Consider the following 57,671-nt stretch of genomic DNA (forward strand, 5'->3'; position numbering starts at 1 on the left):
GCCGCATTGCTTCGTTTACCAAGGCACTGCTGCAACATGATGTAGACCATAAGCACTGCACAATCAGAACTGTGCCTTATGACCTTGTGATTCCGAACGCACCGCTTCATGGATACACGCTTGGCATCGAACTACTGTCGCGCCCACACTATCCCACGGCGCTAATCGTCGGCGCCGATGTTCTTGCCGCCGGCATTCTTCAGGCAGCGCAGGAGTTGAACATTGCAGTGCCGCAACGGCTGTCGCTCATTGGCTTCGACGACAGCATTGCGAGATTCCTCGCCCCTCCGCTTGCGACCATTGTGCAACCGTACACTGACATCGCTCGCCACGTCCTCGATATAACGTCCGGTCTCGGCACGCCCACTCCAGGCTCTCTCCAGCAGCGAATCGCCAAAACTCACTTTCTGCCGAGACGGTCTACTGGAACCGTAGCCCTATAACCTGCAGAAGACATCGGAATGCCCGAGAGGCATTGACTGGCGGTTTCGAAGTCGTTTCCCAGAAGCATTGTCATTAAAAATGCCCTGCAATCTTGCCGATGTAGAGCGGAAAAATAAAACCATGAGCGGCCGTACCGGCCCGCTCATGGTTCATGTGGCAGAGTCATAGACCGCTGCCATCAGCGACTCAACATCACCCTCCAAGCGCTGGATCCGATACGCTGTCACGCCCGGTTTCTACGTGACCGGCAATGCGCCACAGGGCATTCGGATCCGCGTTGACCGTCACTGTCAGGTCGTACCAGCCGAATGAATTTCGCAGATCAATCATCAGAACGCTGACATCACCGCCACGCACGCTGAGATCGCCGCTCATCGGCGAGTTGTAGGCACTCTCGACATTGAAAACGGACCTCTCTTTACCAGGGTTTGTCAGACGCAGTTGCAGATTGCCGTTTGCGACATCGTAGCCGTCGGCAATCTGAAACGCTGTTTGTTGCTCCCCTGTAGCGTTTGCTTTGCCCACAAAGCGGCGCAGATAGCCGTTGGGTCCAAACACGGAAAAGTCGTAGCTCCCTCCCGGAGCGAGCATCAACTCGTCCGAAAGATCCTTACCTGCTTCAACCGTATAGCTGCGCGGCAGATCCGTCGCATTACCCGAATAGACCTGGAAGTTGACACCCGCGCGCCCCGTGTTCGTCATGTGCAAACGGAACGCGTTGCCTTGCCCGCTCACGCCGCCGCGAACGAAAAACTCGTACGGCAGTGCGCGTGCCGGTCGTACACCAGATTCCTGTTTCGGCAGCGACTGACTGCTCGGCACGACAGGTACCACATCCGGATGACGGTTCTTGTCCGCTGGAAACGAGGTGGGTGGCAGTTGCGGGAAGCCGTCGTTAGGGTTCCTGAAGTTGAAAATCGATGTCAGGTCTCCGCAGACCGTGCGGCGCCATGCCGTGATGTTCGGCTCCTCCAGGCTGTTACCGTGCCCAAAACGCTTCTGGATAAACCGGATGATCGATGTGTGATCGAAGACTTCCGAGCACACGTAACCACCCTTTGACCATGGCGAGATGGCAATCATCGGTACGCGTGGCCCAAGACCGTAGGGACCAGGTTGATTGCCGCTCGAACCCGCGAAAAACTCGTTCGCTGTGGAGACGGTAGAAAGGCCTGTTGCAGGCGTGGAAGACGCATACGGCGGCGGCATGTGATCGAACAGGCCGTCGTTCTCGTCGTAGGTCAAAAGCAGTACCGTCTTGCTCCATACTTCCGGATTGGACGTAAGTGCCTGAAGGACCTGGTCGACATACCACGCGCCGTAGTTCGGCGGCCAGTTGCCGTGTTCCGAAAACGCTTCCGGGGCCACGATGTACGAAACCTGCGGCAACGTATTGTTTTGCACGTCCTTTCTGAGTATGTCGAAGTAGGTCCCGCTCACTTCGACTTGTGTACCCGTGCGTGCCTTTTCGAACAACGGACTGCCGGGTTGCGCGTTCTGATATTGCTTGAAGAACAGAAGCGAGGTATCTCCGAAGTTGCCGATGAAGGGGTTCTCGTCGTCGCCCCAGCCGGTCGACGGATTCAGACCGGAACCCATGTCCTGGTAGACCTTCCACGATATGCCGGCAGCCTCAAGCTTTTCCGGGAACGTGCTCCATGAGTAACCAGCCTCGGCGTTATCGATCACGGGGCCGCCGCCGGTTCCGTCGTTGCCTACCCAGCCCGTCCACATGTAGTAGCGGTTCGGGTCGGTCGGCGTCATGGCCGCGCAATGATAGGCGTCGCAAATCGTAAATGAGTCAGCCAGCTGATAGTGAAACGGGATGTCCTCGCGCGTCAGATGGAACATCGTCGTCGTGCCCTTGACCGGCACCCACTGGTCGTAGCGGCCGCTGTTCCATGCCGCATGCGTGCCAGGCCAGCTGTGGTCCAGATCCTGCACGAACTGCAGACCGAGGTTCGGAAGATTGGGGCGGAAAGGCAAGACATAACCATCCGCGTTGTTGGCGGGCTGGAAGAATACAGACTTGCCGGTAGTCAGTGGAATCGGACGTGTGTCGCCGAAGCCGCGCACGCCGCGCAGTGACCCGAAGTAGTTATCGAAAGAACGATTTTCTTGCATGAAGACAACAATGTGCTGTACGTCTTCGATCGTGCCGGTCGCATTGTGCGCAGGTATCGCCAGTGCACTGCGGATACCCATAGGTACTGCACCCAGTGCGGTGGCCGCACCGGCCGCTTGCGCAGCGGCCCGCAGGAAATCACGTCGACTGTTTGATGTCATGTTCGCTGTTTATCTGCCGTTTATTGAGGGAGACGACGTCCAGTGAAACCAGAAGATAAGGACTCCTGGATTCACGGCACGCGCTACAGGGAGACAACTGTTAACTCACAACCGGGGAAGGCACCCGCAAGAATGAGCTTCGAACATGACCGAGATGTGGCAATTGCTTTGAGAATGAGGCGATATGTGGCAACGTGACGGCAGCCGTGATCGTCAACGATCATGGCTGCCGTGTTCAAACTCTTAAGAGTAGCCGGCGACCCTGTACAAGGCGCGCTTCAAGAACCTATGAAGTAGGTCCGCACATTGTGCTCTTCGACCCAGATCTGGAGGTCGAACATAGTGCGAAAATCAATGGGCACTCCGCGGTAAATGCAACAGAAGCCATGCGCCGTCCGGTACGCAATCACCCACTCGCATTCCATTTCCGGCATGGACTGCGCTCCGGCTCCGGATGAACGTTTCAGTGCATTCAGGTGAAAGAGCTTGCTCATGCGCTTGCGGACAACATCCACCCCACGTGCCAGTTTCAATTGACGCTCCTTCCCCTCTCCTGCCAATGCACTGCATCGAAAACGTGCGGCACAGCTGGTCGCACCAACCTCTATTTTCCGTGGCCGCCACCCGCGCCACTTCCGGCGCCTCCGCCGTGCCCCATGCCTGCGCTGTGAGCTCCGTCGCCGTTAAAAGTGGCGGCTCCGCCAGTACTGTGGACGCTCGGGGTACCGTGAATGCCATTGTTCCCGTGGGAATCGTTGTCGCCGTGAGGCAACCGGTCGGGTCGGTGGTCTACGTGACCGCCGCCGCCCATCGGAGGACATTGGTTAAGAGAACCGTCTGCGAGAGTGGGGGTGCAATTCTGGGCAAACACGACACCCGGGGAAACGAGAGGCGCAGCCAGACCGGCCCAAAGCGTCAACATCACGATTGATTTGGACATCATGTCTCCATTCCTTATCGGCACAACGATCTCTGTATAACGAACGGCGACCCTCGAATATTCCATGAAAATTTCGCACCTCGGGTGCTTCCTGTCATTGACCTGTTCGCTTTCGAGGTGGAGCGTTTGTAAGGTATGACTTTATTTTTCACGCGCTGGAATATTCGCGATCCTGGTTCCGTTTCTCCACCCATGACGCCGCCCCGGTTCGCGTCACTCATTGGATCAATGCTCTTGCCGTCCTTTTGATGAGGGCAAGCGACTGGTGACGTTCTTCGTCGAGCACATTGCGATCGTCATGCTCGTGCCGTGTTCGGCTCTTGTGATGTTTCGTGGACGATAGACATGGACATTCGTGAACGGACAGGAGGTGCTTGCACAAGTCAAAGATCTCGTCCAGGGCAACGACGTCTCGGACTTCAGATTGAAATAGAACAACGGGTCGCTCTTCCCTCCGCACCTCGCGAGTCGTCCATTGGACTTCACGTGGCAGCGGTTTTCGTGTCTGCGTGGATTTCTTTTCGCTCACTCTGTATGAAAGTAAAAATCTTGTTGTCCCGCTGCGTGAGGGCATTGACCCTCGTTGGTTTAAGCGCGTCAACAATGTCGGCGAATGCCGCTGACTCATTCGTGGTTCGCGACATCCGGCTCGAAGGCTTGCAACGCGTCGAGCCAAACACAGTCTTCTCCTATCTGCCCATCAAACGGGGCGACATCTTCACTGGCGACAAGGCGTCCGCTGCGATCCGCGCGCTGTACGCAACGGGCTTCTTCAACGATGTCAGGATTTCGGCCGAAGGCGATGTCATCGTCGTGCAGGTCGAGGAACGCCCTGCCATCGGCACGATCGATTTCTCGGGCCTCCACGAATTCGACAAGGACAACTTGAACAAGGCGCTGAACTCGGTCGGCTTGTCGCTGGGCCGCTATTACGACAAGTCGCTGGTCGACCGCGCCGAGCAGGAGCTCAAACGCCAGTACCTGACGCACGGCTACTACGCAGCCGAAGTCACGACCACGGTCACGCCGATCGACCGCGATCGCGTCGGCCTGCTGTTCTCGGTGATCGAAGGTCCGAGCGCGAAGATCCGCCAGGTCAACTTCATCGGCAACAAGGTGTTCAGCGACGGCACGCTGCACGACGAAATGCAGCAGTCCACGCCAAACTGGTTCTCGTGGTACTCCAAGAACGACCTGTACTCGAAAGACAAGCTGACCACCGACCTCGAGAACCTGCGCTCGTATTACCTCGACCGCGGCTACCTCGAGTTCAATATCGATTCGACCCAGGTCTCGCTGTCGCCAGACAGGAAAGACATGTACCTGACGCTCACCCTGCATGAGGGCGAGCCATACACGATTTCGGGCATCCATCTGGCCGGCAATCTGCTGGACCGCGAGGCAGAGCTTTCGAAGCTGGTCAAGATCAAGGCGGGCGACCGATTTTCCGCTGCAAAGCTGAAGGCTGCCACGAAGGCTGTGGTCGACAAGCTCGGTGAATACGGTTATGCGTTCGCAACCGTGAACGCGGAGCCGCAGATCGACCAGCAACACCATACGGTCAACCTGACACTGCAAGTGGATCCGAGCCGCCGCGTATACGTGCGGAACATCAACATCGTGGGCAACACCCGCACACGCGACGAAGTGATCCGCCGCGAAATGCGTCAGCTCGAAAGCTCGTGGTTCGATTCGAGTCGCCTTGCACTGTCGAAAGACCGGATCAACCGTCTCGGCTACTTCACGGATGTCGACGTCACCACCGTGCCAGTCGAAGGCACCGCCGACGAAGTCGATATTGCCGTCAAGGTGACGGAAAAGCCAACCGGCTCGGTGACGCTGGGGCTTGGCTACGGCTCTGGCGAAGGCCCGATCATCTCAGCGGGCGTGTCGCAGGACAACGTGTTCGGTTCGGGCACGAGCCTCGCGGTGAACGTGAATACCGCAACGACGTTCCGTACGCTGACGGTCACACAGGTCGACCCGTACTTCACGGTGGACGGCATCAAGCGTATTACCGACGTCTACTACCGCACCAGCGAACCACTCGTTTTCTCCAGCGTTAACGACACAAGCTTTCGCATCATTACGGTCGGCGCGGACCTGAAGTTCGGCATCCCGTTCTCCGAAGCCGACATGGTGTACTTCGGTCTCGGCATCGAGCAGAACCGTCTCGACGTCGACTCGACCACACCGCAAAGCTACATTGACTATGTCAACTCCTTCGGCCGCGTGTCGAACAACGTGCCGCTGACGATCGGCTGGTCGCGCGACAATCGCGACAGCGCGCTGGTGCCGAGCCGCGGTTACTTCACGCAGGCGAACGCAGAATACGGCTCGCCTCTGGGCAGTACACCTTACTATAAGGCCGACCTTCAGGCGCAGTACTACTACTCGTTTTCGAAAGGCTTCGTACTGGGTCTGAACTTCCAGGGTGGTTACGGTAACGGTCTCGACGGCAAGCCGTTCCCGATCTTCAAGAACTACTACGCCGGCGGTATCGGTTCGGTGCGCGGCTACGAGCCGAGCTCGCTGGGTCCGCGCGATGCGACCACGGGCGATCCGATCGGCGGCTCGAAGCTGCTGGTCGGCAACATCGAACTGACCTTCCCGCTGCCAGGTACCGGCTACGATCGCACGCTGCGCGTATTCTCATTCTTCGATGGCGGCAACGTCTGGGGCAACGAAGGCAACAGCACCGGCGCGAACGGTCTGCGTTATGCGTACGGTGCGGGTCTCGCGTGGATCTCGCCGATCGGGCCACTCAAGCTCAGCCTTGGCTTCCCGCTCGTCAAGCACGCCGGCGACCAGTACCAGAAATTCCAGTTCCAGATTGGGACGGCATTCTAGGCTGGCTGCGGTCGTTACACATAGACCGCTTTAAGATCGGGGGCGCACGGGACGACGATGAAAGATATCGGAATGCCCGGAAGCCTTGATCGGCGGAAGGCAGCCGATTTCAACGGTTGCCCGCGAAGCGCCGCAAGGTTTGACTCCCGCTCTGCGTTGCCTTAGCACGGTCTACCTATCGTCCTACCCAAACGGGTTTGGCTCTGCTCATGGCAGGAGTGCCCGCTTCGGATGCATAGGTCGCAATGCGGCAGTGTGAAGGATCACGGCACGATACACGCCATGTCTTGCCATTCGCGGTTCGTCCGGCGCCGCCTTCACGCCCTTTCATTCAACGCACTTGAACGAAGCAGCGAGATTGACGTCGCCGCTCTGGTACCGCGGCCATTTGGGGAAATCACACAGCGGTCGCGTGCGCCCGGAAACGCCCGCAGTATCGGTCGTTACCTGGTCCACCGGCGCCCTGCCTTTTTCCACCCATTGCTCAAGTGCCGACAACGAATCCCACGTTGCATTGAAAGTACTGCTTACCGCGTGGCCCAGGCCGGGAATCTCATAGAAACGCACGAACGAATCGACCTGATCGATGCCGAACTGCGCCTGAAGCCGCCGATAGTATTCCTCAGTGGCGCGCGTACTGACCAGGACGTCAGCTATGCCATGCACGAGCAGAAGTTTCCCGCCACGTGCCCGGAAAGCGGAAATATCGGTGCTCGCATCGAGCTCTTCACTCAGCTGATTGATACGGTTGGCCCACACACCCGGCTGCTCCGGATCGAGTGCCAGCGAGTCGAAGCTGGGGTCGCGCGTAACGGAGTATTTGAACCACTGGTCGGTCAGGACGCTGACGTACGGTGCTGTCAGGGGCATCGGATTCGCCGGCTGGGAGGTTCCGAATGCGAGGAACGTGACCTCGGGCTCTATGGGTGAAGTACGGGTCGTTATGCCAAGATCGGCGCCCCAGACGTTGTAGCCGGGGTACTCTGTCTCACCATCGGCGAGCTGGAAACGCAAGTAGGTTGGCGTATTGATTGTCTTCAAGGCCTCGATCTGCGCGTCCGACAGGCAATTGTCACCGGTGTCCGCCCCTTTCGGGCAGCGCAACGGAGCACCGTGAAGGGTAGCGGTTGATGGATCGAAGCGCGCGTTGCATTCCTGCTGATTGCTGATCAGGCCATCGACAACGCCATCAAGCGCATCGCAGGCCTCCATCGCAGCATCGTACACGGCCTCCCTTTTCCCCGTGGAAAGGTAGGCATCAGGTTTCGCCAGCGCGCGATTCATACGCTGACCTGCTAGCAGTGCTGCTGCGTCGTTCCATGCCGGGTACCATGCGATCGCGCCGTCCCAGTCCGACGGCCAGCGCTGGATTGCCGTCACGGCTTCCCTTCCGCCAGTCGAATCGCCTGCGAAATAGGCCTTGCGAGGAGCATGCGCGTAGCGAGCCTTGATAATCGCAAACGCCGCATCGCGCGTCTTCTTGATCGCGTCGCCGCCGAAATTCCTCACTGCCTCGTCGCTCAAGCCGAAACTCCCGTCCTGGGAAGCCAGCGCATTCGCCTGATGGCCGGAGTCGCTCGCGAACGTCGCGTAGCCACGACCGAGCGGCACGAGTTTGTCGACAGGGCCGTTGGGCACATTGCCTGTGACATCAGGGATGGTCCCGTCAAAGCCTCCACCGCCGAACATGACGACCTTGTCGTTCCATTGCGCAGGCAATGCAACCTCGAAGTCGATATCGGGCGCCGATCTGTCGACAGGCGAGATCTTGCCCGTCACCTCACAGTAGTCGGGCAACGCCGCTGAACCGCTGCCACTGGCGGCGACCTCTTTGACCGCAGTTACGCTCGCGCCAGACGTTGGCAAGCCGATCTCGGAGGCAGGCACAACAAAACCCTGGAGGCGTTCGCACGCACCTGAGCGGGCTGCAGGCAAGGTCGCGCCAATGCCGCAGGTCGAGGCCGCCGAGGCGACGACGAGCGTGATCATGCGCGCGACGCTCGAGCTACGAGAATGAATGTGCACGGTGATGTCTCCGTCAGATTTGATGTTCTATGTCGCGCGAGCAGATCCACGATCACCAGTCGCAGATGATGTCCTCGATCTACCGATTTGATGTTAGTCACAGGACGGGAGTGAAGCGAGGTCAGTTTCGGACAAAAAAGTGTTCCCTGAGGACATCGGTACCGTCGACTGGCAATAGCACGTTGGCGTTTCGTCAGGCGTCCATGGCTTACGGCAGACCGCACTGTCCTGTTCTGTCCGTTGGCCCGACGAAAGGTGGCCCGCCCGTCTCGCCAAGATAACGATCGTCATCGCAATAGCAGACCATGCCGGTTGTTCAAAGTGACCTTTGACCCGTCGAAACGCTACAATCAGGCAATGATTCCTCACGATCTAACATTCGTTCTCGGCGGTGCCCGCTCGGGCAAGAGCGTGCACGCCGAGCAACTCGCAATCAACAGCTTGCGGCCCGTCACGTACATCGCAACCGCGCAACGCGCAGGCGACGAGGAATTCGCCGCCCGCATCGCCCATCATCGCGCGCGGCGGCCGGCGCACTGGCAGTTGCTCGAGGCCTCGGTGGACCTCGCCGGCGCCGTCGCGCAAACCGATGCGCCCGGCCACTGCATCCTGATCGACTGCCTGACCCTGTGGCTCGTCAATCTGCTGTGCCCGCCGGATGGCACCGAGCCCCGCGACGATTACCTCGCACGTGTCGCCGCGTTCGAGGCCGTGCTCGGCTCGGCCAAAGGCACGATCATCGTCGTCAGCAACGAGATCGGCCTGGGGGTCGTGCCGCTGGGCGCGGCGACGCGTCTCTATGTCGATGAACTCGGACGTCTCAACCAGCGCGTCGCTGCCTTGAGCACCCAGGTCACGATGATGGTCGCGGGCCTGCCGCTCGCACTCAAGACCGCGGCCCGCTAACGATGCTGTCGCTCCCCCTGATCGCCACGCTGGCCACCGCCGGCGTCTGCGTAGATCGCTGGCTCGGCGAACCCGGCACCGCACATCCGCTGGTAGGCTTTGGCAAGTTCGCCATGGGTATCGAAGCGCGCCTGAACACCGGGCGGCACGGGCGGCTCTTCGGCATTCTCGCCTGGGCGCTTGCAGTGCTGCCTCCGGTGCTGATCGCCGTATGGCTGGTCACCGTGCTGCCGTTCATGCTGACTTGCGCGGTGCACGTCCTGCTGCTGTGGTTCGCGCTCGGCGCCCGGAGCCTCAACGATCACATTGCGCCAATCGCCCGCGCGCTCGCTCAGCACGACCTCGCCGAAGCGCGACGACTGACCGCGCGCATCGTCTCACGCGAAACCGCGCATGCGGACGAGTCGGCACTTGCGCGTGCCGCCGTCGAATCGGCCCTCGAAAACGGCAACGACGCAATCTTCGGCGCACTGTTCTGGTTCGCCGTCGGCGGCGGTCCGGGGGCGCTCGCATTTCGCCTGGCCAATACGCTCGACGCCATGTGGGGTTACCGCACGCCGCGTTATCTGCGTTTCGGCTGGGCCGCCGCGCGCATCGACGACGTGCTGAACTGGATTCCTGCGCGCCTGACTGCCGCAAGCTATGCGCTGCTCGGCGACACGCGCACCGCGTGGCGCTGCTGGCGCGAGCAGGCGCCGCGCTGGGACAGTCCCAATGCGGGACCGGTCATGGCGTCGGGGGCAGGCAGCCTCAACGTGCTGCTCGGCGGAGCCGCCGTGTATCACGGCACCATCGAAGCACGCCCGACGCTCGGCGCGGGGCAAGCTGCCGGCACTGCGCATATAGGCGCTGCGCTGCGACTGGTCGAACGCACGGTGATACTGTGGCTCGCGCTGCTGATCGTACTCGCCTTGATGAGCGTGCCGTTTCATGGCTAATTCACGCTCCGCCTCGTTTGCCTGCGCAGTTCTTGTCGCCTGCGCTTTCGCATCACGCGCGCACGCAACCGTCAGCGCAACCGACGACACCGGCGCCACCGTCTCGCTTGCCGCTCCGGCCCAACGCGTGATCAGCCTCGCACCGCACGTGACCGAACTGATCTACGCAGCGGGCGGCGGCGCGAAACTGGTGGGCACGGTGTCGTACAGCGACTACCCGCCCTCAGCGCAAAAGGTGCCGCGTGTCGGCGACAACAAGGCGCTCGACCTCGAACGCATCGTCGCGCTGAAACCCGATCTGATCGTCGTCTGGCGGCACGGCAACGCGCAGGCCCAGCTCGAGCGCCTGCGCGAACTACATATACCGCTTTTCTTCAGCGAACCGCATCAACTCAATGACGTCGCAGTGACCCTCACCCGGCTCGGCAGCTTGCTGGGCACGTCGGGCACTGCAGATGCAGCAGCAAGCGCGTACCGCGCGGACATCGAACGCCTACGCGCCCGCTATGCGAACCGTCCACCCGTCAGCGTGTTCTATGAGGTCTGGGATCAACCGCTAATGACGCTCAACGGTACGCATATGATCAGCGACGTGATTACGCTATGCGGTGGCCGCAATGTGTTTGCGCAACTCGCGCCGCTGGTGCCGACGGTGTCGACCGAGGCGGTAATCGCGGCCAACCCGGAAGCGATTGTGACTGCCTCGGCAGGCGCAACGAAGCCTGACGCCCCGTTGGCAAAACTGGACTCATGGCACACCTGGCCGAGCCTCACAGCGGTGGCGCGCAACAACCTGTTCGCGATCGACGGCGATCTGATCGATCGTCCTGCGCCTCGCATTGCACAAGGCGCCGAGCAGCTTTGCGAGGATCTGGAGGTAGCGCGCTCACGCAGGCCAGCAGCGGGCGAACAGTGAGACGGGTGCGGCGCAATGGCCTCAGGAGCGGCCCGACCAGGCGACAACGCTAACCACTCAAGCATTCCACCGCACCAGCGACCAAAGCAGCCGCTCGTCGTCACGCCGCAGCCAGACTACCCCGGACGTAGCGAGTGACCATTGAGTGGAACGCTCCACCGGCACACCGAGCACCAGCGAGGCGATCGCCCGTATCACGCCGGCATGCGTGACGACATAGGCCGGCGAACATTCGCGGGTCTGTCCGAACGCATCGAGCCACGCCTGCACCCGCGCGACAAACTGCGCGACGCTCTCGCCCCCGTGCGCACGGGCGTGCTCGAAGTTAGCCGCCCAGTCATCGAGCGCTGCCCTGTCGATTGCATCCCAGCGTTGTTGCTCCCACGCGCCGAAATTCATTTCCTTCAGGCGTTCGTCGACACTGTGCGCGCAACCGAAATCCCCCGCCAACGCCGCGGCAACCGACGCGCACCGTAGCAGCGGACTGGACAGCAGTACCCGCGGCGGGGGCACCTGCAAGGTGGCAAGATGCACCGCCAGCGCAGCGGCAGATGCCGTCGGATCGTCGGCAAGCGCGACGTCGCTATGGCCGTAACACACGCCTGCATCGACGGCGACGGCCGGGTGACGAATCAGGACGATATCCATGCCGATGTCCAGGCGATTGCCGCCAGATAGATGGCCAGTTCGAAAATCTGCTGCGCAAAGCCGAGGCAATCCCCGGTATAGCCGCCAATGCGTCTGACGAAATAACGACCCATGGCCACACGCAGCACCGCCAGCATCACAAGCGCCATACAACCGAAGCGCCAATCCGGCCAGAACAGCGCCGGCAATCCAAACAGCGCCGCTACGGCGAGCGCTACGCCGCTCAAGCGCTGCGCAACCGGCTTCGCCTTGCCTTCCGCGCGCACGTAATCGAGTGTCGCCAGATAGCTGATCGCACAGGTACGGCTCGCGGCGTGCGCTGCAACCATCAGACCTGCGACACGCAGCGGCGGCACCGCCGCGAGCGTTTGCCACTTCAAGGCGAGTGCAATCATCAGCGCAATCGCGCCGAACGCGCCTATCCTCGAATCATGCATGATGCGCAGCACATCCTCTCGAGTATAGCCGCCGCCGAACGCATCGCAGCAGTCCGCCAAACCGTCCTCGTGGAAAGCGCCTGTGACGAGCAAGGTCGATGCCATCGACAGCAGCACGGCCACACCGGGCGGAAACACATGCAACGCCACTAGATAGACAAGCGCACCGAGCCCGCCCACCAGCACGCCGACAAGCGGGAAATAACGCGCAGCCGCATTGAGATAGTGCGGCTCATAGCCGACCCAGCGCGGCACCGGCACGCGCGTGAAGTAGCCTAGCGCCGTAAAGAAGTAGCGCAACTCCATGAGCGGCTTCATCAGCGTGCGGAGCCGGCTAACCGCTCAGGCATCGCGGTCCGCGACACCGGCCGACTCGAAACTCGCCATTTCATTGAGAAACGCCACTGCGGCGCGCAGCAAGGGCACGGCGAGTGCCGCGCCGGTGCCTTCGCCGAGCCGCATGTCCAGCGCAAGCAACGGGATGCCGCCAAAGTGGTCGAGCATGCGCCGATGCCCGGCTTCGTTCGAGGCATGCGCAAACACGCAGTAGTCGCGTACGTTGGGCTCCAACGCGTCGGCCACCAGCAGCGCGGAGGTCGCGATGAAGCCGTCGACGAGAATCGTCATACGCGCTTCGGCCGCGGCGAGACAGGCGCCGGCCATCATCGCGATTTCGAAGCCGCCGAAGGTTGCAAGCACAACCAGCGGATCTTCACTCGGCGCATGATGCGCCAGCGCCGAGGTCAGCACATTGCGCTTTTTCGCGAGGCCCGCGTTGTCGAGCCCGGTACCGCGACCGACGCACTCGTCGATCGGCACGCCGCACAGGCGGCTCATCAGACACGCTGCCGCCGAGGTATTGGCAATCCCCATCTCGCCGAAACCGATCACGTTGGTGCCGAGCGACGCGTGGTGACGGACGCGTTCTGCTCCGGCACGCATCGCTGCGAGCGCCTGATCGCGCGTCATCGCAGGTTCATGGGCGAAGTTGCGCGTGCCAGCGCCAACCGGAATATCGACAAGACCCTCCGTAGTCGGCAACGGCGTCGCGACGCCTGCATTGACCACTTCGAGCGCAATGCCGGCCACGCGGCTGAGCGCGTTAATCGCAGCGCCGCCTGCCAGGAAGTTCGCCACCATCTGCGCGGTCACGGCTTGCGGATAAGGGCTCACCCCTTCCTGTGCGATGCCATGGTCGCCGGCAAACACGATCATGGCCGGGCGCTGTACCGTGGGATGCGTCGTTTTCTGGATCAGGCCCATCTGCCGAGCCAGCGTTTCGAGCCGCCCCAGGCTGCCGGGCGGCTTGGTCTTCGTGTCGATCAGGTGTTGCAGCGTGCCGAGCAGCGTCTGGTCGAGCGGTTCGACCACAGGTAAGGCGAGTGACGACATCATAGACGTTCGTAATAGATAAGGTTCTGTTCGTTATTTCTTTTTCTTTCTTCTAGCGGACGCACTGAGACAGAAATTCATCGCTTCAGTGACTGTGGACGTTCTGCTGCCCCCGGGGCCGACGAGACAGTTGATTCCCGCGGAAAGGTTACCACGCCAGGTGTTTGATACCCCGGAAGTTTGTGGCTTCGACGATGCCTGGAGGGTCACCATGGCCAACCGGGCGCTAAAATGGCGTATTGCTCCAGGCGCCCAGGTTATGCATCAGTCCCCTCCTCCACCCCCCTCGGAAAACGTGCAGCGTGATGGCCACGCATTCAGCGACGCCGAGCGTGCCGCCGTCTATCGGGCAATCTACGAGCGACGTGACATGCGCCACTTCGTGTCCACGCCTGTCGACCCGGAGGTGCTGCAACGCCTGATCGAAGCGGCCCACCACGCGCCGAGCGTCGGCTATATGCAGCCTTGGCGCATCATCCGCATTAGCGATACCGGGCTACGATCCGAACTGCACGCAATTGTCGAACATGAGCGCCTGCGCACCGCCGACGCGCTCGACCAGCGCCGCGACGAATTCATGCAACTCAAGGTGGAGGGCATGCGCGAATGCGGCGAACTGCTGGTCGTCGCCCTGATGGATGGCCGGGAAAAGCATGTGTTCGGGCGTCGCACGCTGCCCGAAATGGACCTCGCCTCGGTGGCCTGTGCGATTCAGAACATGTGGCTGGCCGCACGCGCCGAAGGATTGGGCATGGGATGGGTCTCGCTGTTCGACACGGACGAAGTGCGCCGCGTACTCGGCATTCCGGCGGGCGCGAAGCCGGTCGCGATACTTTGCCTGGGCCACGTGCGGCAGTTCTATGCCGAACCCATGCTGGAAACTGAACGCTGGGCCCAACGGAAACCTCTCGCCGAGTGCGTCTACGAAAACGGTTGGCCGGAGGCCGCGCCATACAGCGTCGAGTCCAGAAAATCCTGCGATTCGAGCACCTGACCCACGAGAATCAGGGCAGTGCGCGACGCATCGGTAGGTTGCACCTTGCCCACTATGTCGCCCAACGTTCCGCGAATGATTTCCTGATCTGGCCAGCTCGCCCTGTACACCACGGCGATCGCACCGGCCGGACCGTAGAACGGCAGCAGTTCCTCAACGATACGCGCCAGATGCCGAACCCCAAGATGAATCGCGAGCGTCGCGCGGTGCCGTGCCAGATCGGCAAGCTGTTCGCCATCGGGCATTGCGGTCTTGCTGGCGTAGCGCGTCAGGATCAGCGTCTGCGAAACGCCGGGCAGCGTCAGCTCACAACCCAGCGCTGCGCTGCAGGCTGCCGTCGCCGTGACACCGGGGACGATTTCATAGGGAATATCGAGTGCGCGGAGCCGGCGGATCTGCTCGCCAATCGCACCGTACAAGGACGGATCGCCGGAATGCACACGCGCAACGTCGAGCCCGCGGCGATGTGCCTGCTCGAGCAAAGCTACGATGGCATCGAGGTCGAGCTCGGCGGTATTCACGACCTGCCCGGCGCGATGGCCCGCGATAACCGCCTCGGGCACCAGTGATCCCGCATAGAGAATCACCGGGCAAGTGCGCACCAGACGCTGCCCCTTGACCGTGATGAGTTCAGGGTCGCCGGGACCGGCACCGATAAAAAACACCGTCATAAACCGCTCCAAAAATTTTCTTGTCCGCTCGCACCGTCGGTCAGGGCGCCAGTGCGTCAGGCCAATCTTCCAAAGCACCGAGCAATGCGGCGCCGCTATCGAATACGCGTGCCGCCGCCGGCAGGTCCGGGCGCCTTAGCATCAGAACCGGCAAGCCACGCTCGCGAGCCACGTCGAGTTTGGCCTCCGTCGCGCGTCCGCCGCTATTCTTGCTGATCACCACGTCAATCGCCGCCTCTGCAAACAGCGCGCGTTCGCCTTCATGCGTGAAGGGGCCTCGTGCATCGATCACGCGCGCACGCGCGTTGCCCGCATGCGCATCGAGACAGCGCACCGTCCAGAATTGTTGCGGCGGAATCTCGTCGAGATGCGCGAGCGGCTCACGCCCGAGCGTGAACAGAGGACGGTGGAAGGCAGCGAGTAACTTGACCAACCCCGCCCAGTCGTCGGCCTCGCGCCAATCGTCGCCAGGCTGCGCAATCCAGCCTGGGCGACGTAGCGCCCAGCACGGTACCCCGGCCTCCCGGCTTGCCGCCGCGGCGTTCGCGCTGATTCGCGCAGCGTATGGATGGGTGGCGTCGATCAAAAGCGAAACATGCTGGTCAACCAGATAGCGCGCCAGACCTTCACTGCCTCCGAAACCTCCGACGCGGACCCGGCAGTGCAAATCCTCCGGCACCCGGCCGAGGCCTGCCAGACTGTAGATATGCTCGCCCGCGAGCCGGCGCGCCAGTTGCAGCGCGTCGCCTGTACCGCCGAGGACAAGGATGCGCATCATAAGGCAGACCCGACCAGATTCCCGACCCGATCGATCGCGAACATTTCGAGCGCCACGCCGGCCGGCGCAATCCCAACGGCCACATCGAGCGCACGCCGGCATACCGCATCGCCGAGCGGCACCGCCCGAGCGTGCGCCAGCGCTAGCGCCTCCTGACTCGTATTGGCGGCCCGCATCGACGCCTGCAGACTCGAATCGGCGCCCCACTCGCCGGCCCATTCGGCCAGCTGCGCGAGATCGATACTGGATACGCGGCTGTGCAGATCCAGATGGCCGGCAGCGAGCTTGCTGATCTTGCCGAAACCGCCGCACACGCTCAGGCGCTCGACCGGAGCGCGCCGCAGATGCTTGAGCACTGCTCCGACAAAGTCCCCCATCTCGATCAACGCGATCTCGGGCAGGCCGTAACGATGCCGCATCGCCTCCTCGCTTGCGTTACCCGTGCAGGCCGCCAGATGCCGATACCCGTTCGCACGAGCTACGTCGATACCTTGATGAATCGAGGCGATATAAGCCGAGCAGGAAAACGGCCGCACGATTCCCGTGGTGCCGAGAATCGACAGGCCGCCCACGATGCCGAGCCGCGGATTCATCGTCTTGAGCGCGAGCGCCTCGCCCCCCTCCACGCCGATCGTCACTTCGAAGCCACCGCTATAGCCGCAGGCAACAGCAAGTTCCGTCAGATGTTCGGTCATCATGCGGCGCGGCACCGGGTTGATTGCCGGCTCACCGACCGGCAGCGTCAACCCCGCTCGCGTGACCGTGCCCACACCTGGGCCGGCATGAAAACCCACCCCAGGTTCGGCCCTCAGACGCACGCGGGCGAACACCAGCGCGCCGTGCGTCACGTCGGGATCGTCGCCCGCGTCCTTGATCGTGCCAGCTTCAGCTTGCGTACCCGGCTCGACCCCAGCGAGCCGGCAAAAGGTCAGCCGCAAGGAGACGCGCTGCCCTTTGGGCAGCACGATTTCCGCCGCGTCACTCGTTTCCCCTGTCAACAGCAGCCGCGCCGCCGCCAGCGAAGTCGCGGTCGCGCAGCTGCCAGTGGTATATCCAGAGCGCAGGGGCGCAGACTGCTCGGGGGTTTCGTCACGCATACCGGTCTTCCCGCTTGCATACCTCGAGCAGCGTGACCGGCAGAGCCGGACGCCAGGTATCGAAGCGCCCAAGAGGCTCAGTTTCCGACAGGGCAATGCGCGTTAGCGTGCCCCCATGTTGCGCGTGCCAGGCCGACAGCGCCGCCTCGCCTTGCACCGTGACCGCATTCGCGACCAGACGTCCGCCCTCGCGCAAACGCGCCCAGCAGGTATCCAGCACACCCGGCCCGGTCACGCCGCCGCCAATAAAAACCGCGTCGGGAGTATCCAGACCCTCGAGTGCTGCGGGTGCCCGCCCGGCAACCAGTTGCAGCGTCGGCACACCGAGCGCTTCACGGTTGTACTCGATAAAAGCCTGCCGCTCAGGGTGGCTTTCGATCGCGATCGCGCGGCAATCCGGATGCGTACGCATCCATTCGATACCGATCGAACCGCTGCCCGCGCCGACATCCCAGAGTAGTTCGCCGGGCGCCGGCGCCAGACGTGCGAGCGTGATCGCGCGCATGTCGCGCTTCGTCAACTGGCCATCGTTTCGATATGCCTCGTCGGGCAAGCCGGGGGTCAGCGGCAAACGCAGGACCTGCCCATCCGCACGGCATTCGACGGCGATCAGGTTAAGTGCAGCGACCGTGCCGGCCGACCAGGCATCGGCACGCCCGTCGATACGCCGCTCGTGCACGCCGCCCAGATGTTCGAAGACGGTCATCCTGCTCGCGCCGTAACCGCGTGCCATCAACAGAGTGGTCAAGGCTGCCGGGGTGTCGCCATCTGCGCTCAGCACAAGCAGACATGCGCCGTCATGCATCACCGTATTGAGCGCGGCCAGCGGACGGCCGACCAGCGAAACCGTCTTGACCTGTTGCAAGGCCCAGCCCATACGCGCTGCGGCCAGAGACACAGATGAAGGCGCCGGCAGGACATGCAATTCCTCCGCTGGTAACTGGCGCGCCAGCACCGCGCCGACACCAAACAGCATCGGGTCCCCGCTCGCCAGCACGCAAACCGGTGTGCCACGCCGCGCGAGCACCGCCGAAAGATCGAACGGTTGAGGCCACGCTTCGCGCTGCGCCCGCAGACGTGGCGGCAGCATCGCCAGATGACGCGCACCGCCGTAGACAATGTGTGCGTCGAGCAGCGCACGGCGTGCCGGCCGGCCGAGTCCGGCGAAACCGTCTTCGCCAATCCCGACCACGGTCAACCAGGCTGGCCTTGGCCCAAATTCTTTTGCATGCATCGAGAGGTTCTGCGAACGCCTGAGCCGCACGGCCGCAGCGTCGTTTCAGATATCGAAAACAGGCATAATACAGCGCTTAGGCAGCCTTCCTTGCGGCCTTCTTTGCCCTGACACTGAGCGAACGCTGAGGCCCGCCCGCACAACACGCGAGCAGCGCCGCTCGCGCACGCGTGAAGTGATCCATGCATTTCCGGCCCTACGTGAACCGCCCTCCACTCCCCGCCAGCAGCAACGTTGCTCCGTACTCATCGGCCTGTCCCGGGTTGCTGCATATCGTCGCTGCGCGAGATGGCGGGCTATGCCGTATCCGGCTGCCTGGCGGCGCGATCGGGGCCGCTCAACTGCACGCCCTGGCTAGCGCAGCAGAACGCCACGCGGGCGGCCCTGTCGAACTGACGAACCGCGCGAATCTGCAATTGCGGGGCATTCGTGCCGGTCACGAAACGGCGCTGAGCCAGGCGCTGCTTGAGGCAGGGTTCGGCCCCGGTGGGCACCGCGAAACTAGCCGTGCCGATGCACAAGCGGCGGACGCCCGTCGCAACCTGATGCTCAGCCCCGTAGCCGGTCGCGATCCTGACGCGCTAATCGATACGCGAGCGCTTGCGGCAAGCCTGCTCGACACTTTGCAGAACGAACCGGGCTTCGCCTCGCTCTCGCCCAAATTCTCCGTGCAGCTTGATGGCGGCGAGCGGCTCGCCATGCGCGAACATCCGCACGATATCTGGTTTGCGGCACAACCGGACGGGACCGGTGTGGGTTTCGCATTCGGCCTTGCAGGCTGCCCATCGTCCGGCGTCTACAAGGCCGGCGGCAACATGCTGAACCCAGCGCCGGAGGCGAGCGCCGATATACCGGCGCTCGGCATCGTCGGTCCGGAACAGGTCCCAGCGTTGCTCAATGCCCTGCTGCAGGCGTTCCTCGATCTCGCCACGCCGCAGCAGCCGCGCATGCGCGATCTGTTACGGACACACGCGGCCAGTTCAATCCTGCAGCGTGCGCAAACGTATCTCGACTTCCAGCCTCGGACAGCACGCGCATGGACTCGCCATATCGCCGATCCGGCCCTGCGCTTTGGACCCCACCCGCAAGCTACAGCCGGTTTGTGGTGGGTCGGCGGCCAGCCGCCGCTAGGCCGGCTCGACACGCGCACCCTGCATGCACTGGCCGAACTCGCGCACGCGGCAAACACACAGGCCACGGTGATAGTAACGCCCTGGCAAAGCATCCTGATCCCGGATATCGCCAAAACGGCAGTGGCACCAACCGTCGCCGCCATGGAGCGACTCGGTTTTATCTGCGATCCCCAGGCAGCGTCTGCTGGCCTGATCGCCTGCGCGGGTTCAAGCGGCTGTGCGAAAGCGCGAGCCGATACCAAGGCCGACGCGCAATACCTTGCAGAACATCTGCCCCAACTTCGCCCCGCAGCGCTCGAGTTGCACCTGAGCGGCTGCGAGCGCTCATGCGCGGCGGCTCATTGCGCGGCTCACACGCTGCTCGCCGTGGCCCCCGGACACTACGACCTTTACGAACGCGATGGCGGCCCCGGCTTCGGCCGCCTCGTTGCGCACGATCTGAACCTTGAACAGATCAAGACTGTACTTACAACAACCGCCCGGAGCCCTATCGATGTCTGAGTACATCCGTGACGGACAGGAAATCTATCGCCAGTCCTTCGCCACGATTCGCGCCGAAGCGGATCTGTCACGCATCCCAGCCGATCTGGAAAAACTCGCCGTTCGCGTGATTCACGCCTGCGGCATGGTCGAAATCGTCGAAGCGCTGGAATTCTCCGCAGACGCGGGGCGCTCTGGCCGCGAAGCACTGATGGGCGGTGCGCCGATTCTCTGCGATGCGCGCATGGTTGCCGAAGGCATTACGCGCGCGCGCCTGCCCGCGGCAAACCAGGTCATCTGCACGCTCGGCGAGCCTCGTGTACCCGCACTGGCCGAATCGCTTGGCAACACCCGCTCGGCTGCCGCCGTGGAATTGTGGCGGCCGAATCTGGCCGGCAGCGTGGTGGTCATCGGCAACGCACCCACCGCACTGTTCCATTTGCTGGACATGATCGCGGCCGGCGCGCCCAGACCCGCGCTCATCCTCGGTTTTCCGGTGGGGTTTATCGGTGCGGCCGAATCGAAAGCCCTGCTGGCCGCCAATACGCTCGGCCTGCCCTATGTCTGCGTCGCGGGCCGCCGCGGCGGCAGCGCGATGGCCGCAGCAGCGGTCAATGCGCTCGCCTCGGAGATCGAATAAGTGAAACCAGCTGGACGTTTATACGGTCTTGGCGTCGGCCCCGGCGACCCCGAACTGCTGACGCTGAAAGCACTGCGCCGCCTCACAAGCGCCGACGTGGTGGCCTATTTCGTGGCCAAAGGCAAGAAAGGCAACGCCTACAGCATCATCGAGGCACATCTGCGACCAGCCCAGACGCAGTTGCCACTCGTCTATCCGGTCACGACCGAAGCACTTGAACCGCCGCTGTGTTACGAAACGATCATCGCCGGGTTCTACGACGAAGTGGCCGAAACGGTCGCAGAGCATCTCAATGCCGGACGCGACGTCGCCGTCATCTGCGAAGGCGATCCGTTCTTCTACGGCTCGTACATGTATCTGCACGACCGGCTCGCCGCGCGCTTCGAGACCGAGGTCGTGCCTGGTGTCTGTTCGATGCTCGGCGGTGCGGCGGTGCTCGGCTCGCCGCTCGTGTACCGGAATCAGAGCCTGTCGGTACTGTCCGGCGTGTTGCCCGAAACAGAGCTGCGCGAGCGGCTCGCCACGGCGGACGCAGCCGTCATCATGAAACTCGGCCGCAACTTCGAAAAGGTCAGGCGCGTGCTGACCGAGCTTGGGCTGGCGCAGCGCGCGCTCTATGTCGAACGCGCGACCATGGCCAATCAACGCATCGTGGCGCTCGACGAGGTCGATCCGATGGCCTCGCCATATTTTTCACTACTGATCGTGCCGGGTAAAAATTGGCAAGCCTGATCCCACCCGCCATCGTGATTCTGGGGCCGTCCGCGCTGGCAACGGCGCGCAGGATCCAGGCCTGTTACGCCGGCTCACGGGTGCACGGTCTGCAGGCGCGAGTCGCCGCCGACCAAGCTTATGCCTCGCTCGGCGAACATTTACGCGCACTCTATGCGCAAGGCACACCGCTGATTGTGCTGTGCGCCGCGGGCATCGTGATCCGCTGCCTCGCCCCGGCACTCGCCAGCAAGGGGGCCGAGCCGCCCGTGCTCGCGGTCGCCGAGGACGGCAGCGCGGTCGTGCCGCTGCTTGGCGGCCTGGCTGGTGTCAACGACATGGCACGCGAGATCGCCGCAGCACTCGAAGTATCCGCCGCAATTACCACCAGTGGCGAATTGCGTTTCGGCACCTGCCTGCTCGATCCGCCTGACGGTTATGTGCTCGCCAGCCTGGAGCACGGCAAACACTTTGTCTCAGACCTGCTCGCCGGCGAGAGCACGCGCATCGAAGGCCGTGCCCCCTGGCTCGAACAGGCGAACCTGCCGCAGGCACCCGGAGCGAGGCTGACGATACGCATCAGCGAACAACTGGGCACCGGAGCGGCGGATGAACTTCTGATCCATCCGCGCTGTGTGGTAGCGGCAGTGCTAGAAGGCGACGAACAGACAGCCGCACGGGTCCAACAGGCCCTGCAGGACGCGCGCATCGCGCCGCCCTCGCTCGCGGCCCTGCTCGCACCGCATCGAACGATGAACGATGCGCCACTCAGACAGGCAGCGGACACGCTCGGCGTCCCGTTGCGATTTGTCGAAACAGGCGTCGAGGCGAGCGACTCGCATGCTCTCCTGAACGCGGCGCTTCGGTTACCGTGGCGGAGACTCGACGGCAGCGAACCCGGGCTCGCTTTGGCATCCTGCGCGGCGCCCGTCGATCCTGCGCAGATCGGCCATGGCCGTGGCTCGCTTAGCGTGGTCGGCCTCGGCCCCGGCAGCGCGGACCTGATGGTTCCAGCCGCGCGCCGCGCACTCGACGCGGCCACCGATATCCTCGGTTACGCCACCTATGTGAACATGGCCGGCCCGTTCCGCGTCGGCCAGCAACTGCATACCAGCGATAACCGCGAGGAGTTGCAGCGCGCGCGTCATGCGTTCGAGCTCGCAAGCCTGGGGCGCTCGGTCGCCATCGTCTCCTCTGGCGACCCGGGCGTGTTCGCGATGGCCGCGGCCGTACTGGAAGCGCTCGATAATTCCGACGATGCCGCCTGGGCCAGCGTCGAACTGAATATCGTACCCGGCGTCTCGGCCGCGTTTGCTACCGCAGCTCAGGCGGGTGCGCCGCTCGGCCACGATTTCTGCCTGCTCTCGCTGTCCGATAACCTGAAGCCGTGGAGTGTGATCGAAACGCGGCTGCGACATGCGGCCGAGGCTGATCTCGTGATGGCCTTTTATAACCCCATCTCGCGTGCACGGCCCTGGCAGCTCGACCGCGCCCTGGAAATTCTGCGCGCCTTGCGCACACCCGATACCGTGGTGGTGCTGGGCCGCGATATCGGCCGGCCAGGCGCGACCCTCAATTCAACCACGCTCGGTATGCTGCGCTCGGAACAGGTCGATATGCGCACGATGGTGATCGTCGGCTCGTCGACGACGCGCCGTATTCCGGGTGGCCCGCATGGTGAGTGGATCTATACGCCGCGCTGGTATCCGGATGCGAAGGACGCAGTGTCCCAGACCGGGATTGAAGCTGTTAAAGACGCCTGAAACTGTTTCCCGTCGTGCATTAAACTCAGCTCAATCCTGGCCTAGCAGATCCTCGGGGCTGAGATACAGGGCGCCCCAACTCTCCGCCAGCGCTTTGCAACGTGCAAGCCTGAGCGGGCCGGCTTCGAAGTCGACCAGCACGATCCGGTCGGCCTCGGCCGGAAAAGGCGGCTGATCCAAGCTACGGCCGTCCGTCAGAATCCATAGGTAACGCTGTCGCGTTGCCTGACCGGTTGCAGCGCTCGCCAGCAACTGGCGCGCGCTGCGCACTCCGCTACTCAAGGGCGTGCCGCCGCCCCCGCCAAGCGGGCGCAGCCAGCGCTCGTTCCACCAGCGCGGCACCGCCGGCCCAAAGCGACGCTCAGCGCGTGAACCGGAAAAACAGATCAGCGCCGCCTCATCGCGTGCCTGTCCGATACGATCGAACAGGCTGGCGAGCACGCCCTTCGCAAGCGCGAGACGCCGTCCGCCCAGCATTGAACCCGAGCAGTCGAGCAGGAAGCAATGCAACGCCTTCTGACCGCTCCTCTCCGGCCGGAAACGCAGATGTTGCGTTTGCAGGCGCCCCGCCCCCTTGCTGGCGAATGTCGCCGGCCAGGCGATGCGCCGCACGCCCCGCATCCCGCTGCGGCTTGCAGTGCCCGCGCCTTCCAGCCATCGAAACCCGGCGGGCAAACCCGCGGGGGCGCGCTCCCGATGGCTCAGTGTTTTTTTGGGTCTAGTGGCCGGACCGCCTTGACCGGTTCGATTCCTGCGGCCACCGGCGGCAGGTAACCCCAGTCTGTATCGGTGGTCCGACCTGCGGGTGTTGCGGTGGCCGAGGCAGGAGGCGATGCAGCGTTTGATGTATCGGTCTGCCGCGTATCGGATTCGGCTGGCGGCGGTGCAGCTTGTGCCGGGTCTGCGCCATCCGGTTGCGTCCCAGCTTCTGCGTGCCGCCGATGACGTAGCGTCGCTTCGGCCACACGATCGACGTGCTCGACCGCAATCGCTTCAGCCTGCTCGAGCGCCGCAAGTGCGCGAGCCGCGCGCAACATCACCAGATCGGCGCGCATCCCGTCGACGGCCGCGGCGATACAGAGCTCGCTCACACGCGCATGCACCGTTTCGCCGAATTCGAGCGACGGCAGACGCATGCGCGCAGCGCGAATCCGCCGTGCGTAGTCGTCCTGCTGCACGTCGAAACCACGCCGGAAACCCTGTGGATCGAGTTCGAATGCGAGGCGAGCCTTTACGATCCGTTCGCGCAGCGCCGGCTCAAAGCAGTTTTCTAGCTCAACCATCAAACCAAACCGGTCGAGCAATTGCGGCCGCAACTCCCCTTCTTCGGGATTCATCGTGCCCAGCAGGACGAAACGCGCCTCATGGCTGTGCGAAATACCATCGCGCTCGACCGTATTGACGCTGCTCGCTGCCACGTCGAGCAGCAGATCGACCAGCGAATCGGGCAGCAGGTTGATCTCATCCACATACAGTACGCCGCCATGCGCCTTTGCCAGCAGTCCGGGAGAAAAGCGCACGGCGTTGTCGCGCAACACCGTCTCGAGATCGAGCGTGCCGACGAGGTGCTCTTCGCTTGCGCCGAGCGGCAACGTCACCAGTTGACCATCTGGCAGCAGGTCGGCAAGCGCACGCGCAGCCGTCGATTTGGCTGTGCCGCGCGGACCACTGATGAGTACACCGCCAATGCCCGGATCGATCGCAGCGAGCAGCAGCGCCTGTTGCAAGGGCGCCTGCCCAAGCAGCGCCGCAAACGGGAAAACCGTACGCGTAGCGACGGGTGTACCGGAGACGAGCGTCCTGGGCGAGTCGATTTTCGTCATGAACGTCCTTCGAGATGCTGTTCCACCGCCAGCAGTTGCTGTTCGACCTGGCTTCGGTACGTGCCGGGATGCTGCCACAAGCCGCGCTGCATGGCCTCTAGCAGCCGCTCGCAGATGCCGTGCAACGCATGCGGGTTATAGCGCTGCAAAAACGCCCGCGTATCCGCGTCGTTCAGGTAAGCATCCGTGACCAGCGCGTATTGATGATCGGCAACCACGCGTGCGGTGGCGTCGTAGCCATAGAGATAATCGACCGTCGCAGCGATTTCGGCAGCGCCTTTATAGCCGTGCCGCTTGATGCCTTCGAGCCATTTCGGATTCACCACGCGCGAGCGGATTACCCGTGCGATCTCCTCGCGTAACGGCCGGATGCGCGGCGTCTCCGGGTTGCTGTGGTCGGCATGGTAAAGCTGCGGTTGCGCGCCGCTCAGGTGCCGCACGGCTGCGGCCATGCCGCCCTGGAACTGGTAGTAGTCATTCGAATCGAGCAGATCGTGTTCGCGGCTGTCCTGGTTCTGCAGCACCACGTCGATCGCAGCGAGGCGCATGCCGAAAGCATCGTGGGCGGCCTCGCCCGAACGTTGTTGGGTATAGGCGTAACCGCCCCACTGCTGATACGCGTGCGCAAGATCGGCGTCGCTTTGCCACTGGCTGGTGTCGATCAACTCCTGCAAGCCTGTGCCATAGGAACCAGGGCGTGCGCCGAAGATACGCCAGCCCGCGCGGCGGCGAGCCTCGCCAGCCTCCAGACCGCCGGCGATCAGTTGATCGCGCTCGCGCAGCACGCGCGCGCGGATCGGATTCAGCTCAACAGGCTCGTCGTCGAGCTCAGCCACCGCCTGCACCGCCGCGTCGAACAGGTGCATGAGGTTCGGGAACGCATCGCGGAAAAATCCCGATACGCGCAGCGTGACGTCGATGCGCGGCCGGTCGAACGTTGCGATCGGCAGAATCTCGAAATCGGTCACGCGATGACTGCCGGCTGCCCATTTCGGCCGTACGCCGAGCAGCGCAAGTGCCTGCGCGATATCATCGCCGCCCGTGCGCATGGTCGCCGTGCCCCACACCGACAGTCCGACCGCGCGCGGGTAATCGCCCTGCTCCTGCAAATGCCGCTCGATCAGTTGCTGTGCCGATTTGAGTCCGAGCGCCCAGGCGGCCTGGGTGGGCAGTGCGCGCGTGTCGACCGAATAGAAGTTGCGCCCCGTCGGCAGCACATCGGGGCGCCCCCGCGAGGGCGAACCGCTTGGCCCCGGCGGCACGAAACAGCCGGCAAGGCCTCGCCGCAACTGCCGCAATTCTTCGCCACCGCATGCGTTGAGGCGCGGCAGCACGTCATTGCGCAAACGCTCGAGCACCTGCTCGACATGCGGCAGACTGCCCGGCGCCGGCAGGCCGTGTGCGGACCCAGATTCAGCATTGGCACTGGACAAACCGCACAGGTCAGCAAGCAATTCCGCTGCGAGCAGTTCGAGCCGCTCGCGCGTATCGCCCTTATGCCGCCAGGGCGCATCGCTCACCTGCTGCAATAGTGCCGGGCGAGGACCGTCCCATGGCGCCGACCAGTCGGGCGCCAGCGGATCGAACAGGCGGGCAATGTCGAGATCCCGTGCAAGCGCATCGATCAGCCCCGCGTTCGCCTCCCGCCCGTTGCCTACCGGAAAACGCGCCAGCGCCTGCAAGGTGTCGCGCCGCTGCACGCCCTGCGGCGAGTGCCCGAAGATATGCAGACCATCGCGAATCTGCGCCTCTTTCAACTCACATAGCCACGCATCGACCTGGGTCAGCAGCGCATCCTCGGCATCGGGACTGCTGGGTGCGGCCAGACTCAGTTCCTCATGCAGCCGATGCTCGACGATCGTCTTCAGGATCGTGCCGCGCAGCAGCCTGGCACGCCGCGGATCGACCATCAAGGCGTCGTAGTATTCGTCGACCTGGCGTTCGAGATCCTGCAGCGGACCGTAATTCTCAGCACGCGTGAGCGGCGGCATCAGATGATCGATGATCACGGCCTGCGCGCGCCGCTTGGCCTGGCTGCCCTCGCCCGGGTCGTTCACAATGAACGGATAAAGATGCGGCAGCGGCCCAAGAATCAGATCGGGCCAGCACTGGCCGCTCAATGCGACGCTCTTGCCCGGCAGCCATTCGAGATTGCCATGTTTGCCGACGTGCACCACGGCATCGATTTCGAAGCGGTGCCGCAGCCAGAAATAGAACGCCAGATAGGCATGCGGCGGCACCAGTTCGGCGTCGTGATAACTCGCGTAGTCGCTGGCGTCACGGGAACGCGCGGGCTGAATCCCGACGAACACCTGGCCGCAGCGCCAGCCGGCGATCATGAAGCGCCCCTGGCGGACCGTCGGATCGAGTTCCGGCGCACCCCAACGCGCATTGAGCGCGGCTTGCACCTCGGCAGGCAGACGCTCGAAATAGCGGCGATAGTCGGCCAACGCCAGGCTTTGCAAGGCAGGACGCAAGTCGCGCACAACCGGGTCGTTGGTGACACCCTGAGTCAGCGTGCGCAGCAGGGCCTCGCCATCGGCCGGCAACGGATCGAGCCGGTAACCCTCGTCACGCAACATGGCGAGGATCGTAAGGACGGAGGCCGGCGTATCGAGTCCGACACCGTTGCCGATCCGCCCTTCGCTGACGGGGTAATTCGCGAGGATCAGCGCGAGCCGCTTGTCGGCATTCTCAAGCGTGCGCAACCGGCACCAGCGCCGGCTCAGCTCGGCCACGAACGCGATGCGCTCGAGATCGGGCTGATAGCGCACCACGTCGACCTCGGTATGCGGGCAGCGGTAGTCGAGTCCCTTGAAACTGATCGCTCGCGTAATCACGCGGCCGTCGACCTCGGGCAGCACCACATGCATCGCGATATCGCGCGCATTGAGGCCATGATTGTCCTTGAGCCACGTCTCGCGGTTCCCGCCGCTCAGGATCACCTGCAGCACGGGCGCATCGCCCGCGAGGGCAAAGGCATCCGGGGCATCGATCGAAGAGACCGCAAACGCGGTGGTATTCAGCACCAGCGCGACCCGATGCTCGACGCTCAACTGCTGCAATACAGCGAGGCTCACTCGATCCTTCAGCGAAGTCACGGCGAGCGGCAAGGGGTTCACGCCTTGCGCCTCGAGCGCCTCGATCAGCGCATCGAACACGCGCGTATTGGCCGCCTGCAAATGCGCCTTGTAGAACAGGATCAGTGCCACCGGTGCACCGGGGCGCCAGCGCGCCTGCCAGTCGGCGATGCTCGGCGTATCGTGCTCAGGATGATAAAGCGCGGCAGCGGGCAACACGCGCGGCGCGGCCGGTTCGCTGCCCCAGCCGAGCGCGCGATAAGCGATGCAGCGCAAGAAGGCTTCGGCATTGAGCGGGCCGCCCTCGCGCAGATAGCGCCAGAGCTGATGGCACAAGGCGGGATCGGCGGTACTGCGCGCGAGCAGGTGCGGGTCTTCCTGAAGGTCGCCCGAGAACATCACCAGCACCTGCTTCCTGCGTTCGGCCAGTTCGACCAGTTGCTCGATACCGTAAGGCCAGTAGGCTTCGCCGCCCAGATGGTCGACGACCACCACACGCGCATGCTGGAGCACGTCGTCGACGTAAAAATCGACCGATGCAGGCTGCCGCAAAAAGCTGACATTGGTGAGCCGGATCTCCGGGAAGCCGGCGCCGAGCCTCGGCACCACGCTCGCCAACAGCGCCAGCGTCGTGTCGGCCGAACTCAGCACCACGATCTCAGCCGGTCGCTGATCGATCCGGATGACGCCTTCGGTATCGTCGACAAAACCGCCCGGAACGGTGCGTAGCAGATGCATGACGGATCAGGACTGCTGGGCCTGGGCAGCCAACGCGGCGCTCAGCGCGCGTTGCAGCACAGGTTGATCGAGATCTTCGCCGATCAGCACGAACCGGTTGGCCCGTGCTTCGTCTTCGCGCCAGCGCCGGTCGAAATAGCTGTCGAAGCGCCGGCCCACGCCCTGGATCACGAGGCGCATTGGTGTGCCTGGCAGCGCTGCAAAACCCTTGACGCGGTAGATCGTGTGCTGCTCCGTCAAACCCTGCAGCGCCGCGATGATCGTTTCGCGCGATGCAGCGGGCGCTTCAACGATCACGGAATCGAATTCGTCGTGGTGATGATCGGGATCGTCGGCCGAGCCATGATGATCGTGGCGCAGATGAATCGTGGTTTCGGACGCCGCCTGCAAACCCAGCAGGCCGTGCAGATCCAGCTGCCCTCGCTGGGCGCGCACGATCTTGACCTGGGGCGGCAACTCCTCGCGAATCTCCGCTTCCACGGCAGCCTGCTGTGCCTCGTCGAGCAGGTCGGTCTTGTTCAGGATCACGAGATCGGCCGAGCCGAGCTGGTCTTCGAACAGCTCGTGCAACGGCGATTCGTGATCGAGATTGGGATCGGCTCGGCGCTGCTCATCCACGGCCTGCGGGTCGTCGGCGAACTGTCCGCTTGCTGCGGCAGGGCCGTCCACCACGGTCACCACCGCGTCGACGGTGAAGCTGTTGCGGATCGAAGGCCAGTTGAACGCCTGGACCAGCGGTTTCGGCAGCGCCAGTCCCGAGGTTTCGATCAGAACGTGGTCAATTTCGCCACGGCGTTCGACCAGTTGCTCCATCACCGGGAAAAACTCTTCCTGCACGGTGCAGCACAGACAGCCGTTGGCGAGCTCATAGAGCTGGCCGGCCTGTTCGCGGCCTTCTTCGTCGCAGCCGATTCCGCAACCACGCAAAATTTCGCCGTCGATGCCGAGCTCGCCGAACTCGTTCACGATGACAGCAATCCGCAAATCGTTCGCGTTTTGAAGAATATGGCGCAGCAAGGTGGTTTTGCCACTCCCAAGAAAGCCCGTGACGACAGTCACAGGGATCTTGCGCATGGGGTTCTGCATGATCACTCCGTTATTAAACAAGCCAGCTCGTCGGGCACTCGCTTCAGACCAGACGCGAGCGGTAGCGTCTGGCGCAGGACGTAAACAGGACGTGGGGACGATACGGAACGTTGCGGTCGCAACAGAGGAACGCGATGAAGGCGTGGATGGCCAGCTGCATCCCCGCAGCGCCAACACCTCTTCTCTGGCCGGTATCCGGGCTGGCGAACGCACCGCTCCACCTTCCCACGCGAATCTTTCGCGCAGTGGTTGATTGCCCGCGATCCTGGTCGCGGACATGGAGCCGGCTTCGCATCGCCTAAGCGACGCTTTCGCTGAACCGTTGCGGGGGCAGCACAGGTTGGGCTCGCGCTAGCGCGGCAAGCGTCCTGTTTCCCGTTTAACTGCCGGCGCGATAACGCGTCGGCGGGCACCAGAGTGGGACGAGTTTAGGCTGCACCGCGAGGCAGCGTCAAGAAGCGACGCTGGCGAGCGGCCGCCAACGCGTGTATTGTAGCGCGCCAGATATCTGCAAACCGACACGCCATATGCTTACGGCCCGAGCGGACGGTTACGACACAACATGAAGCAATTCAGCATCGGCATTGGCTGTCGGCAGCAAGTTTCGGCCGAGGCGATCGAGGCCGCTGTGCTCGCGACGCTTGGCAAACTGGGCGTGCAAGGGGCCAACGCCTTTGAATCGATCGCCTCGATCTCGACCATCGATTCAAAGGCGCGAGAACCCGGCCTCCTGACATTCTGTGCCCGTCATGCGCTAATGTTGCATAGCTTCAGCCGTGAAGCGATCGCCGCCTGCCCGGGCGGCATGCTTCGCGCAACGGCCTCGAAAGCGGTACAGGCCCGCTTCGGCGTCGACGGCATCTGCGAACCTTGCGCGCTGCTGGGAGCGCCCGGCGGCAGCCTCGTTGCCGGCAAAACGGCTTCGCCTGGCGTCACCGTGGCCATTGCCTGCCTGGCCGAATTCTGTACGCAGGCGCCCGGGGCGCGCCGATTGAACCCAACCACCAGGACCTGACTGCATGAAAACCGATACGGAATCGCATCTGCGCATGACCCAACGCCGCCGCGAAGGACATGAAAAGAAACAGGCGCAGGCCACCATCGAAAAAGGACTGTTGATCGTCAATACGGGCACGGGCAAGGGCAAAAGCACAGCGGCTTTCGGCATGGCCGTGCGCGTGCTCGGACACGGCATGCGCCTCGGTGTCGTGCAATTCATCAAGGGTGCACTGCATACCTCGGAGCGCGATTTCCTGGGCAGTCTGCCAAACTGCGATTTCGTCACGATGGGCGACGGCTATACCTGGAACACGCAGGATCGGGAAGCCGACATTGCGACGGCACGCAAAGGCTGGAGCGAAGCCTGCCGGATGATCGAAAGCGGCGAATATCAGATGGTGATTCTCGACGAACTCAATACCGTACTCAAGTACGAGTATCTGCCGCTCGATGAAGTGCTGGACGTCTTTAGCAAGCGTCCGGACATGCTCCATGTGGTGGTCACCGGGCGGCATGCGCCTGAAGGACTGATCGAGGCCGCAGACCTCGTCACCGAGATGCGCATCGTCAAACACCCATACCGCGAGCAACACGTCAAAGCGCAGCGCGGCGTCGAGTTCTAAGCCATGGCCGCCTGTCCAGCGCTGTTCATCAGCGCCCCGGCTTCGGGTCAGGGCAAGACCACCGTCACGGCAGGGTTGGCCCGCTACCACAGCCGCCTCGGACGACGTGTGCGCGTGTTCAAGACCGGTCCGGACTTTATCGACCCGACTATCCTCGCGCACGCGAGCGGTGCGGCGGTGTTTTCGCTCGACCTCTGGATGGTCGGCGAAGCCGGCTGCCGTACACTGCTGGCCGAAGCGGCAGGCGACGCCGATCTGATCCTGGTCGAAGGGGTCATGGGGCTGTACGACGGCCAGCCGAGTAGTGCCGATCTGGCCAGCGCCTTCGGCATACCGGTATTGGCGGTGATCGCAGCGAAATCCATGGCCCAGACCTTCGGCGCATTGGCCTTCGGTCTCGCTCAATTCCAGCCGCAGGTGCCTTTTTACGGTGTGCTCGCGAACCGGGTCGGCTCGCCCTATCATGCGAAACTGCTTGAAGAGGCATTACCGGCCTCGCTGCGCTGGTGCGGCCATCTGAACAGCAACGACTCGATCGAATTGCCGGACCGGCACCTCGGTTTGCACCAGGCCGCAGAAATCGCGGATCTCGATGCACGCCTCAACCAGGTTGCCGATGCGCTCGCCGCGACGCCGCTGGCCGAACTGCCACCGGCCATCGACTTCGAGGCGCCACCGCGTAACAGCCTACCACGCCTGCTCGACGGCAGGCTGATCGCAATTGCAAAGGACGCGGCCTTTTCCTTTATCTACCCAGCCAATCTCGCACTGCTCGAAGCACTCGGCGCCAGACTCGCGTATTTCTCGCCGCTCGCCAATGAACCGGTACCTCAGGCTGCCGACGCCCTCTATCTCCCCGGCGGTTACCCGGAACTCCATGCCCGGACCCTGACGGACCGGAAATGCAGTGCCGGCTCGATTCACGCACACGCCGCAGCCGGCAAACCGTTGATCGCCGAATGTGGCGGCATGCTCTATCTGCTAGACCGACTGATCGACGTGCACGGTGCCTCTACCCCGATGCTCGGCCTGCTGCCCGGCGAGGCCAGCATGCAGACCCGCTTCGCGGCACTGGCCATGCAACAGATCGAAGGACGACACGGCGTCATGACCGGACACACGTTCCACTATTCGAAGCTGAACACGCCGCTCGCACCGGTTACGACCGCGGTTCGGCCGCAAGGCGCAACCAGCGGGGAAGCCCTCTATCGGCACGGTGCAATCGTCGCAACCTACATGCACGCTTACTGGCCGTCGAATCCGGTATTCGCCGCCGCCTTGTTCCGCGGCGAGGCGTTCTGAACAAAAATCGTTGGAAAGGGAAAGATTCCTCCGTCCGAACCGCTATTCAAGCGGAGATTGACGCCCTCCGGCAGCCTTCTGTACTCTTGCGCCTTGATGGTTCCCCTCACCGGGATTAAACGGGAACGCAGTGAGAGCGCTCTGCTCAAGTCTGCGACTGCCCCCGCAACTGTAAGCGCCGAGTCCACACCATGCTTGACCACTGGGCAACCGGGAAGGTCGGTGCCGGATTGTGACGTGCGAGTCAGGAGACCTGCCATCGACCGAGGTCTGCTCAGCCGGATCGGACGGGGATGTCCGAGTCGCCAAGTATCCGTTTGCGCGAATGGATACCTGCTGTAAGGACAGCCCGAACCTCAGGATTCTTGCATGTCCATCACGTACTCAAGGTCAGTTCCAACTGACGCATTGCGCTATCGGCTGATTGCCATCTACAGCGTCCTCGCTTTATTCAACGTCGGCAGCTGGATCTGGGCCTTCATAGCCTTCCACGGTCACCCGCTGTTGCTGGGCACCGGCCTGGTCGCCTACGGCTTCGGATTGCGCCATGCAGTCGATGCCGATCACATCGCCGCCATCGATAACGTCACACGCAAACTGATGCAGGATGGCCGACGGCCCGTCACGGTCGGTTTCTTCTTTGCGATCGGTCACTCGGCCGTGGTTTTGCTGGTAGCGGCAGCGGTTGCTGCTACGGCCTCTGCGCTCGAAAGCCGGTTCGAATCCTGGCAAAACGTCGGCGGCGTGATCTCGACCAGCGTCTCAGCGATCTTCCTGTTTTTGATCGCGGCCATGAACCTGATCATCCTACGCGGCGTATGGCGGGCGTTCAAGAAAGTAAAGCGTGGTGAGCCGTACGATCAGGACGATCTCGACCTCCTGCTCAACAGTCGCGGCTTGCTCGCACGGATGTTCCGGCCGCTGTTCAAGCTTGTATCGAACTCATTGTGGATGTTGCCGCTCGGCTTTCTGTTCGGCCTGGGTTTCGATACCGCGACCGAAGTCAGCCTGCTCGGCATCTCGGCACACCAGGCATCTCAAGGGTTGTCGATCTGGATCGTGCTGGTGTTTCCGGTACTCTTCGCCGCAGGCATGACACTGATCGACACCACCGACGGGATCCTGATGCTTGGTGCCTATGAATGGGCGTTCGTGCGACCGATCCGCAAGCTTTACTACAACCTCACGATTACGCTGGTCTCTGTGCTCGTCGCGGTCGTGATAGGCGGTATCGAGGCGCTGGGGATGATTGCCGACCAGATCAGGCAGAAGGGCCTGTTCTGGCAGACCGTCGATACGTTGAACGAGAATTTCAACAACCTCGGCTTCGTCATCATTGGCATCTTCATCGTCTCGTGGGTCCTGTCGTTCCTGATTTACCGGATCAAGGGCTACGACAAACTCGAAGCGCATCTGCATGCGCAATAAGCGCTCAGTTGACCCGGCTCGGCTGGAGTCAGCGTGACGCGTCCGCACGCTTGCCGATAGCGGCGAACACCCGAGTCAGGTCGAGGTGCTCCTCGAGCGTATCGGCGAGCCGGTCGAGCGACGCGTCCCGCAACGCCGGATAGTCGAGTGCTTGCGAACCGGCCAGCCCCGCCCACGCGAGCAAGGCACTGCAGGAGGCCGGCGTGTCGAACAGCCCGTGCACATAAGTGGCGAGAATCTGTCCGTCAGCCGACATTGCACCATCGGGACGTGTATCGTCCCCGTCCGACTGGTCCGCTACGAGGTACAAAGCCGGCGCAGCAAGCGCGGGGCCGTGGGTTTCGCCCATGTGAATCTCGTAGCCGCAAACGTCCGGCGAACCGCTCAGCGTCAGGGCGCCCGTGACGTTCCTGAGCATCTTCTCGCGTGTGATGACGGTCTCGTAATCGAGCCAGCCGAGACCCTTCGTGGTACCCGGCTGGCCCTCCACGCCGTGAGGGTCGCTCAGTGATTGGCCGAGCATCTGCATGCCTCCGCAGATACCGATCACCCGGCCGCCATAACGCAAATGCCGACGCAGCACTTCTTCCCAACCGTTGTCGCGCAGCCAGGCCAGATCTCCACGCACATTTTTGGAGCCGGGCAAAATCACCAGATCCGCGGGCGGCGGCGGAATACCCGCGAGCGCATAGCTGAAATCGACCTGCGGGTGCGCGCGCAGCGCATCGAAATCCGTGTGATTGCTGATATGTGGCAATGCCGGCACGACCACCCGCAGAGACTGCACGGCATCGGCCGCACCGCTATGCGCCACACGCGGCAGCATGTCTTCGGCGTCGAGCGCCAATCCGTGCAGATACGGCACCACCCCTAGTACCGGCTTGCCTGTACGCGCCTCCAGCCAGTCAAGCCCAGGCTTCAGCAGGCCCGGATCGCCGCGAAACCGGTTGATGACGAGACCGCAGACCCTTGCGCGTTCGGATTCGGACAGGCATTCGAGCGTACCGAGCAAATGCGCGAACACACCGCCGCGATCGATATCGGCCACCAACAGCACCGGGCAATCGACCGCTTCAGCAAAGCCCATATTGGCGATATCGTTCGCACGCAGATTGATCTCCGCCGGGCTGCCCGCCCCTTCCACCAGGATCGTGTCGTACTTCTTCTGCAGGCGTGCGTAAGATTCGAGCACGGCCTTGAAGGCCAGCGGTTTATAGTCGTGATAGGCGCGCGCATCAAGATTCATTCGTGCTTTGCCATGTACGATCACCTGCGCACCACGATCGCTGGTCGGCTTGAGCAGCACCGGGTTCAGGTCCGTATGCGCGGGAATGCCGGCCGCAATCGCCTGCAGCGCCTGTGCGCGGCCAATCTCGCCCCCATCGATCGTGACTGCGCTGTTGAGCGCCATGTTCTGTGGCTTGAATGGCGCCACCCGTCCGCCGCGGCGCGACACCAGCCGGCACAGACCGGCGACCAGCGTGCTCTTGCCTGCATCGGAGGTTGTACCCTGGATCATCAGCGTGCCGCCAGGCACAGCCGGTGCGAAATCGTTTGGAACAGTCATCAGGAAACCGAGGCTCGATCAAAAATGGATGAGTTGGGGCACACGACGCAATTTGCAGAGGTGCGAGAGGCATCACACGGTCTACGATTATCCCATTGCCACCGGTGCATCCCCCCTGTCGATACAATCACGACATGATTTCACCCAACCCTACACTCGTCCCAGGCGCAATCGTGCATGGTGGCAATCTGCGCGAAGCCGTCCGGCGCTACGGTATCAGTTTTGACGCGTGGCTCGATCTGTCGACCGGTATCAATCCGCACGCCTATCCGGTCCCGCCCATTCCTGCAGAGATATGGCGCCGCCTGCCCGACGATGGCGATGGCCTGCTCGCCGATGCCGCGCGGTACTATGGCGCGCCGAGTTCCGACCATATAACGTCAGTGGCAGGTAGCCAGGCAGCCATCCGGGCGCTGCCCGAACTGCTTCGGCGCGGAGTCGCCGCCGTTGCTCCGCTAACCTATGGCGAATATGCCCCTGCGTTCGAGCGCGCGGGCCACACCGTCGTGCCACTCGACATCGACGACGATGTGTTGCCCTGCGGCGTTAACCACGCGGTCGTCGTCACGCCAAACAATCCGACAACGAAGCAAGTGGACCCGCACCGTCTGTTGCAGTGGCATGCGCAACTTTCGGCGGTCGGCGGCACGCTGATCGTGGATGAAACGTTCGGTGACGCACTGCCTGCGGAGACATGCTCGTCGATGGGAGCGTATGTCGATCGCGAGGGACTCGTGGTCCTGCGCTCACCGGGAAAATTCTTCGGACTCGCCGGAGCGCGTTGCGGCTTCGCGCTGGGCCGGCCCGAGTTACTTGCAGCGCTACGCCTCCATCTCGGCGCCTGGACCGTCAACGGACCCGCCCGCCATGCAGTGGCACACGCGTTCCGCGACCATGCGTGGCAACATCAGATGCGTATGCTACTTGCGTCTGAAAGCGCACGGCTTGTAGCGTTGCTGCAGGCTCACGGCCTGGTCGCACTGAGCACTCCCCTGTTTGCCTGGTTCCCGGATCCACGTGCAGAGGCACTGCACCAGGGGCTCGCCCGGCAAGGGATCTGGACACGCTATTTTTCGGCTATCCCCAGCGTGCGCTTCGGGCTACCCGGGTTGGAGCAAGAGTGGGCACGGCTCGAGCTGGCTCTTGCCCGGACCATGGACGAACTCTCGAAGTCAACAAACGGCCCGATCCGGAAATCGTGCGCGAGATCATTGCCGGACTGAAGGCTGAGCTGCCTTATGCCGCGGACGACATCAAGGCGGTCGTCAGGGACGGACACGTGACGCTGAAGGGTGAAGTCGAATGGGACTACCAGCGCCGCCGAGCGGCCGACCACACCGAGGGATTCACGTTTGCTGTCGCGCTGATACAGCCTGCTCCACCCAGTTTGATCGCTTCAGGAAGAAAGGTTTCGCTTGCCGGGCAAACGTCGAAATTGTTGTCGCTGAATGTCGTGAGCACTGCCCAGTGGACACATCCTGCGCCGTTTGCTCGAGACACTCTGTACGCTCAATGCATCGCCTACCACGTATCTGCGGGCACGTAAGCGATTACACTCGAAGCTTCAACCCTACACGCTGCGCTTCCTGGCTTATGGATCTCAAGCAAATCCAATATTTCATTGCACTCTTCGAGGACGGCTCGGTCACGCGCGCGGCAAAGCGGCTGAATATGGTGCAGCCCGCGCTCAGCATGCAAATCTCGAAGATTGAAGCGGAACTGAACCAGAAGCTCTTCGAACGCGGCCCGCACGGCATGACGCCGACCGACGCGGCGCGTCTCATGTATCGCCTGTATACGCCGATCATGCGCGACATCGACCATGCACGCGAGCAATTGAGCCAGCGCGATGTGATCGTCACCGGCCGGGTCTCGCTTGGCATGGTCGCGTCCGAGGCGCAAAGCGTTTTGCCTGAATCGCTCGCGAAGTTCAACGCGCTGTTTCCGCAAGTGGAAGTCTCGGTGGCTGACGGGTTCAGCGCGCAGTTGATCGACGCCGTTGAAGCGGGCCGGCTGGATGCGGCCATCATCAACAAACCGCGCGGGCGCCTCTCACTCGATGTGGTGCCGCTGCTCGACGAAGAGATGGTGTTCGTGACGAGCGCCGCGCACGGCGTCGAATTGCCCGCGGAAATCGACCTCGCTCATCTACCTGCCGTCGAACTGGTGCTGCCGACGCGGCGCAACGGCCTGCGCGGCGTGCTCGATGCGGAATTGATGGCGGCCGATATCGTCATCAAGCCGACGTTCGAAATCGACCTGCTGAGCACGATTGTGCAGTTCGTCGAGCAGAGTCAGGTGGCGACGATCCTGCCGCGTGTCGTCGTGCAGCGCGAGGTCGACGAAGGCCTGCTGCGCGCCTATCCCATCGTCTCGCCGCCGATCGTGCGGCACATCATTCGCGTGAGCCATCCGAAGCGGCCTATCGGTCCGGCAGCGCACGCGCTGATCGAAATCATCACAGACGAGATTCGCCGGGTGACGACCGGTGTGTCTGTGCGCTGACGTACTTCATGGGCGCTCGCCCAACGCCCTCAGCATGCCTTAAACCGCTTCGCGGGAAGCATTTTTGTCGAGCTTGCCGAGCGTCTCAGGCACGACAAACGCGCCGGCGAGGAAGATCACGCTGATCACGCCCACGAAGATCGCCAGCGTCAGCGGCAGCTCGCTTGCGTCTTTGGCGACAAGCGACACGGCGGTCGGCATCATGCCGCCAATGGCAAAGCCAATGTTCCAGGAGAGGCCCGTGCCGGTCGCGCGAATCGCTGTCGGAAACCGTTCGTTGAGGAAGATCAGGATCGGCGCATAGCCCGCGCTACCGAGCGCGCTCAACACTACCGCATAGACGCCGATCATCGTGATGCTCTGCGCGGTGGGCAGCAGCAGGCACAGTGCGGGCAACGCAAACAGCCGGATCAGGCCAATCCATATGAATGTGCTCTTGCGGCCGATGAAGGTGCTGAGATGGCCAGCCGCGACTGACGCAATCACGACGCCGATGCTGGAGATCATCAGGATCGCAGCTGCCGAGCCATTCGGCACGTGGCTGACCACCTTCAGCACGGTCGGCAGATAGCCTGAGGTCAGGTAGTAGCCGCTGCCACCGCCGATGGTCAGCGACAGGTTCACGAACAGGATCGAGCGGTAGTCCCTGGAAAATAACGTGCGCAGCGGCGAGCGCACAACCTCGGCGGGCGCGTTGCTGACGCCGTCGCGTGAAGCAATCGCAGCCGCTTTGGCGGCCTTCTCGGCCGCGAGCTTTTTCCACAGCGGCGACTCTTCGAGACTGTTGAAGACAAAGAGTCCGAGCATCGAACTGATGATGCCGGTGAAAAACATGCAGCGCCAGCCCCACACATCGAACTGCTCACCCGGGAACAACGCCGACATCGCAAGGAAGGTGAGCGAAGCCAGCAACGCGCCTAGCCCCGCTCCGCCACCGCCAATCAGACCCGACACCGCGCCGCGATACCTCGGCGCCACGGACTCAGTGCCGATGGTATGCGTCGAGGCGACCACGCCGCCCACGAACACACCCTGCACGAGACGCAGGACGACAAACAGCAGTGGCGCAATCATCCCCACCTGGGCGACGGTCGGCAGGAGGCCGAAGGCCGCGGTCGACAGCCCGACGCCGACGACTGCAAAGATCATTGCCCCTTTACGACCATGCCGGTCAGCGTACGAGCCGAACCACGCCGAGCCGAGCGGCCGCATGAACAGCGTCACCGCGAACGACGCATAGACCGCGGCAAGCGACAACATTGCGTGTTCGGACGGAAAGAACAGCCGCCCCACGACCGGGGCCACATAGAGCAGCACGAACAGGTCGAACAAGTCGAGCGCCCATCCCAGACACGAGGCAAACACTGCGCCCATCACCTGTTTCTGGTCGACTGCGGGCAAGGCGGCTCCATTTTGTGCGGCTACGGACATCTCCATCTCCTTGAAGGTTACCGGTTTCTCTTTTGAGCGGACCGGTGTCAGGCACGTTTGATATGCGTGCTCTTGTTGCGTGAAAGAAATCAGTCAGCAAGGCGACACCGCAGTCGGGACCGTAACCCGCTCTCCGCGCTGGCATCGCTTCATGACCATCGCGTCAGCAATCTTCTCGGCGATCATGATGGTCGGAATGTTCGTATTGGCCGACGGCAGGCGCGGCATCAGCGACGCATCGACGACGCGCAATCGTTGCGCGCCGTGTACACGGCCTTCGGTATCGGTGACGGCGCTCCGTTCGCCGGCCTCGCCCATGCGGCAGGTGCCGCTTGCGTGCCACACGCCGAACACGTTGGCGCGAATGAAATCGTGCAGCATGTGCTCGTCGGCGAGCAGCGCGGCCATCTGCTGGCCACGGGAAAAGAAGCGTTCAATCAGCACACGGCGGATCGGCGCAGGTGTGTCGAGCAACAGGCCGGCGAGCGAGGTCAGCATGGCGTTGCTTTTGCTGACGCGGCTCAATGCCTTCACACGCGGCGAAAAAGTAGCGGGGAAAAAGTCGCGCTGATCCTGGCTCAGTCCCGACGCTGCGACCACTTTCGCCAGCATGCGCACTCCCGCGGCGAGCCGTGCGAGATCGCGCTCGTCATCGAGCAAATTGAGCTCGACGTGCGGCGCGACTGCCGGATCGGGCGACACCAGTTGAACATGACCGCGCGAATACGGACGATTGCACCACAGGAAAAACAGGCCGAGCCGGTTACCCAACGCATGCCACGCGGCACGCGTCGCGCTCGACAGATACAGGTCGGAGGCCTCGCAATCCACCACGCCCGAGGTAAAGCGGGCCGCCGTCATACTCGCCCGGCGTCTCGCGAGCGGCATGCGGAAGCCGCGCTCGAGAAAATGGCAAAACGTCAGCGACGGGTGATCCTGCAGATTGCGGCCGACGCCAGGCAGATTGACTACGCATTCAATGCCGAGCGAAGCCAGCGCGCCCTGCTCGCCGATTCCGGCACGCATCAACAGCGCGGGCGATTGCAATGCTCCGGCGCACAAAACAACCTCACCGGCATCGAAGCGCAGGCGTTCGCCGTTCTCTGCCACCGCGATCACTCCTTGCGCCGCTGCCCCATCCATCACGATGCGCTCGACGCGTAACTGCGCATAGATGCTCAGATTGGACCGCTTGCGCGTTGGCGCGTCGAGATAGCCCGTCGCCGCAGACACGCGCTTGTCGTGCCGGTTCGAAAAGGCGCCTGGAAACAGTCCATCGCCGAACTCGCCGTTCTGATCCTGCAAGGTAGGGAAGCCATTGGCACGCAGGCCATCGGCAAACGCATGACAGAACGGCGGCCAATCCTCCGGCATGATGCGGCGAATCGCTATCGGACCCTCGCCGCCATGCAAGGCACTTTGCGGAAAATTCTCGTCGCATTCGAGCTTGCAGAAATACGGCAGGACGTCCCGCCAGGCCCAGCCCGGCGCACCGTTCGCAGCCCAGTCGTCGTAATCGCGCGGCAGGCCACGGTTGGCCGATTGCACATTGATGCTCGAACCGCCGCCCATTACACGGCCCTGTTCATAGACGCGTGGCGCGGTTTGCCGCGTGGCACGCGCTTTCAGATCGGGCCAGATATACGTATCGCCGCAGAAAACCGGCATCGGATAACTGTCGAGAATCTCCGCAGGCTCGGCGCCCGGTGGCGTATCCACGCCCGCCTCGATCAACGCGACCCGCACCGACGACACGGCCGAGAGCCGATGCGCGAGCACGCATCCGGCCGAGCCGCCGCCGACGATCACGTAATCGAAACGCTCCATGCCTCGCTCCTCCGCTATGTCTTTTTTTATCGCGGTCCTTAGCTTCCGCGAAACACCGGCTTGCGCTTGCCATGAAACGCTTCAACGCCCTCGCGGAAATCGTCGGAGGTGCGCAGACGGCTATAGCAATGCCCTTCCAGTTCGATTGCGATGGACAGCGGCGCGTCTTCGGTGTCGTTCAGGAGCTTCTTCGCGGTACGTTGTGCCAGCGGCGAGAAAGCGCGCAACTCATCGACGAGTGCGTCGGTTGCCGCTTCGAGTTGTGCATCGGGCACGCACTCCACGGCGATACCCCACTCGTAAGCTTGCTTGCCGGGAATGCGACGCGAGCGCATCACGATGTCTTTGGTGCGGCCAATGCCGACCATCTGCTGCAGACGCGCGGAGCCGCCCGAGCCCGGAATCTGGCCGAGCTTCTGCTCCGGCAACGCGTAGAACGTCGTATCCGTGGCGATACGGAAATCGCACGCCAGCGACAATTCGAAGCCCACTCCAAAGCAGAAACCGCGGTTCGCTGCGATCACAGGTTTCGAGCACCGGGCAGGCGCTGCGATATTCCATGCCAATTTCGACACATGTTCCGGCGATGCTTCGAGAAAGCCCTTGATATCGCCGCCACTAGAGAAGTGTTCGCCAATGGCGCGTACAACGATCACCCGCACGCGCTCGTCTTCATCGAGCGCTTCGAACGCGGCGCGCAACTGGTCGCGGGCATGCATTGAAATGACGTTGAACGGCGGGCGATGCAGGATGATGTCGGCGCGCTCGCGTGCGGCATCGATCTCGATCGAGAAGCCATCGAGCTCCTGAAGCAGCGTCTGGCCGCGATGGGTCAAGTCAGTCATTTCGGATACTCCTTGGTGGTATGAACAGGTTGTGCAACGGGCTCGCGGTCGTCGAGCACGTACTCGCCGGCAGAGAGCTTGCGGCGCAGAATCTTGCCTACCGGCGACTTCGGAATGTCGTCGACAAACACGTAGTCGCGCGGCCGTTTGAAATTAACCAGATCAGAGGTTCGGCAGTAGGCGTCGAGCGTTTGCGCGTCGACGTATTCGCGGCGCTTGATGAAAGCCACCACACGCTGACCCCAGCGTTCGTCCTTGATGCCGGTCACGGCGACTTCGTCGACGGCCGGATGCAGCGACAGCACCGACTCGATATCGACCGGCGAAATATTTTCGCCGCCGCTGATGATCATGTCGTCGACGCGGCCCGTGACGAACAGCTCGCCGTCGGCGTCGAAATAGCCGGTGTCACCGGTGAAATACCAACCGTCGTGGAGCGACTTCGCGTTGGCGTCGGGGCGGTTCCAATAGCCCTCAAAGGCTTCGTCGCCGAGCAGGTCCGCGACGATCTGGCCTTCTTCGTGGACTCGCGCGAGCTGGTCCGGCGAGCGTGCGTCGAGTTTCACGACCCGCAAGCGCGTGTTGATACCGGCGCGTCCCGCGCAGCCCGGTTTCCTGGTGGCGTCCTGTTCGATGCTGAACGTGTACACCTCCGACGAGCCGTAGTGATTGACGAACAGCTCGGGCTTGAACGCCTGCTGCAGACGCTTGAGCAGGCCGTCGCTCATCGGCGCGCCGGCGAAGCCGAGCTTGGTCACCGTGGATGTGCCGGTGCTGGCGAAGCCTGGATCGGCAAGCAGATCGTGATAAAGCGTCGGTACGAGATACAGGCACGAGAGCCGGTAAGCGGCGATCGAGTCGAGCGCGAGCCGCGCGTTCCAGCGGCGCACGCAGACGAACAGGCCGTCGACCAGCGCCATCGCCAGCAGCGAGCGCACGCCCATCGTGTGGTAAAGCGGCATCACGCCGAGCGTACGTTCGCCATGCCGATAGAGGTTCTGCGCAACGTGCGCAAGCGCTGCGGCACGCTCATGCCGGTGGCGGCGCGGCACGCCTTTTGCCTTGCCGGTCGTGCCGGAGGTATAGAGGATCAGCGAGTAGTCATCGGCGGTGGCATGGACCGCTTCGCCGGTATGTGCGCGCTCGACGAGCAGCGCGTCGAATGTGGCCGTGCAGCCGGGCACCTCGTCGAGTCCGATGCGCGGCAGCCTCTGCGCGGCGGGACTCTGGCTCACCGCATCGGCGCATACCGGCTCGTAGACGATAGCCTTGACGCCCGCGTCGGTCACGCAGTAATCAAGTTCTTCGGGCTTGGCACGCCAGTTCAGCGGCACGATGACGATGCCCGCGAACTGGCAGGCCCAGTGCAGCGTCGCCATTTCCCAGCGGTTTTGCAGCACCGCCAGCAAACGATCACCGCGTGCGAGACCGAATTCGCGCAGACCGTCGGCCACGTTGAGAATGACGCGATGCCACGCTGCGTACGTTAGCTCCAGTTCGCCATCCACGAGCGCCAGCGCATTCGGACTGCGTTCAACGCATTGCAGAAACGTGCGGCCGAGATCAAGCATGGACGGCCTCCGGACTTTCGTTGCGCTGCGCGCGGCGCGCAGCTACGTCCAGCACGGCCGCGACGATCGGCGTATAGCCCGTACAGCGGCACAAATGGCCTGAGAGCATCTCGCGCACCTGTTCCTCAGTCGGATCCGGCACACGTTGCAGATAGTCCGCGCACGACATCAGAATGCCCGCCGTGCAAAACCCGCACTGTAACGCGTGATGCCGCTGGAAGGCCTGCTGCAGATCGCCGAGCGTCTGGTCGGGCGCGAGGCCCTCCACGGTATCGACACGCCGCCCTTGCACCTGCACGGCCAGCATCAGGCACGAACGCGCTGCGACACCATCGATATGTACCGTACACGCCCCGCACACCCCATGTTCGCAGCCGACGTGAGTGCCGGTCGCACCCAGTTCGTGGCGGATGAAATCCGATAGCAGGTCGCGCGTCTCGCACAGACCGCTGCGTACGCGGCCATTGAGTGTCAGCGCGACGCGCTGCGTTTCGCCCTGCCGCATGGTATTGCTTGATGCCTTGCTCACTTCGCCTCCTCGATCACGCGCCATCCGAGTTGCCGGACCAGATGCCGCCGGTATTTCGCGCTGATATGCGCGTCGTCCTGCGCGCCCAGCTTCCAGCTCAAATCGTTCAATGCGCCGCGCAGATCATCGCCCTGCAGGTGCGGCCAGCGTTCGACGACCGGCCGGTCCGCCACGCCGCCCACCGCGAGGCTGATGGAGTCAGGCGTCACGACTGCTGCGCAGGCCACCATGGCGAAGTCGCCGTGCCGTGCCGAGAACTCCGTAAAGCCATAGCGTTCGCCCGGTTTTTTAAGCGGAAAGCGGACCGCTTCGACCAGTTCGTCCGGCGCGCGCGCCGTCATCAACATGCCCTGAAAGAAATCCTTGGCGGCCAGCACGCGCTTTTTCTTCTTCGAGCGCAGCACCACCTCGCCGCCCAGCGCAGTGAGCACCAGCGGCAATTCCGCGCTCGGATCGGCGTGCGCAATCGAGCCGCAGACCGTGCCGCGGTTGCGAATCTGAAAATGCGAGATGTACGGGAAGGCCATCATCAGCAAGGGCGTTTCGTTCACCAGCCACTCGCGCCACTCGACGCTGCCCTGAGTCGCCGCCGCGCCCACCACCAGATAGCCCGCCTCGTTGTCGACGCGTACCGTGTTCAGTTCCTCGGTGCGCGAAATGTCGATCAGGAGACGCGGTTGCGCGAGCCGCATGTTGAGCACGGCCATCAGCGACTGGCCGCCTGCAAGGACGCGCGCGTCCTCACCGGTCTCGGCCAGCGCATCGAGCGCATCCTGCGTCGTCATGGCGCGCAGATAATCGAATGGCGCCGGTTTCATGTCGTCCTCCTGAAGATCGCCAACAGGCGCGACAGCCACGATCCGCTCATTTTCGGAGGCTTGCCCGACGCCTGACGCCCAAGCGATTCGAACAATTGGCGCAACACGACCTTCGCCGCGCCCTCGAGCATGCGGCCGCCGACCGCTGCGACCTTCCCCGACACCTGCGCTTCGTAGTCGTACGAAAGCCGCGTGCCTTGCTCGGTCGCCGTCAGTTCGATCAGGCCGTTGCCGCGTGCGCTGCCTAGCGGCGAGATTCCCGCGCCGGCCAGTGTCAGCCGATGCGGCGGATCGAAATCCGATAACCCGATTTGCGCCTCGAAGCGTGCCTTGATCATGCCCACCCCAACAGTGACATCCGCGCGGTACTGGTTGGTGCCCGTCGACTCCAGCGCATGACAGCCCGGGATCACTTTGGCGAGCGCGTTCGGATCCATCAGCACCGCGAAGATTGCCTCGGGCGTGGCGGGTAGATCTACCGTGCCCTGCGCGGTCAGCGCCTTGCCGCCACCCGGCACGGCCGGTTTCGTGGCAGGCGCCTCGCGGAGCTCCGGTCGCGACGGTTCGGGATCGTCGATGCCGATCAACGCCATCACTTTCGATGGCGTCAGCGGCAAACGGATGTCCTCCACACCGAGCGCATCGGCTACCGCGTTGGCAATGCACGGCGGCGTGCTCATGTTGTTGCCTTCGCCGAGCCCTTTCGCGCCAAGCGGCGTGAACGGCGACGGCGTTTCCAGATGCACGATGACCGGATCTGGCACCTCGCAGGTGGTTGGCATCAGATAATCGGCGAGCGTGCCCGACTGGAAGCTGCCGTCTGCACCATAACGAAACTCCTCCATCAGCGCCGCGCCCAGCCCTTGAGCGAACGCCCCGCGAATCTGGCCGTCGGCGAGCGCGGGGTTGAGCAGCTTGCCGGCGTCGTGCGCCGTCACGTAACGGTCGATGCGAATCCGGCCGGTGGCGCTATCGATTTCGACGCCGCACAAATCAAAGGCAAAACCATAAGCTGCCGAAGTATTGATGCGATCGTTTTCGTCGGGCGCGTCCATGTTTTCCGGCGTCCAGAACACGGTTTCGCGCAGTCCCGGCTCCTCGCCTTCCGGCAATAGAGCGGGCGCCCAATGCGGCGCATTGCTGGCGACACGGCCGAACGGCATCGCCTTGTCTTCGGCGCCTTTCACATAGATACGTCCGCCTTCGAAACACACTTCATCGGTCGTGCAGCCGTACTGGTTGGCGACGATCCGCGCCAGCTTGTCGCGCACCCTCACGGCAGCAAGATGAACCGTACCGGCCACCGCGCCCGCAAAACGGCTCGAATAATTGCCTGCTGCAACCGACCAGGCGTCCTTGTACGTATCGAACTCGACGTTGACAACGATGTCTTGCGGCTCGATGCCGAGCACGTCCGCGACAACCTGCGCGCAGACCGTCATATGCCCTTGCCCGGCCGGCGTGGACGCCACGGTGACCACCACACCGCCAAGCAGATCGACGCTCACCGTCGCGCTCGCAATCGCGCCGCTCTTCGGCCCTGCCTTCTTGCGGGCCTCAGCGGGCATCACTGTGGTGATGTATCCCATGTTCGATACCGACGGCTCGACGATCGCCGCAAAGCCGATGCCGTAAAGGCGGCCCTCCTTGCGGGCTGTTTCACGGCGCGCAACGAGCTCGTCGTAGCCGCCCTCCGACAACGCGCGACGTAGCGCCTCCTGATAGTTGCCCGAGTCGAGCAGCGCACCGGCTGCAGCGCGATAAGGGAACGCATCCGCCGCGACAAAATTGCGCCGGTAGACCTCCAGCACATCGAGTTTCAACGTGAGCGCAATCCGTTGTATCAACCGCTCCAGCGCAAAATACACCTGGGGGCCGCCGAAGCCGCGCACGAGCCCCGTAGGTGTCTTGTTGGTTAGCACGACACGATTGCGCACCAGCAGGTTCGGGATCGCGTAGGCGCCGGTCAGGCAACCGTGCATCCGGTAGAACGTCGCGGGTTCCGGCGCGCGCAGATAGGCGCCGCAGTCTTCAAGCTGGTCGTAGGCGAGCGCGATGATCCTGCCGTCATTTTCCACGGCGGCTTCCAGTGTCGAAAAGCGCGCCGTCGCCGAGGTGGCCGCGCTCAGATGTTCGAGCCGGTCCTCGACCCACTTCACCGGCGCGCCGGCCTTGCGCGAGGCGAGGCACATCAGGACTACATAGGGAAACACCGCCTGCTTCACGCCGAAGCTGCCGCCCGAGTCGCGCGGCGCCTTGTGACGCAGCCGGTTCGCCGGCACGTTCAGCGCCATCGCCATGACCGCGTGCAGTGAGAACGGTCCCATGAAATTCGATGTGACGTCGTAGCCTTCGTCGCCCGACAGGAACTCGGCAATCACCACACCGCATTCAATCGGCGCGCAACTGTTGCGTGGATAATGCGCCTCCAGCTTCACCCGGTGCGGCGCCTTCTCGAACGCGGCCTCGGGGTCGCCATAGCGGAAGTGGCGATCGCTGATCACATTGGTCCCGACGCGCTCGTGCAGAATGGGAGCGCCGTCGCTGGCCGCCTGTTCGATTGACGTCACCGGATCGAGCAGCGTGTAGTCGACCCTGATCAGGTCGAGTGCGTCTTCCGCCAGCGCACGCGATTCCGCCAGCACGACGGCCACCGGTTCGCCGACGTAACGCACGCGGTCCATCGCCAGCGACCATTGCTCCATGGGCGACTTCACGCCGACGACGAACGGCCGCGACCATGCGCGCAGATCATCGCGGGTCAGCACAGCTCGCACGCCCGGGTGCTTCAATGCGTCTTCGGTGCGGATTGCAGCAAGTTCGGCATGCGCATGCGGTGAACGCAAGATCGCGGCATGGAGGGTGCCAGGCTTCACGCCGATGTCGTCGCCATAACGGCCGCGGCCTGTCAGGATCGCAGGGTCCTCGAGGCGCTGCATCGGGCGGCCGACATGCCGCCGGGGTGCTGCGCCCGGAGCCGCTTCTTTCGCTTCGGCCGGAGTCCGCGGCTTGATTTCGGCGAACGCCGTATCGCGCTGGTTCATCGGTCTGTGCCCTCATCGCGGCCTGCAAATTCGTCGGCGAGACCGCTCCAGCGGTGTGCGATCTCACGATGCTCGATGCGGAACAGATCCAGAATCCGCCCCACCGTGTGATCGACCACATCATCGATAGTCTGCGGATGCGCGTAGAACGCCGGGACCGGCGGCATCACGATCGCGCCCATCTCGGTGGCGAGTGTCATGTTGCGCAGATGGGCCAGGTTCAACGGCGTTTCCCGCGCCACCAGCACGAGGCGGCGGCGTTCCTTGAGCATGACATCGGCGGCACGCGTCAGCAGGTTGTCGGCGAAACCGTTCGCGACGCTCGCGAGCGTTTTCATCGAACACGGTGCAATCACCATGCCGGAGGTGAGGAACGAACCGCTCGCAACCGAGGCGCCAATATCGCGCACGTTATGGACCACGTCGGCCATGCCGTCGAGGTCGCTACGGCTGAAACCTAACTCCTGCGCGGCCGTCACCGCGCCCGAGGCCGACACGATCAGATGGGTCTCATGCGTGCCCAGCCGGCGCAGCGCGGCGAGCAAGCGCACGCCGATGACCGCGCCGCTGGCCCCGGAGAGGCCAACGACAATGCGCTCGCGCTGACGCTCAGTCATGGTGCTTGCCCACGTCAGCACCCAGATAAGCAGCGAAGCTGGCGTTGTCCGCCGCAACCAGCGCATCGAGATCGACCTTGTCCTCGCCGGGAATCCGCACGCGGGTGAACACGTGCGCCGGATACACGACCGGCCGCGTGGCGTCGAGCCCCATCTTCGCGCTCACGCCTTGCAGATGAAGCGGCGCATCCTCGGGCTGGCCGACCGTGGTGGACGGATCGAGCGGCGAGCCTTGTGCGCCCTCGATCACCACCAGATCGCGATCCGCCTGAAAACGCGTCGCCAATGCCCATTCGATTTCCGCCGGATCGTGCAGGTCCACATCGGTATCGACGACCACCACCTGCTTGATGTCGTAATGCGCGCCGAACGCGCAGAGGATCACATTCTTCGCCTCGCCTTCCCGCTTCTTGTCGAACTGGATCCACAGGTGATAGCGGCACACGCCGCCTACCGAAAGGTGCACGTCCTTCACGCCCGGATGGCTGCGCTGCAGGTGAGCGAGCAGCGTCGCCTCACGCGGAATCGCGCCGAGCAGCAGATGCTCCATTTCCGCCGGCACAATCGTATGAAAAATCGGCTTCTCGCGATGCGTGAGCGCAGTGACTTCGATCACCTCACGCGCTTCCTGTGCGCTGTAGTACTTAGGAAATTCGCCAAACGGACCTTCCGGCTCACGCACGTTGGGCAGAATGCGGCCCTCGATCACGATCTCTGCAAACGCGGGCACATGCACGCCGTTCGTCACGCATTGGACGACCGGCAACGGCATGCCGTGCAGCGCGCCAGCGATTTCCAGCTCGTCGTGATCGATCGGAGTAATTGCTTGCGAAGCGAGCATAGTCAGCGGGTCGACGCCAATGGCGACTGCCACGTCGAGCGCATCGCCCGCTTCTTCCGCGGCCTTTTGAAACGCGTACAAATGGCGCGGCAGCAGCAGAATCGCCATGCGGTCCGGGCCATGCACCTGGATGCGGTTGATCGACACGTTCTGCACGCCGGTGCGCGGATTGCGCGCGATCACGAGACCCGCCGTGATATAGGGGCCGTTGTCATGTTCGCTGTGCGTGGGAATGGGGAGCAACGCGCGCAGATCGATGTCCTTCGTCAGCACCACCTGCTGGCACGGCGCAGCGTCGCGCGGCAAGACTTGCGACGCAATCGGCTGCCCGGCCGCTTCGCGAAATCGCGTCAGCAGTTGAGACTCCGCCACGCCCATGGCTTCAGCAATCCAGGCGCGCTTTGACATGAAGCCGCTCACGATCGGAATGTCATGGCCAGCCGGCTTCGTGAAGAACGCGGCCTGCTCGCCGTCGAGACGTTTGGCAATGGCGGCGAGTTCATGTTCGAGCGCGACGGGCTTGTCGATCGTCGCCAGACGATCCGTTCTTGCGAGATGCGCGAGCCAGTCGCGCAACGTCAGCACACCGGATTGCGGGGCCCACGGCAAGGAAGAGGTGCCGTTCGTGACGGCATCGCGTGTGTTCATCTACGTCTCCATCAATGCCTCGCTATGCGCCGGGGAACGGTCGCTGCGAGATATGCAATGAAGCGTAGCGAGATCGCTGTATAAGTTCTAATACTGTTTTTTGATGTTTTTAATCACCGATGCTGATATCCGTGTTAGCCCCAATGACACCCGGCTTACAAAACGATATCCATAGAACTTCCGTGTCAGGCAGGCTGGAGCGGCACCATCCGGAACATCCATTGGTGCGCTTTTCGGCACAGACCTGATAATGTGGACGGAGCTCATTAGCTACGTTGATGGTCCCCGGATTGACGCACCCGGGTTGATGTCCCATTCAGATCGCTATGGACCTCAAGCAAATCCAGTATTTCATCGCGCTGTTCGAAGACGGTTCCGTCACGCGTGCTGCAAAGCGCCTGAACATCGTGCAGCCCGCATTGAGCATGCAGATTGCCAGGCTCGAAGACGAACTGCACCAGCAACTCTTCGAACGCGGTGCGCACGGCATGGCCCCGACCGCGGCGGGGCGGCTGATGTACCGCCTGTTCCTGCCGATCGTGCGCGATCTCGCCCATGCCCGGCAGCAACTCGTGCAGCGCGACGAAGTTGTGACCGGTCACGTTGCGATTGGGCTGATCGCCTCGGTGACGGAGAGCGTCCTCGCGGATTCGCTGTCGCGCTTTCATACGCGTTATCCGCACGTCGAAGTGACCGTGGCGGACGGTTATAGCGCCACTTTCATCGATTGGGTGGCGGGCGGCCAGCTCGACGCTGCGCTGATCAACAAGCCACGCTCGCGGCTGTCGCTCGACGCGCAGCCGCTTCTCGATGAGGAAATGGTGCTGGTCACCAGCGCCACCCACGGCCCCGATCTGCCGCACGCGATCGAACTGGCGCAGTTGCCCGAACTGGAGCTCGTGTTGCCGACCAAACGTCATGGTCTGCGCGGCGTGCTCGATACAGCCGCGCAGCATGAAGACATCCTGCTTGCGCCGCGCTTCGAAATCGATGTGCTCTCCACCATCGTCAAGCTCGTGGAGAGCACGCGTTTTGCCACGATCCTGCCGCGCATCGCCGTCGAACGTGCCGTGCGGCAAGGCACGTTGCGCGCCTATCCGATCCTCGCGCCGCGCATCGTGCGCCATATCGTCTGTGTGAGCCACCCGCGCCGGCCGCTGAGTGCGGCGGCTGACGCGTTGATCTCGATCATCGCTGACGAACTGCGTCAAGTGTCGATTGGGCCGGATATGAACGCCCCCGCTGCCACATGAGCGGACCTCGATGGTTCGCCGCCCGTCGTCCTGATTCAAGTGGTCCAGCAGGTGCTGCGGTGCTCGTCACTACGGCGATCTGCTGGAGTGCCCGCAGATGGCCGTCAACACGGCTGCTGCCAGACGCGGATCGCAGGCGGCCCGGCACGCTTACCGCTCCAGCTGGCACCGCCTTCCATCATGGCTCCTCGATGCTATTCATTCCGCGCCTTCGCGCCCAGTATGCTGGGCTGTCCCTTGCTCAGCCATTGCTCGCCTCGCCAGCATGCCCAACGTGTGCATCTCCTTTTCAACGTCCGGGGTCCACGGGCGACCATAGTTAAGCCGGATGTGACGGCGAAATTCGCGGCTGCATGAAAAGATTGCACCAGGGGCAATCGCGATTTCGTGCGCTTCCGCCATCTCAAACAACTGCACTGCCTCGACTCCTTCTGGAAGTTCCACCCATAGAAAGAATCCGCCCGGCGGCCGGACCACTAATGTCCCTTTGGGGAAGTACTTGACGACCGCGGCCACCATCCGGGTCTGAAGGGACGCCAGTTCGCGACGCAGTTTGCGTAGAAGCCGGTCGTAGTCCCCATGCTCAAGGTAGTCAGCAATTGCGCATTGCACGGGCACAGACGCTGGGGCCATCGTCAGCCAACGCGCGTGTTCAATTCTCGCGGCGTATCGCCCCGCCGCTACCCAACCGAGGCGCAGTCCTGGCGCCAGGCTCTTCGAAAACGAACTGCAGTGCAGCACGAGGCCGTTAGAATCGAAGCGCTTTGCCGGATACGCTGGGGTCAAGCCAAAATGCAGTTCGCGGAATACATCGTCCTCGATTAGCGGCACGCCATGTTTTGCCAGCAACCTTACGAGCGCCTCCTTTCGCTCATCGGAAAGTGTGGCGCCAGTAGGCTGGTGTAGCGTCGTCATGAACCAGCAAGCCCGTACCGGATGCTGCCGCAACGCCTCCGCTAACGCGCCGAGGTCGAGTCCACGGTGTGGATCGACAGGGATTTCCACGGCCTTCAGATGCAGGCGCTGAATCGCGTCCTGCACAGCGTGGAAAGCCGGCCGTTCTATTGCGATGATGTCGCCAGGCCGCGTCAGAACCTGCAGACAAAGTGTCAGTGCATCACGCGCGCCGCTCGTCACTACAACCTCATCGATTGGGACGGTAACACCTGTGACGATGTAGCGCAGGGCGATCTGGCGACGCAGATCTGCTTCCGCCTTTCCCGCCGACAAGGCATTCTGGGAACTCGCCATCCTGCGGGTTGCCGCAGTCAACGAGCGCGAGATCCGGCCAAACGGGAACAGCTGGGCACTTGGCTCCGAAGAGCCAAGCCCCGGATGCGCGCATCGCCGTTGAGCCTTCATGAAGCGGAGAATGAGGCTGTCGCCATCGGCCTCGTCAATACTGCGCTTTGAAGCAAGCGCTCGCGATTTCGTTAGCGCAGGCCGACTTGCGACGAAATAACCCGACCGAGGTTTTGCTACGATCAGGCCTCGTCGTTCGAGAGTGTAGTAAGCCTGGAAAACCGTTGAAGGGCTGACCCGGTACGAACTGCTCGCCTGGCGCACCGACGGGAGCCGAACGCCGAGCTCAAGCGTACCGTTAACAATCAGGTTTTCGAACTCGGCCGCCAGTTGGAGATAGCGCTTCATTAATATGTCATGCTAATTAACCAGAGGTAACCGGGTTGCTCCGGTTGCGGGCGAAACGCCTCATTTAGAAACTTCGGACTCGCCAGCCGAGCACGGTTGCAGCTCCCGCCGGCTTTGAGGAAGGGGCATTGGCGGTCTGGAGAAATGCTTTCAGCTGGCTGGCACCGAGTGCACGGCTATAGAAGAAACCTTGACCGAATTCGGCCCGGCTTGCCCGCGCGACGTTGTGATGCGCCGCGTTCTCAATTCCTTCGACCACGACCACGGCGCCCATCTCATGGCCCATGCTTGTCAACGCACTGATCTTTCTGGAGCGCTCATCGGGATCCATTCCCAGCACCTCCCTGTCGATCTTCACCATCTCAAAGGTCATGTCTGCCGGCAGTTCAAATCCGACGTCAGTGGGACGCACGCCCGACAGCGCAAAACGCACTCCTTTGTCACGCGCCTGCGCCATCATCGGGATGAGACGTTTTCTGAACTTCCTCGCGCTACCTGCTCCGATCTTCAGTATCAGCGGTGGAAGACCGAGGGAGCCAATGTCACCCAGGTCCCCGATGAACGCGGAACTTACCAGGTAAGAAGCGGGAGCGGTAACGCCCAGGTAGAGCGATTTCGGTGCGGCGATTTCCCGCAGATCCTGAGCGGCACGCGACAGGACGAATCGCGTCATTGGCCCAATCAGGCTACTGCTCTCAATGAACTCCATGTAGTGGGCCGGGCCCAGCGCGCCATATTTCTCGTTGTCCCATCGCAGTAATGCTTCGACGCCGACACACCTGGCCCGCCGCACGCCAACGACAGGTTGATATTCAACATGGAACCGGCCACGACGCAACCCTGCACGCGCTGCGCGCAGCAGGGACTTGTCGTAGCGAAACCACCTTTTTAGCGCCCAACCGACAACAAAGGCCACGACCACCACCAGCATCGGCCACAATACAAAGCCCAATATGGTCCATACTGAGGTACGTTGCGTGGCAATACTCGCTAAAGGATGCACCGGGGCGAGTGTGTCGGTGCCGGCCGCGGGCATGACCGCTCGCGTTTCACAACCCCCACCCGGTGAGCAATCAGGGGGCGACATCGCTGGCGGTTCCGTCGACTGCTGCGCGCGGTCGACCTGCGACGCGGTACCGTCGACTGCGTCAGAGGCCAGAAAGCTGCCTCGTTCTGCCGCCGCGTGGCCGCGGATTTGCCACCGCAGTTCCCTAAGCAGCGTCACAACGTTCGGCCCCGAGTTGGCCATCGCAACAGCGGTGCCGGTGGCATCGGCACGCGTGTCGGCCAGCGATTCGCAAGTATTGGTCAGTACAGGCATCGGGCCAGCGACCGGTCCGGCAAGGGCGGCGGGAATGACAGGCAACTGCGCAATGGACGCGCAGGCCGCGCCGAATTGAACCGGGGGCGCTGATGGGCCGGCGAGCCAGTCCGTCAGTTGCTGCCAGACGTTGCGTTCAAACCTAACACTGCGACTGGAACCAGTGTCGGCCGGCCCTGCAAGAGCCAGTGAGGTGCCTGTGCAGGTAACGAGCACGACTGCCATACCTCGTCTCCGGGCCCGACGAAGCGCGATGACCGCGCTGCATCTGACGGTTGATACCCTGAACCCAAATGCCATTGAGTGGTCGTTAAAAGATTAGGCTTAGAAATCGCTATCGATTGGCCCGCTACACGTCGGCGGAACATCGGAAGAGGTCGAAACTGTCTGCGCCGCACTTTGCCAGCGTGTGCGCGTCCGAAATAGACGCAGATTGCAAAAGAAAGGCCGTATCAGATTGGCAGGTGGCATTCTTCAAACGTTGAGTGTGTGTGCCATCGGGGCGGCTCCGACCTCCGCAACGGTGTTATCTGTGAGGAGTACAAGTTGAAACGGTACGAGCGGCTAGCCGACCAACTCAGTGAACTCATCAAGCGCGGTGATCTTCCACCCGGCGCGCGTATCCCTTCTGTTCGCGCGGCGTGCAAGGCATGGGGTGTGAGCCCCGCGACGGTATTTCGTGCTTACTACCTGCTCGAAAATCGGGGCATGATTACGGCGCGCGCGCGTTCGGGCTATTTTGTGTCGTCGACTTCCAGAGAATTGCCGCGGCAAAGGCCCGGAACCTCGATGGCTACCGACCCGAAGACCGTCAATATCAGCGACCTTGTCTTTGAGATCCTCAAGACGATCAGGCAGCCCGCGACTGTCCCGCTTGGTTCAGCGTTCCTGAGCCCTGAACTGTTTCCGATGGCGCGCGTCGGAAAGTCGTGCGCGGCGGTCAATCGTTCAACAGACCTGGTCAGCATGGTTGACGGACTGCCGCCGGGGCACGAAGGATTGCGCCAGCAGATTTCGTTGCGTTACCTGATGGCGGGGATGACGGTGCCCGTCGACGAGATAATCATTACGAGCGGTGCACTCGAAGCCCTGACGCTAAGCGCCCAGTTGCTCGCCGCGCCAGGCGACGTGATCGCGATCGAAAAGCCGACGTTCTATGCAGCGCTGCAGGCAATCGAGCGTCTGAAGCTGAACGTAGTGGAGATTCCTGTTGACCCGGTGGAGGGACATGATCTGAATGCGCTCGCGAAAGCGCTGCAGCAACATCCGGTTCGCGCCTGCTGGTTCATGACCTCGTTCCACAATCCGACTGGGGCGACGCTGAGCGATTCCAGGAAGCAGGCGCTGGTTGATCTGCTCGCCAGACACAACGTGCCGCTCATTGAGGATGACGTCTACAACGAGCTTCATTTCGGCCCGGACCCGGTACGTCCGGCCAAATTCTTCGACCAGAAAGGTCTTGTCATCCATTGTGGGTCGTTTGCGAAGTGCCTTGCGCCCGGATATCGTATCGGCTGGGCGGCAGCCGGAGCGTTCGCGGGCGGCCTGGAACGGGCGAAATGGATGACCACGCTATCGGCCAGCATGCCGGCGCAGCGCGCAATCGCCGACTATCTGGAGCACGGCGGCTATGAACGTTTCCTGCACAAGCTACGTCGCGAGTTGGCCCTTCAGCAATCGCAGATGCTCGACGCGATTAGCCGGTACTTCCCGGCCAATGTGATGGCGACCAGGTCTGACGGCGGTTATTTCACATGGGTGGCGCTACCGGATCACGTCGACTCGATACGCCTCTTCCAGGCAGCGCTCAACAGTGGCATCAGCATCGCGCCCGGACCGGTCTTCTCTGCGGATGGCGCATTTCGACACCATATGCGTCTGAACTATGGATACCCGTGGTCGGAGCGGCTCGATAAAGCGGTCGCGACATTAGGCGCCCTGTGCGCGGATGAATCGAGTTGCGGCGCAAAGCTGGCTGGTCCGGTTCGGCCGACATGACACGGGCGTCGGTCTCAACCGTGCGTCCCGGCAGGTGAATCGTGAAGCTTGGTCATCGCTAGCAGATTACTCACGAGAAAGGGCGACTAATGCCGATGACGCGACGCCTGCCGAAGGTCTATTGTCGGGGTCGAAGCCGACGTCTGAACGTCCTCCTTGGCGCCCACTCGAACAACTGCAGATGGCCGAGACAGGGCCGATGGCGAACGCGCCAAGTCGACCCACAAGAGTCTACGGGCCTTGCCGATAACAGACATTCGCTGATGGGTACGACAGGGGTTACGGGCCGGTAGAGTCACCGAGCGCCAATTGTGGACAGTCAATCGGCCTTAACTATTGCCACGAAGCACCAACCGACTCCAAGGGCAGGAGCACTACAGATCATCGAAGGGTTTGAAGCGTGGCGGTCACCGCACGTCGAAATGTTCGGGGCGAGAGCTACGAACAACCCCACCCCCATGACAAATAGCCAGAAGATCTTGTTAGTCAACGACCGTGGACGAATGAAGTTAAAAAAGACACCTGTTTTCCCACCGGGATTAAGATGCGTTTCCCAACCGGTCGGGCCACTTCCGCCCAGCGCACGCAGTGTGTACTCGGCCTCTAGCGTTCTCAAGTAGTTCGCGATCTGCGTTATTCCATGAGACACTGCAAAGGACCGAGTTGCTCCGCCAACCACAATCAATAGCGGGATCCAGTTTCCAAATCGTACTGAGCACCCGTCCTTCCAGAACCACGCCAAGAAAGCAGCCATACCAACTACAACGTATAGTGCGATTTTCCGGTTATATTCGAACTGGTTCTCAAGTTCCTTCCTTAGCGCCTCGAACTCTTTGAAATGAAA

46 protein-coding genes and 2 riboswitches (2 of these 48 only partly in view) are annotated in these 57,671 nt (G+C 62.7%); of the genes, 19 read left to right on the forward strand and 27 right to left on the reverse strand.

What is annotated here, in order from left to right:
• A protein-coding gene (locus P3T17_RS22440) for a LacI family DNA-binding transcriptional regulator (RefSeq protein ID WP_429408937.1) crosses the window boundary here: on the forward strand, positions 1-443 show its 3' end. 589 nt of this gene lie to the left of the window's left edge; the window shows 443 of its 1,032 coding nt (coding positions 590-1,032); its start codon lies beyond the left edge, outside the window; its stop codon occupies positions 441-443.
• A 193-nt stretch (positions 444-636) separates the two neighbouring features.
• Here the strand turns inward: P3T17_RS22440 and P3T17_RS22445 are convergent, their stop codons facing one another.
• Complete coding sequence (locus tag P3T17_RS22445) at positions 637-2,730, reverse strand: phosphocholine-specific phospholipase C (protein ID WP_429408938.1); 2,094 nt, start codon at positions 2,728-2,730, stop codon at positions 637-639.
• Positions 2,731-3,008: 278 nt separating this feature from the next.
• Positions 3,009-3,263 (reverse strand): hypothetical protein, encoded by a 255-nt coding sequence (locus tag P3T17_RS22450; RefSeq protein ID WP_429408939.1) that lies wholly within the window; start codon positions 3,261-3,263, stop codon positions 3,009-3,011.
• A 941-nt stretch (positions 3,264-4,204) separates the two neighbouring features.
• Between P3T17_RS22450 and bamA the strand changes: the two genes are divergently transcribed.
• Complete coding sequence (gene bamA, locus P3T17_RS22455) at positions 4,205-6,520, forward strand: outer membrane protein assembly factor BamA (RefSeq protein ID WP_429408941.1); 2,316 nt, start codon at positions 4,205-4,207, stop codon at positions 6,518-6,520.
• Positions 6,521-6,847: 327 nt separating this feature from the next.
• Here the strand turns inward: bamA and P3T17_RS22460 are convergent, their stop codons facing one another.
• Positions 6,848-8,509, reverse strand: a complete 1,662-nt coding sequence (locus P3T17_RS22460; RefSeq protein ID WP_429409145.1) for a tannase/feruloyl esterase family alpha/beta hydrolase — start codon at positions 8,507-8,509, stop codon at positions 6,848-6,850.
• Between the two features lie 393 nt (positions 8,510-8,902).
• Here P3T17_RS22460 and cobU point away from each other — a divergent pair, with 393 nt between their 5' ends.
• The 3 genes from cobU to P3T17_RS22475 are packed head-to-tail and all read left to right on the forward strand — an operon-like array spanning position 8,903 to position 11,305.
• Positions 8,903-9,451: a bifunctional adenosylcobinamide kinase/adenosylcobinamide-phosphate guanylyltransferase gene (gene cobU / locus P3T17_RS22465; RefSeq protein ID WP_429408942.1), complete on the forward strand. Its 549-nt coding sequence runs from the start codon at positions 8,903-8,905 to the stop codon at positions 9,449-9,451.
• Positions 9,452-9,453: 2 nt separating this feature from the next.
• Entirely contained in the window at positions 9,454-10,389 is a 936-nt protein-coding gene (gene cbiB / locus P3T17_RS22470; protein ID WP_074267817.1) for an adenosylcobinamide-phosphate synthase CbiB, read from the forward strand.
• Positions 10,382-11,305, forward strand: a complete 924-nt coding sequence (locus P3T17_RS22475) for a cobalamin-binding protein (protein WP_429408943.1) — start codon at positions 10,382-10,384, stop codon at positions 11,303-11,305. Before cbiB ends, P3T17_RS22475 begins: the two co-directional genes overlap by 8 nt.
• Positions 11,306-11,362: 57 nt before the next feature.
• Here P3T17_RS22475 and cobC read toward each other — a convergent pair whose 3' ends face one another.
• Genes cobC through cobT form a run of 3 tightly spaced genes read right to left on the reverse strand, consistent with a single transcriptional unit; the run spans position 11,363 to position 13,785 of the window.
• Positions 11,363-11,953, reverse strand: a complete 591-nt coding sequence (cobC, locus tag P3T17_RS22480) for an alpha-ribazole phosphatase (protein WP_074267815.1) — start codon at positions 11,951-11,953, stop codon at positions 11,363-11,365.
• Entirely contained in the window at positions 11,938-12,708 is a 771-nt protein-coding gene (locus P3T17_RS22485; RefSeq protein ID WP_074267814.1) for an adenosylcobinamide-GDP ribazoletransferase, read from the reverse strand. Before P3T17_RS22485 ends, cobC begins: the two co-directional genes overlap by 16 nt.
• Before the next feature lie 24 nt (positions 12,709-12,732).
• Positions 12,733-13,785, reverse strand: coding sequence for a nicotinate-nucleotide--dimethylbenzimidazole phosphoribosyltransferase (gene cobT / locus P3T17_RS22490; RefSeq protein WP_429287914.1), 1,053 nt, complete (start codon positions 13,783-13,785; stop codon positions 12,733-12,735).
• Between the two features lie 256 nt (positions 13,786-14,041).
• Between cobT and bluB the strand changes: the two genes are divergently transcribed.
• Positions 14,042-14,776 carry a 5,6-dimethylbenzimidazole synthase gene (gene bluB / locus P3T17_RS22495; RefSeq protein ID WP_074267812.1) on the forward strand — a complete coding sequence of 245 codons (735 nt, stop codon included), beginning with the start codon at positions 14,042-14,044 and terminating at the stop codon, positions 14,774-14,776.
• Here the strand turns inward: bluB and cobM are convergent.
• From cobM to cbiE, 4 genes are read right to left on the reverse strand one after another with little or no spacing between them, the layout of a single operon-like run.
• The gene (cobM, locus tag P3T17_RS22500; protein WP_074267811.1) at positions 14,704-15,447 is read right to left on the reverse strand and encodes a precorrin-4 C(11)-methyltransferase; all 744 of its coding nucleotides are present in this window, start codon (positions 15,445-15,447) and stop codon (positions 14,704-14,706) included. The genes bluB and cobM overlap by 73 nt on opposite strands.
• Before the next feature lie 40 nt (positions 15,448-15,487).
• Entirely contained in the window at positions 15,488-16,225 is a 738-nt protein-coding gene (locus tag P3T17_RS22505) for a cobalt-precorrin-6A reductase (protein ID WP_429408944.1), read from the reverse strand.
• Entirely contained in the window at positions 16,222-17,322 is a 1,101-nt protein-coding gene (locus tag P3T17_RS22510) for a cobalt-precorrin-5B (C(1))-methyltransferase (protein WP_429408945.1), read from the reverse strand. Before P3T17_RS22510 ends, P3T17_RS22505 begins: the two co-directional genes overlap by 4 nt.
• Complete coding sequence (gene cbiE / locus P3T17_RS22515) at positions 17,315-18,556, reverse strand: precorrin-6y C5,15-methyltransferase (decarboxylating) subunit CbiE (protein ID WP_429408946.1); 1,242 nt, start codon at positions 18,554-18,556, stop codon at positions 17,315-17,317. The genes P3T17_RS22510 and cbiE overlap by 8 nt, the downstream gene beginning before the upstream one ends.
• A gap of 200 nt (positions 18,557-18,756) precedes the next feature.
• Here cbiE and cobG point away from each other — a divergent pair, with 200 nt between their 5' ends.
• The 4 genes from cobG to cobJ are packed head-to-tail and all read left to right on the forward strand — an operon-like array spanning position 18,757 to position 23,283.
• Positions 18,757-20,190, forward strand: a complete 1,434-nt coding sequence (gene cobG, locus P3T17_RS22520; protein ID WP_429409146.1) for a precorrin-3B synthase — start codon at positions 18,757-18,759, stop codon at positions 20,188-20,190.
• The gene (locus P3T17_RS22525) at positions 20,183-20,809 is read left to right on the forward strand and encodes a precorrin-8X methylmutase (protein ID WP_429408947.1); all 627 of its coding nucleotides are present in this window, start codon (positions 20,183-20,185) and stop codon (positions 20,807-20,809) included. Before cobG ends, P3T17_RS22525 begins: the two co-directional genes overlap by 8 nt.
• Entirely contained in the window at positions 20,810-21,541 is a 732-nt protein-coding gene (locus tag P3T17_RS22530) for a precorrin-2 C(20)-methyltransferase (RefSeq protein ID WP_429408948.1), read from the forward strand.
• Complete coding sequence (cobJ, locus tag P3T17_RS22535; RefSeq protein ID WP_429408949.1) at positions 21,529-23,283, forward strand: precorrin-3B C(17)-methyltransferase; 1,755 nt, start codon at positions 21,529-21,531, stop codon at positions 23,281-23,283. The genes P3T17_RS22530 and cobJ overlap by 13 nt, the downstream gene beginning before the upstream one ends.
• 30 nt (positions 23,284-23,313) lie before the next feature.
• Here the strand turns inward: cobJ and P3T17_RS22540 are convergent, their stop codons facing one another.
• The 4 genes from P3T17_RS22540 to cobW all read right to left on the reverse strand — a co-directional run bounded on the left by P3T17_RS22540 (position 23,314) and on the right by cobW (position 30,010).
• Positions 23,314-23,904, reverse strand: coding sequence for a vWA domain-containing protein (locus tag P3T17_RS22540; protein ID WP_429408950.1), 591 nt, complete (start codon positions 23,902-23,904; stop codon positions 23,314-23,316).
• An 80-nt stretch (positions 23,905-23,984) separates the two neighbouring features.
• A complete protein-coding gene (locus P3T17_RS22545) occupies positions 23,985-25,106 on the reverse strand; it encodes an ATP-binding protein (protein WP_429408951.1) in 1,122 nt (373 codons plus the stop codon).
• Positions 25,103-28,924, reverse strand: a complete 3,822-nt coding sequence (cobN, locus tag P3T17_RS22550; protein ID WP_429408952.1) for a cobaltochelatase subunit CobN — start codon at positions 28,922-28,924, stop codon at positions 25,103-25,105. The genes P3T17_RS22545 and cobN overlap by 4 nt, the downstream gene beginning before the upstream one ends.
• Before the next feature lie 6 nt (positions 28,925-28,930).
• Positions 28,931-30,010, reverse strand: a complete 1,080-nt coding sequence (cobW, locus tag P3T17_RS22555) for a cobalamin biosynthesis protein CobW (RefSeq protein ID WP_429408953.1) — start codon at positions 30,008-30,010, stop codon at positions 28,931-28,933.
• A 169-nt stretch (positions 30,011-30,179) separates the two neighbouring features.
• Positions 30,180-30,442, reverse strand: a riboswitch (cobalamin riboswitch).
• A 130-nt stretch (positions 30,443-30,572) separates the two neighbouring features.
• Between cobW and P3T17_RS22560 the strand changes: the two genes are divergently transcribed.
• From P3T17_RS22560 to P3T17_RS22575, 4 genes are all read left to right on the forward strand, one after another.
• Positions 30,573-31,025: a cobalamin biosynthesis protein gene (locus P3T17_RS22560; RefSeq protein WP_074267800.1), complete on the forward strand. Its 453-nt coding sequence runs from the start codon at positions 30,573-30,575 to the stop codon at positions 31,023-31,025.
• Positions 31,026-31,029: 4 nt separating this feature from the next.
• On the forward strand, positions 31,030-31,632 hold the full coding sequence (gene cobO, locus P3T17_RS22565; RefSeq protein ID WP_074267799.1) for a cob(I)yrinic acid a,c-diamide adenosyltransferase: 603 nt from the start codon (positions 31,030-31,032) through the stop codon (positions 31,630-31,632).
• Positions 31,633-31,635: 3 nt separating this feature from the next.
• Entirely contained in the window at positions 31,636-32,934 is a 1,299-nt protein-coding gene (locus tag P3T17_RS22570; protein WP_429408954.1) for a cobyrinate a,c-diamide synthase, read from the forward strand.
• An 80-nt stretch (positions 32,935-33,014) separates the two neighbouring features.
• Positions 33,015-33,209, forward strand: a riboswitch (cobalamin riboswitch).
• A gap of 94 nt (positions 33,210-33,303) precedes the next feature.
• Positions 33,304-34,362, forward strand: coding sequence for a HoxN/HupN/NixA family nickel/cobalt transporter (locus P3T17_RS22575; protein WP_429408955.1), 1,059 nt, complete (start codon positions 33,304-33,306; stop codon positions 34,360-34,362).
• Positions 34,363-34,390: 28 nt separating this feature from the next.
• Here the strand turns inward: P3T17_RS22575 and P3T17_RS22580 are convergent, their stop codons facing one another.
• Positions 34,391-35,929, reverse strand: coding sequence for a cobyric acid synthase (locus tag P3T17_RS22580; protein WP_429408956.1), 1,539 nt, complete (start codon positions 35,927-35,929; stop codon positions 34,391-34,393).
• 134 nt (positions 35,930-36,063) lie between these two features.
• Here P3T17_RS22580 and cobD point away from each other — a divergent pair, with 134 nt between their 5' ends.
• The 3 genes from cobD to P3T17_RS22595 are packed head-to-tail and all read left to right on the forward strand — an operon-like array spanning position 36,064 to position 38,434.
• Positions 36,064-37,152 (forward strand): threonine-phosphate decarboxylase CobD, encoded by a 1,089-nt coding sequence (cobD, locus tag P3T17_RS22585; RefSeq protein ID WP_429408957.1) that lies wholly within the window; start codon positions 36,064-36,066, stop codon positions 37,150-37,152.
• Complete coding sequence (locus P3T17_RS22590) at positions 37,128-37,475, forward strand: BON domain-containing protein (protein ID WP_429408958.1); 348 nt, start codon at positions 37,128-37,130, stop codon at positions 37,473-37,475. Before cobD ends, P3T17_RS22590 begins: the two co-directional genes overlap by 25 nt.
• A 47-nt stretch (positions 37,476-37,522) precedes the next feature.
• Positions 37,523-38,434, forward strand: coding sequence for a LysR family transcriptional regulator (locus P3T17_RS22595; RefSeq protein WP_429408959.1), 912 nt, complete (start codon positions 37,523-37,525; stop codon positions 38,432-38,434).
• A gap of 39 nt (positions 38,435-38,473) precedes the next feature.
• Here P3T17_RS22595 and P3T17_RS22600 read toward each other — a convergent pair whose 3' ends face one another.
• The 9 genes from P3T17_RS22600 to P3T17_RS22640 all read right to left on the reverse strand — a co-directional run bounded on the left by P3T17_RS22600 (position 38,474) and on the right by P3T17_RS22640 (position 50,605).
• On the reverse strand, positions 38,474-39,865 hold the full coding sequence (locus P3T17_RS22600; RefSeq protein ID WP_429408960.1) for an MFS transporter: 1,392 nt from the start codon (positions 39,863-39,865) through the stop codon (positions 38,474-38,476).
• Between the two features lie 93 nt (positions 39,866-39,958).
• Positions 39,959-41,692: a GMC family oxidoreductase gene (locus P3T17_RS22605; RefSeq protein WP_429408961.1), complete on the reverse strand. Its 1,734-nt coding sequence runs from the start codon at positions 41,690-41,692 to the stop codon at positions 39,959-39,961.
• Between the two features lie 38 nt (positions 41,693-41,730).
• Complete coding sequence (locus tag P3T17_RS22610; protein WP_429408963.1) at positions 41,731-42,537, reverse strand: enoyl-CoA hydratase/isomerase family protein; 807 nt, start codon at positions 42,535-42,537, stop codon at positions 41,731-41,733.
• Complete coding sequence (locus P3T17_RS22615) at positions 42,534-44,108, reverse strand: AMP-binding protein (protein ID WP_429408964.1); 1,575 nt, start codon at positions 44,106-44,108, stop codon at positions 42,534-42,536. The genes P3T17_RS22610 and P3T17_RS22615 overlap by 4 nt, the downstream gene beginning before the upstream one ends.
• Positions 44,101-44,637 (reverse strand): (2Fe-2S)-binding protein, encoded by a 537-nt coding sequence (locus P3T17_RS22620; protein WP_429408965.1) that lies wholly within the window; start codon positions 44,635-44,637, stop codon positions 44,101-44,103. Before P3T17_RS22620 ends, P3T17_RS22615 begins: the two co-directional genes overlap by 8 nt.
• On the reverse strand, positions 44,634-45,455 hold the full coding sequence (locus P3T17_RS22625; RefSeq protein ID WP_429408966.1) for an FAD binding domain-containing protein: 822 nt from the start codon (positions 45,453-45,455) through the stop codon (positions 44,634-44,636). Before P3T17_RS22625 ends, P3T17_RS22620 begins: the two co-directional genes overlap by 4 nt.
• The gene (locus P3T17_RS22630; protein ID WP_429408967.1) at positions 45,452-48,499 is read right to left on the reverse strand and encodes a xanthine dehydrogenase family protein molybdopterin-binding subunit; all 3,048 of its coding nucleotides are present in this window, start codon (positions 48,497-48,499) and stop codon (positions 45,452-45,454) included. The genes P3T17_RS22625 and P3T17_RS22630 overlap by 4 nt, the downstream gene beginning before the upstream one ends.
• Positions 48,496-49,116, reverse strand: a complete 621-nt coding sequence (locus tag P3T17_RS22635; RefSeq protein WP_429408969.1) for a UbiX family flavin prenyltransferase — start codon at positions 49,114-49,116, stop codon at positions 48,496-48,498. The genes P3T17_RS22630 and P3T17_RS22635 overlap by 4 nt, the downstream gene beginning before the upstream one ends.
• Entirely contained in the window at positions 49,109-50,605 is a 1,497-nt protein-coding gene (locus tag P3T17_RS22640) for a UbiD family decarboxylase (RefSeq protein WP_429408970.1), read from the reverse strand. The genes P3T17_RS22635 and P3T17_RS22640 overlap by 8 nt, the downstream gene beginning before the upstream one ends.
• Before the next feature lie 326 nt (positions 50,606-50,931).
• On the opposite strand from P3T17_RS22640, the gene P3T17_RS22645 reads away from it, so the two are divergent.
• A complete protein-coding gene (locus tag P3T17_RS22645) occupies positions 50,932-51,858 on the forward strand; it encodes a LysR family transcriptional regulator (protein WP_429287960.1) in 927 nt (308 codons plus the stop codon).
• Between the two features lie 198 nt (positions 51,859-52,056).
• Here the strand turns inward: P3T17_RS22645 and P3T17_RS22650 are convergent, their stop codons facing one another.
• Together P3T17_RS22650 and P3T17_RS22655 are read right to left on the reverse strand one after the other, a co-directional pair.
• A complete protein-coding gene (locus P3T17_RS22650; RefSeq protein WP_429408972.1) occupies positions 52,057-53,508 on the reverse strand; it encodes a PLP-dependent aminotransferase family protein in 1,452 nt (483 codons plus the stop codon).
• Positions 53,509-53,572: 64 nt separating this feature from the next.
• On the reverse strand, positions 53,573-55,054 hold the full coding sequence (locus P3T17_RS22655) for an EAL domain-containing protein (RefSeq protein WP_429408973.1): 1,482 nt from the start codon (positions 55,052-55,054) through the stop codon (positions 53,573-53,575).
• A gap of 321 nt (positions 55,055-55,375) precedes the next feature.
• On the opposite strand from P3T17_RS22655, the gene P3T17_RS22660 reads away from it, so the two are divergent.
• Positions 55,376-56,827, forward strand: a complete 1,452-nt coding sequence (locus P3T17_RS22660) for a PLP-dependent aminotransferase family protein (protein WP_429408975.1) — start codon at positions 55,376-55,378, stop codon at positions 56,825-56,827.
• Between the two features lie 319 nt (positions 56,828-57,146).
• Here P3T17_RS22660 and P3T17_RS22665 read toward each other — a convergent pair whose 3' ends face one another.
• Positions 57,147-57,671 carry the 3' portion of a hypothetical protein gene (locus P3T17_RS22665; RefSeq protein ID WP_429408976.1) on the reverse strand. Its footprint extends 33 nt past the window's final position, so only the last 525 of its 558 coding nucleotides appear in the window; its start codon lies beyond the right edge, outside the window; its stop codon occupies positions 57,147-57,149.

The organism is Paraburkholderia sp. GAS82 (assembly GCF_050436285.1).
Lineage (GTDB): Bacteria > Pseudomonadota > Gammaproteobacteria > Burkholderiales > Burkholderiaceae > Paraburkholderia > Paraburkholderia phenazinium_B.

Coding starts and splice junctions, on each gene's coding strand:
- cobD (WP_429408957.1), top strand. CDS start 36,064: ATGATTTCACCCAACCCTACACTCGTCCCAGGCGCAATCGTGCATGGT.
- P3T17_RS22510 (WP_429408945.1), bottom strand. CDS start 17,322: ATGCGTGACGAAACCCCCGAGCAGTCTGCGCCCCTGCGCTCTGGATAT.
- P3T17_RS22600 (WP_429408960.1), bottom strand. CDS start 39,865: ATGTCCGTAGCCGCACAAAATGGAGCCGCCTTGCCCGCAGTCGACCAG.
- cobW (WP_429408953.1), bottom strand. CDS start 30,010: ATGCAGAACCCCATGCGCAAGATCCCTGTGACTGTCGTCACGGGCTTT.
- P3T17_RS22630 (WP_429408967.1), bottom strand. CDS start 48,499: ATGAACCAGCGCGATACGGCGTTCGCCGAAATCAAGCCGCGGACTCCG.
- P3T17_RS22595 (WP_429408959.1), top strand. CDS start 37,523: ATGGATCTCAAGCAAATCCAATATTTCATTGCACTCTTCGAGGACGGC.
- P3T17_RS22575 (WP_429408955.1), top strand. CDS start 33,304: ATGTCCATCACGTACTCAAGGTCAGTTCCAACTGACGCATTGCGCTAT.
- cobN (WP_429408952.1), bottom strand. CDS start 28,924: ATGCATCTGCTACGCACCGTTCCGGGCGGTTTTGTCGACGATACCGAA.
- cbiE (WP_429408946.1), bottom strand. CDS start 18,556: ATGCATGCAAAAGAATTTGGGCCAAGGCCAGCCTGGTTGACCGTGGTC.
- P3T17_RS22635 (WP_429408969.1), bottom strand. CDS start 49,116: ATGACTGAGCGTCAGCGCGAGCGCATTGTCGTTGGCCTCTCCGGGGCC.
- P3T17_RS22625 (WP_429408966.1), bottom strand. CDS start 45,455: ATGAAACCGGCGCCATTCGATTATCTGCGCGCCATGACGACGCAGGAT.
- P3T17_RS22505 (WP_429408944.1), bottom strand. CDS start 16,225: ATGATGCGCATCCTTGTCCTCGGCGGTACAGGCGACGCGCTGCAACTG.
- P3T17_RS22655 (WP_429408973.1), bottom strand. CDS start 55,054: ATGGCAGTCGTGCTCGTTACCTGCACAGGCACCTCACTGGCTCTTGCA.
- P3T17_RS22485 (WP_074267814.1), bottom strand. CDS start 12,708: ATGAAGCCGCTCATGGAGTTGCGCTACTTCTTTACGGCGCTAGGCTAC.
- cobM (WP_074267811.1), bottom strand. CDS start 15,447: ATGACGGTGTTTTTTATCGGTGCCGGTCCCGGCGACCCTGAACTCATC.
- P3T17_RS22605 (WP_429408961.1), bottom strand. CDS start 41,692: ATGGAGCGTTTCGATTACGTGATCGTCGGCGGCGGCTCGGCCGGATGC.
- P3T17_RS22650 (WP_429408972.1), bottom strand. CDS start 53,508: ATGAAGCGCTATCTCCAACTGGCGGCCGAGTTCGAAAACCTGATTGTT.
- bamA (WP_429408941.1), top strand. CDS start 4,205: ATGAAAGTAAAAATCTTGTTGTCCCGCTGCGTGAGGGCATTGACCCTC.
- P3T17_RS22460 (WP_429409145.1), bottom strand. CDS start 8,509: ATGATCACGCTCGTCGTCGCCTCGGCGGCCTCGACCTGCGGCATTGGC.
- P3T17_RS22645 (WP_429287960.1), top strand. CDS start 50,932: ATGGACCTCAAGCAAATCCAGTATTTCATCGCGCTGTTCGAAGACGGT.
- P3T17_RS22475 (WP_429408943.1), top strand. CDS start 10,382: ATGGCTAATTCACGCTCCGCCTCGTTTGCCTGCGCAGTTCTTGTCGCC.
- P3T17_RS22445 (WP_429408938.1), bottom strand. CDS start 2,730: ATGACATCAAACAGTCGACGTGATTTCCTGCGGGCCGCTGCGCAAGCG.
- P3T17_RS22545 (WP_429408951.1), bottom strand. CDS start 25,106: ATGACGAAAATCGACTCGCCCAGGACGCTCGTCTCCGGTACACCCGTC.
- P3T17_RS22560 (WP_074267800.1), top strand. CDS start 30,573: ATGAAGCAATTCAGCATCGGCATTGGCTGTCGGCAGCAAGTTTCGGCC.
- P3T17_RS22570 (WP_429408954.1), top strand. CDS start 31,636: ATGGCCGCCTGTCCAGCGCTGTTCATCAGCGCCCCGGCTTCGGGTCAG.
- P3T17_RS22640 (WP_429408970.1), bottom strand. CDS start 50,605: ATGAACACACGCGATGCCGTCACGAACGGCACCTCTTCCTTGCCGTGG.
- P3T17_RS22525 (WP_429408947.1), top strand. CDS start 20,183: ATGTCTGAGTACATCCGTGACGGACAGGAAATCTATCGCCAGTCCTTC.
- P3T17_RS22540 (WP_429408950.1), bottom strand. CDS start 23,904: ATGCGGGGCGTGCGGCGCATCGCCTGGCCGGCGACATTCGCCAGCAAG.
- P3T17_RS22580 (WP_429408956.1), bottom strand. CDS start 35,929: ATGACTGTTCCAAACGATTTCGCACCGGCTGTGCCTGGCGGCACGCTG.
- cobC (WP_074267815.1), bottom strand. CDS start 11,953: ATGGATATCGTCCTGATTCGTCACCCGGCCGTCGCCGTCGATGCAGGC.
- cobU (WP_429408942.1), top strand. CDS start 8,903: ATGATTCCTCACGATCTAACATTCGTTCTCGGCGGTGCCCGCTCGGGC.
- cobT (WP_429287914.1), bottom strand. CDS start 13,785: ATGATGTCGTCACTCGCCTTACCTGTGGTCGAACCGCTCGACCAGACG.
- P3T17_RS22615 (WP_429408964.1), bottom strand. CDS start 44,108: ATGCTTGATCTCGGCCGCACGTTTCTGCAATGCGTTGAACGCAGTCCG.
- cbiB (WP_074267817.1), top strand. CDS start 9,454: ATGCTGTCGCTCCCCCTGATCGCCACGCTGGCCACCGCCGGCGTCTGC.
- cobO (WP_074267799.1), top strand. CDS start 31,030: ATGAAAACCGATACGGAATCGCATCTGCGCATGACCCAACGCCGCCGC.
- bluB (WP_074267812.1), top strand. CDS start 14,042: ATGCATCAGTCCCCTCCTCCACCCCCCTCGGAAAACGTGCAGCGTGAT.
- P3T17_RS22610 (WP_429408963.1), bottom strand. CDS start 42,537: ATGACTGACTTGACCCATCGCGGCCAGACGCTGCTTCAGGAGCTCGAT.